The sequence below is a fragment of the Pseudomonas sp. 02C 26 genome, assembly GCF_002843585.1.
Classification (GTDB): Bacteria; Pseudomonadota; Gammaproteobacteria; order Pseudomonadales; family Pseudomonadaceae; genus Aquipseudomonas; species Aquipseudomonas shirazensis.
On record NZ_CP025262.1, the window covers coordinates 1,473,316 to 1,530,986 of the forward strand.

A 57,671-nucleotide genomic window follows, 5' to 3' on the forward strand; every position below is an offset into this window, starting at 1 on the left:
CGTTCGGTGATCGTGCAGAACGACAAGGCGGTGGTTGACACCAGTGCAAGCTTCAATGGGCAGTTTGTGGTGCCGGAAGGCATCAGCGAAGCCAAGATCACGGTCAAGGACAAGGACGGCAATACCGTCAAGACCATTGAGCTGGGCGAACAGAAAGCCGGTTACGCCGACTTCATCTGGGACGGCACCAACGACAAGGGCGTCAAGGTCGATCCGGGTACCTACACCTTTACCGCCAGCACCATGGTGGACGGCAAGTCGGTGCAGATGAATACCCTGCTGCCGGCCAAGGTCACCAGCGTCAGTTTCAGCGCCAATGGCGAAATGGTCCTCAACCTCGCCGGCGTCGGCAAGGTCTCTCTTTCCGACGTACAAACCATCGGTATCTAAGGCCAGAACGGCACAAGGAGCAACAGCATGTCTTTCAATATCGGCCTTAGCGGTCTGTACGCAGCCAACAAGCAACTGGACGTCACCGGCAACAACATTGCCAACGTCAACACCAATGGCTTCAAGTCCTCGCGCACCGAGTTCGCCGACGTCTATGCCGGCGCCAACCGTCTGGGCGTGGGCAAGAACCAGATCGGCAATGGTGTGCGCCTGGCCGCGGTTTCCCAGCAGTTCAGCCAGGGTGACGTGAATAACACCGGCAACGTGCTGGACATGGGTATCCAGGGCCGCGGCTTCTTCGTGTTGTCCGACAACGGCACCCAGGTCTATACCCGTGCCGGTGCATTCCAGAACAACAAAGACAACTTTGTGGTGACCTCCGACGGCCTGCGTCTGCAGGGCTACGCAGCTGATTCCAACGGCAAGATCCAGAAGGGCATCCTCACCGACCTGAAGATCGACACCTCGTCACTGGCGCCAAAAGCCACCACGTTGATCGATCAGGGCATCAACCTGAACTCCTCGGCAACCTCCATTCCGCTGCCGGCTACCCCGCCTGGCGCGGGTGATATCGTCTTCGACCCGGCTGACGAAACCTCATACACCAAGTCGTTCCCGACCAAGGTTTTTGACAGCCAGGGTAACGAGCACACCATGGAGCAGTTCTATCGCAAGACCGGCAAGAACGAGTGGACCATGTATACCCTGGTCGACGGCCGTAACCCGATGGATCCGACCAGCACCGCGCCGTTGGTGGGTACCGTCAGTTTCAACGAAGACGGCAGCGTTGCCTCGATGACGGCCGACCAGACTGGCCTGCCGACCGGCGCCGAATGGAGTGTGACCAACAATGTCTTCAGCATGAAGGGCTGGATCCCGGCCGAAAAAGACGGTGCCGGCAACTGGGGCTCCAATGGCTCGGCCGGCAACCCGGATGGCATGCGTCTGTCGATGAACAGCACTACCTCGTACAACACCGAGACCGCGCGCATGTCGCAGTCGCAGGATGGTTACGCCACCGGTGTTCTGTCGAGCCTGAGCATCGACTCCAGCGGCGTCATGTTTGCCAGCTTCAGCAACCAGCAGTCGCGGGCGATCGGCCAGGTGGCTCTGGCCAGCTTTGCCAACGAGCAGGGTCTGCAGCAGATCGGCGGCACCCGCTGGACCGAGACCTTCGCGTCGGGTATCCCGGGCGTTGACGCACCCAAGACCGGCACCCTGGGCGGCGTCGAGTCCAACTCGCTGGAAGCCTCCAACGTCAACCTGACTCAGGAGTTGGTCGAGCTGATCAAGGCGCAGAGCAACTACCAGGCGAACGCCAAGACCATCTCGACCGAGAGCACCATCATGCAGACCACCATCCAGATGGTCGGCTAAAAGCGCTGAGGATGGACACTGGACGAGCCCCTTCGCTGCAAGGGGCTCGTCGTTTCAGGCAAGGTGGACATGAAAAAACTGATCATCGCCAGCGCTGCTGTGTTGTACCTGCTGCAGGCTCAGGCTGGCACCGCGCCGTGGTGGCGCTGGGAAAGCCAGGTGGATGGCCGGCTGGTGTGTTCGCAGTGGTCGCCAGGGGAGAGCTGGAAGCGTTTTGCCGGGCCCTTCAACAATGCCGGTTGCCGCGAGTTGTAGCCAGTTGCCGCCGGCGGCAAGCAAGCGCCGGATATCCGGCGTGAGTATTTCCCCACTATCCCCCATGAGCCCGTAAACACGGGCTTTTTCATGCTTTGTAGAAGTTGGTTCGGAACTTGCTTTATCGCCTGTATAGCAGCGGCGAGCGGCAAGCAATCGCCAGTGCAGTGGAGGAAGACTGTGGACAAGATGCTTTACGTGGCCATGACCGGCGCCAGCCAGAACGCGCTGGCGCAAAAGGCCCATGCCAACAACCTGGCGAACGTTTCAACCAACGGTTTCCAGCGTGACCTGGAGCAGGCGCGCTCGATGCCGGTGTTTGGTGACAGCTTTCCGTCGCGAGCATTTGCCCTGTCCGAGCGCCCGACCACCGACTTCACCGCCGGTGCGCTGGTGGAAACCGGCCGCGAGCTGGATGTTGCCGTGACCGGCAATGGCTTTATCGCCGTGCAGGCACCAGATGGCAGCGAAGCCTATGTACGCACCGGCAGCCTCAATATTGACGCCCTCGGCGTCCTGCGCGCTGGCAATGGCATGCCGGTGATCGGCAACGGCGGCCCGATTGCCGTGCCGCCCGAGCAGAAGGTCGAGATCGGCGAAGACGGCACCATCAGCATTCGCGCCATGGGTGAAGACCCGCGGGTGATGGCTGAGGTCGACCGGATCAAGTTGGTCAACCCGGACATCAAGGGCCTGACCAAAGGTACCGACGGCATGATCCACACCACCAGTGGCCAGCCTGCGGATGCCGACATCAACGTCAAGGTGGTGTCGGGTTTCCTTGAGTCGAGCAACGTCAATGCCGTCGAGGAAATGACCTCGGTGCTGGCCTTGTCGCGCCAGTTCGAACTGCACGTGAAGATGATGAACACGGCCAAGGAAGGCGATGAAGCCATGGCCCGGGTTTTGCAAATCAGCTAATCAATTTTGAACGGGTGCCGAAAAACAGGCGCGCGAGGAGAACACTATGCTTCCGGCACTTTGGGTCGCCAAGACCGGTTTGTCCGCCCAGGACACCAACCTGACGGTCATTTCCAACAACCTGGCCAACGTTTCGACCACCGGCTTCAAGCGTGATCGCGCCGAATTCCAGGACCTGCTGTACCAGATCAAACGCCAGCCTGGCGCTCAGTCGACGCAAGACAGCGAGCTGCCTTCGGGCCTGCAGGTCGGTACCGGTGTGCGCATCGTTGGCACTCAGAAGAACTTCCAGACCGGCAGCCTGCAAACTACCGAGAACCCGCTCGACCTGGCGGTCAATGGTCGCGGCTTCTTCCAGGTCTTGCAGCCTGACGGCACCGTGTCCTACACCCGTGACGGTACCTTCCACCTGAACTCCGATGGTCAGGTAGTGACCGCCAACGGCTTTGCCCTGGAGCCTGCGATCGTCGTCCCCAACGACGCCCAGACCTTCACCGTGGGCCAGGACGGTACCGTGTCGATCACCACCGCCGGCAACCCGGCGGCGCAGATCATCGGCAACCTGCAGACGGCTGACTTCATCAACCCGGCAGGCCTGCAGGCAATGGGCAACAACCTGTTCCTGGAAACCGCCGCCAGCGGCGCGCCACAGGTCGGTACCCCGGGCCTGAACGGCTTCGGCACCACCTTGCAGCAGACCTTGGAAAACTCCAACGTCAGCACCGTGGAAGAGCTGGTCAACATGATCACCACCCAGCGTGCCTACGAGATGAACTCCAAAGTCATTTCGACCGCCGACAAGATGCTCGGGTTCGTCACCCAGCAGCTGTAAATTCAGGTCGCTGTTGCAGCGCCAGTTCTACCGTGAGGGAAGCGTCATGAGCCGTTTGTTGTCCGTATTCGCCCTGGGTGGGGCGGTGTTGTTGGCCGGTTGCGTCGCGCCGACGCCCAAGCCCAACGACCCGTACTACGCGCCGGTGTTGCCGCGCACCCCATTGCCGGCGTCGGCCAACAACGGCTCGATCTATCAGGCCGGCTTCGAGCAGAACCTGTATGGCGACCGCAAGGCGTTTCGGGTGGGTGACATCATCACGATCACCCTCAACGAGCGTACCTCGGCGAGCAAGAGTGCCAACTCCCAGGTGGGCAAAGACAGCAAGGCCAGCCTCGGCCTGACTTCGCTGTTCGGCGCCATCCCCAATACCAACAACCCGTTGGGCAGTGGTGACCTGTCGCTCGAAGCCGGCTACAGCGGTAACCGCGCGACCAAGGGCGACAGCAAGGCCGCCCAGGGCAATACCTTGACCGGTTCGGTCACTGTGACCGTGGCTGAAGTCCTGCCCAACGGCATCATCGCCGTGCGCGGCGAGAAGTGGATGACCCTTAACACCGGCGACGAGCTGGTGCGGATTGCCGGGCTGGTGCGCGCCGATGACATCGCCACCGACAACACCGTACCGTCGACCCGCGTCGCCGATGCGCGCATCACCTATTCGGGTACCGGTTCGTTTGCCGATGCCAGCCAGCCCGGTTGGCTGGACCGCTTCTTCCTCAGCCCGCTTTGGCCTTTCTGAGTACGGATGCCCATGCTTAATTTCAGGCAGCTGATTGCCGCAACCGTGCTTGTATCCTGTGCGTTCAGCGCCCACGCCGAGCGCCTCAAGGACATCGCCAGTATCTCCGGCGTGCGCACCAACCAGCTGATTGGTTATGGCCTGGTGGTCGGCTTGAACGGCACTGGCGACCAGACCACGCAGACCCCGTTCACCCTGCAGACCTTCAACAACATGCTCTCGCAGTTCGGCATCAAGGTGCCGCCAGGCTCGGGCAACGTGCAGCTGAAGAACGTCGCCGCCGTGTCGATCCATGCGGATCTGCCAGCGTTTGCCAAGCCGGGCCAGGTGGTCGATATCACCGTGTCGTCGATCGGTAACTCCAAGAGCCTGCGCGGTGGCAGCCTGCTGATGACCCCGCTCAAGGGTATCGACGGCAACGTCTACGCCATCGCCCAGGGCAACCTGGTGGTCGGCGGTTTTGATGCCGAAGGCCGCGATGGCTCGAAGATCACCGTCAACGTGCCCTCGGCTGGGCGTATCCCTGGCGGTGCCAGTGTCGAGCGGGCCGTGCCGAGTGGTTTCAACCAGGGCAATAGCCTGACCCTGAACCTCAATCGCCCTGACTTCACCACCGCCAAGCGCATCGTCGACAAGGTCAACGAGCTGCTCGGCCCAGGTGTTGCCCAGGCCCTGGATGGCGGTTCGGTGCGGGTCACTGCGCCGATGGACCCAAGCCAGCGTGTCGACTACCTGTCGATCCTGGAGAACCTCGAGATCGATCCGGGCCAGGCCGTGGCCAAGGTCATCATCAACTCGCGTACCGGCACCATCGTCATCGGCCAGAACGTCAAGGTTTCGCCGGCTGCGGTGACCCACGGCAGCCTCACCGTGACCATTACCGAAGACCCGATCGTCAGCCAGCCGGGGCCGTTCTCCAATGGCCAGACGGCCGTGGTGCCACGTTCGCGCGTGAACGCAGAGCAGGAAGCCAAGCCGATGTTCAAGTTCGGCCCGGGCACCACCCTGGATGAGATCGTCCGAGCGGTCAACCAGGTCGGGGCAGCGCCCAGTGACTTGATGGCCATCCTTGAAGCGCTGAAACAGGCCGGTGCTCTGCAAGCCGACCTGATCGTGATTTGAGGGCGCTTTGATGAACTCCAAGAGTCTGGTTTCCAGTCAAGCCGACAGCGGTGCCTACACCGACCTCAACCGCCTGACCTCGCTCAAGCATGGCGATCGTGACAGCGAAGCGAACGTGCGCAAGGTCGCCCAGGAGTTCGAGTCGCTGTTCATCAGCGAGATGCTTAAGGCATCACGCAAGGCCAGTGACGTGCTCGCTGAAGACAACGAGCTGAACACCGAAACGGTCAAGCAGTACCGTGACATGTATGACCAGCAGCTGTCCGTGAGTATGTCCCGCGAGGGCGGCGGCATCGGCTTGCAGGATGTGCTGGTGCGGCAATTGTCCAAGCAGAAGAACCCGGTCGCGACGCCCAACCCGTTCCTGCGCGGCGAGGGCGCAGGCCCTGCGCTGTGGGGGACCAAGGTGGCGACGCCGGTTCACGGCGATACCAGCAGTGCCGCGCGCAATGACGTCGCCGCGCTCAACTCGCGGCGCCTGTCGCTGCCTGGCAAGCTCACCGATCGGCTGCTGGCCGGCATCGTGCCGTCTGCCGGCAACCCGGCGCTGGCCGGCGCTGGTGCGGCGCTGCCGGCGCGTGACGGGCAACTGGTCAATGGCGTGGTCAAGGGCGATTGGGAGCCAGCGCAAGCGTTTGCTGCCGCCGATGGCGGTACGCGCATCCTCGGTCGGGCCATGGCCCAGCCACCGTTGGCGCCGAAAAGGGCCTTCGGCAACAGTGACGAATTCGTCTCGACCATGCTGCCAATGGCTGAACAAGCGGCCAAGCGCATCGGCATCGACCCGCGCTACCTGGTAGCCCAGGCCGCGCTGGAAACCGGCTGGGGCAAGTCGGTGATGCGCAACACCGATGGCAGCAGCAGCCACAACCTGTTCGGCATCAAGGCCACCGGCAGTTGGCAGGGCGGTGAAGCGCGGGCGATCACCAGCGAGTTCCGCGATGGTGCCTTCGTCAAGGAAACCGCCGCGTTCCGTTCCTACGACTCCTACCAGGACAGCTTCCACGACCTGGTCAGCCTGCTGCAGAACAATGCGCGCTATCAAGATGCGGTCAAGTCGGCCGATAACCCAGAACAGTTTGTGCGAGAGCTGCAGAAGGCCGGGTACGCAACCGACCCGAACTACGCCAGCAAGATCTCGCAGATCGCTAAACAGATGAAGTCGTACGAGAGCTACGCAATGCTCGGTACCACCACGCAACGTTAAGGGTAGAGAACCATGGCGAGTTTGCTCAATATTGGCATGTCTGGGCTTGGAGCCGCACAGTCGGGGTTGTACACCCTGGGTAACAACATCGCCAATGCCGATGTCGCCAGCTACTCGCGTCAGCAAAACGTGCAGAAGACCAGCGGCGGCCAGCAGACTGGCCAGGTCTTCATCGGTACCGGTACCACCCTGGCCGACGTGCGACGGGTGTACAACGCGTTCCTCGAGAACCAGTTGCGCACCACCACCTCGCTGTCCAGCGATGCCAACACCTACCTCAGCCAGGTCACTCCGCTGGACAACGCCCTGTCCAGTGCCGATACCGGTATCACTGCAGCGCTGCAGAGCTTTTTCAGCGCCATGCAGGATGCCTCGGCCAAGCCGACCGAAGACGCCTCGCGCCAATTGCTGCTGACCAGCGCGCAGACCTTGGCCAAGCGTTTCAATACGTTGTCTGCCCAGCTCAATCAGCAGAACAGCAACACCAATAGCAACATGGCTTCGCTGGCCACTCAGGTCAACAACCTGACCAAGACCATTGCCGATCTGAACACGCAGATCTCCAAGGTCGGCGTGGTCACCGGCCAGCCCAACGATCTGCTCGACCAGCGCGACGGTGCAGTTCGTGAGTTGACCGCGCTGATCGGCGCCGATGTGGTCGAGCAAAAAAACGGCAACTACGACATCTACCTGAAGAACGGCCAGGCGCTGGTATTGGGCAACACCACCCAGACCCTTGGCGTCGAGCCGAGCGCGACCGACCCGACCCGCATGAGCCTGATCCTCAATCGCGGCTCGACCAAGATGGACATCACCAACAGCACCAGCGGTGGTGAGCTTGGCGGCCTGATCCGCTACCGCAAGGAAACCCTCGACCCGGCGCTCAACGAGCTCGGTCGCGTGGCGCTGGTGGTGGCGGATGCGATCAACAGCCAGTTGGCCCAGGGCATCGACAAGGACGGCAACTTCGGTGCCAGCCTGTTCGGCGACATCAACAGTGCCAAGGCCATCGGCGAGCGCAGCATTGCCAAGCAGGGCAATACCGGCACCGGCAATATCAACGTGACCATTGCCGATACCGGCAAGCTTGGCACCAGCGACTATCAGGTTACCTTCAACAACCCGGCGAACCTGAAAGAGTACACCGTGCGCAAGTTGCCGGAAGGCACCGACATGGGCACGCACAACCTCGACGACGACCCGGCGCCGGTGTTCGATGGTTTCAGCCTGTCGGGCAATGGCGGCACCTATGCTGCCGGTGACAGCTTCAAGATCACTCCTACGCGAAATGCTGCCGCCACCATCGAGTCGGTGCTGACCGACCCCAAGCGCCTGGCCATGGCCTCGCCGCTGACCGCTACCAGCGGTTCGGGCAACAAGGGCACTGGCGTGATCACCCAGCCAACCCTTACCACCAAGTTGGACATCTACGACGCAACCGAGCTGAACAAGCTGCAGACCGGCCTCAAGTATTCCACCCCGGTCAAACTGGTGTTCGGCGATGACGGCGCCTCGCCGCAGAGCTACACCCTGTACAACGCCAAGGGCGATTCGATCGGCACCGGCACGATCATCCCCGGCCAGGACAACAAGCTGCAATTGTCGGTGCCTTTGACCGATGCCAATGGCAATGCTCTAGGTGGCAATTTTACCTTCGAGATGAACGTCAACGGCGCGCCAAAAAACGGCGACAGCTACAGCGTGGCGCTGACCGGTTCGGGTTCGGCGGATAATCGCAATGCTCAGTCTGTGCTCGACCTGCAAACCAAGTCGACCGTAGATGTGGGCGCCAACGGCAAGGGCATCAGCATCAGCGACGCCTATGCCAAGCTGGTCTCCAACGTAGGCGGCAAGGCCGGCCAGGCTAAGATGGACAGCGACGCCACCGGTGCATTGCAGAACTCTGCGTTGGACAGCCGTAATTCCTTGTCGGGGGTCTCGGTCGATGAAGAGACCGGCAACCTGATCAAGTTCCAGCAGTACTACACCGCGTCGTCGCAGATCATCAAGGCGGCCCAGGAAACCTTCGCCACCTTGATCAACAGCCTTTAAGGAGCCGTAGACCGTGCGCATTTCCACTTCGCAGTTCTACAACACCACCAGCGCCAACTATCAGCGCAACCTTGCCAACACGGTGAAGAGCCAGCAGGAAGCCAGCGACTACCTGCGCATCCGTACTGCGGCCGACGATCCGGTAGGCGCCGCGCGTCTGTTGCAGCTTGAGCAGCAACAGAACATGCTCAAGCAGTACAGCGGTAACATCACCAACGTGCGCAATGCCCTCGGCTCCAGCGAGAGCACGTTGAACGCTATCGGCAATGTTTTGCAGCGGGTAAATGAGCTAGCTGTGAGCTCTGGTAACGCAAGTTTCACTGACGCTGACCGCAAAGCCAATGCCGATGAATTGGCCTCGCTCGAGGAGCAGCTGTTCACGCTGATGAACAGCAAGGACGAGAACGGCAAATACCTGTTCTCGGGTTCCAAGGGCGATACCCAGCCGTATGTGAAGAATGCCGACGGCACCTTCAGCTATCAGGGTGACCAGACCAATCTGATGCTGCAGGTTGGCGACATGCTTAGCCTGGCGGCCAACGAAACCGGCTACAGCGCATTCGAGCAGGCCCTCAATACCAGCCGGACCGAGACCTCGTTCACAGACCCATTGATGAATGATGGGCGGATCAATCTGTCCAATGGCCAGGTCTCCGGCAACTCCGCGTTCAATGATCGCTTCCGGGGTGGCGAGCCGTACGAGATCAGCTTCACTAGCGCCAGCCAGCTGAAGATCGTCGACCGAAATGGGCAGGATGTCACCAACGAAGCGACTCAGGGCGGTGCATTCAAAACTGATGGCGACAACACCTCGATCAATTTCCGTGGGGTTGACCTCCGGCTGAAGATCACCTTGCAGGCGGGCGATGACCCAGCGACTGCGCTCAATGGTCATACCTTGATGCTTGGCGCCAAGGCCGACAACGTCAGTGGCACGCGCAGCGCTGGCAACGGCCCATCCAGTAGCCAGATCACCGGCGTCAGCATCATCGATGATGCCAAGTACAAGGCAGCGTTCCCTGGCGGTGGGGCCATTCTCAAGTTTTCCGAGGCCGATCCGACCAAGTTCGATCTTTACGCGGCGCCACTGAGCGCCGATAGCCGCCCGATTGACAGTGGCACTTTGAGCGGCACCGGTACCGCGCTTGATCCCTACGTCGCGACTGCAGCCGGGCTCAGCTTCAATCTGTCGACCCCGCCGGATGCCGGCGACTCTTTCGCGGTCAAGGCAGATACGCATCAGACCCAGAACATGCTTGAGACCATCAGCCAGCTGCGCACCGCCCTGACAACTCCGATGGATGGCGATCCGGTTGCCCGGCAAAACTTCCTGGCGTCGCTGGATTCGGCCATTGGCAACATTGCCAGCGCCACCGACCAGGTGTCGTCGTCGGTCAGTTCCATCGGTGGTCGAGGCCAGGCACTCGATATTCAGGCCGAAACCAATGAAGCGCTGAGCACCGAGAACGCCAAGACACAGAGCTCGATTCGCGAGAGCGATCCGGCCGAGGTCATGCTTCGTCTGCAGCGTCAGACCGACATGCTCAAAGCTTCGCTGCAAGCGTTTGCCAAGGTCGCGACGTTGTCACTGGTCAACTACATCTGACCACATGGGCGCAGCTTTGCCGGGGGGGCTGGCGCTTAGTGAGAGCAGGTCGCCAGGCAGCTGACTCCGAACCGGGCACCGCAGGTTTGATGCGGTGCAGTCGGTCAGCCTCGACTACCTCGATCCACTGCTTTTAAGTGAGCTCCTGTGAACGCAACCCCCCTTGTCACGATTGCCATCCCAGCGTTCAATCCTGAATTTTTCCGCAGTACACTGCACAGCGCGCTGAGTCAGGATTACCCAGGATTGGAGGTTGTCGTCTGTGACGATAGCCCGGATGGCCAGATCGAGGCCATCTGTGACGCATTGAGAGTGGGCTTCAGTGTGCCCCTGCGATACGTGCGTAACCCCCAGCGCCTGGGTTTTGCCGGCAACCTGCAAGCCTGTCTCGCAAATGCCTCGGGCGAGCTGATCAAGTTCCTCTGCGATGATGACGTGCTCCTTGCAGGCTGCGTCAGCGCTCAAGCGCAGGTCATGAACGATTGGCCGGAGCTGAGCATGGTCATCTGCCAGCGCTTGCTCTGCGCTGCAGACGATGTGCTATTGCCGTCACGTTCGCTCAACTTCGTTATATCGATGCACAGTGCCGTTTTCAATGGCACTGACCTGCTCGCGAGCATTGCCGACAACGCTCCCAATCTGTTCGGTGGCCTCAGTCACTGTCTTTTGCGCCGTGCTCAGGTCGAACAATACCTGGACACGTTGATTCAAGACGGTCAGGGGTTTGCTGCACGCCTGGATCTGGCACTGTATGCCTGCCTGCTGCGGCGTGGGCATTTGTGCAGCCTGGATCAAGTGCTGAGCCTGGAGCGGGTGCACCCGGGAAGGTTGAGTCATCAGTCGAGCATGACCTCGGCCTATAGTGTCGAGAGTGAATGGCTGATGCAGATGCTGGCCGCAAGTACTGCAGGTGACGCGCCTGCTGAGGGCTGGGTGCGGTGCCGGCCGCTGAGCAGCTACGAGGGTGAGGCGCAGGATACGTGGGAAGAACTCAACCTGCGCCGTTATTTTGCAGCGCAGATGGCCAACTTCAATCAGCAGGTTGGCAGCAACAGTCTGAGCTTCTCTGAGCTGTACGCTGAATGGCTGGCATCGCGCACATTATCGGCAGGGCAACTGCGACTACTGCCCAAGCGTATCGAGCAGTGGCCGAAGCGGCCGCGCATTGCGCCTGTGGTGTTTTGCCAGGAAAACGAGCAAGCGGCCCTGCGTATCAGTATCGACAGTCTCGCGCAGCAGTCATACCCTGCCCAGCAGATCGTCGTGGTAGGGCCGGCGCAGATGCAGTCTGCCGTCACTGGAGTACATTTCATAGTCGTCTCCGAGCCCGGTCCACAGCCACTCAATAACTGGCTTGACAGCCAGCCGGAGGCGGACTGGATAGTGTTGCTGCGCGCCGGAGACCGCCTGCATCCCCATGCTCTGGTCATCATGGCAGAGCGCATTGCCCTGCGTAGCGAGAGCTTGTGCCTGTACTTTGATGAGGGGGGGCATGACAATCTTGCGCCCTCCAGCCCGGTGTTCAAACCCGACTTCAATCTTGACCTTATGCGTAGCTTGCCTTACGTAGGGCGGGTATTGGCATTCAGCATCGACGCCAGTCGTACCCTGGGCGGTTTTGCCCCCGAGTTCTCCAGCCTTGCGGCCCAAGATCTGTTATGGCGAATGGTCGAAGCGCACGGTTTGCAAGTGGTGGAACATATTGCACAGGTTCTGGTGCAGTGCCAATTCAGCTATGCCGACTGGTTAGCCGCGGTAACTGGCGGACAGCAGGCGCTGCGCGTGCTGCAGGCTCACCTGCAGCGCCTGGGCGTAAGCGCCCAGATTTCGGTCGAGGAGGGCGGGCAGTTCACGCGGGTGACTTATGAGCACTCTCACTCGCCTTGTGTGTCAATTCTGGTTCTTGCTGGTGACGACCTGCAATCCCTGACGCGTTGTGTCGAATCCCTGTTGGAAAACACCGCATACAGCAACTTCGAACTGCTGCTGATCGCCAACCAGGACACCCCGGCGCAGGTGCAGGATTGGCTGACAGCCGTGGCCCGGATGGGCAGCGCGCAGTTGCGCTGCGTAACCCTGGCAGGACTGAATGGTGCGGCCAACCTGAATGAGGCGAGCTTGCATGCCAGCGGCGAGTATCTGCTCTTGCTTGACGGCAACTGTGCCCTGTTCGACAAGCAATGGTTGCATGAACTGATCCATCACGGTCAGCGTCCCGAGGTGGGGCTTGTCGGGCCTAAGCTGCTCGACAAGCACGGTGACGTGCTATCGGCGGGGCAGGTAGTGGGTATGCAGGGTACGGTAGCCAGTGCTTTTGTAGCCTGTACAGCAAACGCCGACAGCTACATGAATCGGCTGCGCGTGGTGCAGAATTGGAGCGCCTTGAGCCAGGACTGTCTGCTCATCCGTCGCAGCCTGTTCGATGAACTCGGCGGCTTTGATATCAACCATCTGCAGCATGAGCTGCTGGCCGCTGACCTCTGCCTGCGGGCGCGCAGTTGCGGCTACCTGGTGGTGTGGACTCCATTTTCCAAGGTGGCCAAGCTCGCTGCTGGTCCCCATCCGGCGGTTGCAGCAGAAATGGTCGAGGCTGATCGTGACGCGTTTTATGAACGGTGGTTGTCGTGGGTGGCTTTCGACCCAGCCTACAATCCGAATCTGAGCCTGAAACTGGCGAACTTCAACTTCGATCCAGGTTTGCGTACTGGCTGGGATCCCTTCATTGCACGGGCCGTGCCCGCCGTGATGGCTCTACCGACCAACGCTACTGCAATAGGCCACTACCGGGTTATTCAGCCGTTCAACGAGCTGGAGCGGGAAGGCTGGATTCAGGGCCGGATCGACTACAGTGCCTCTGGCCTTCTTGAGCTTGAGCGAGAGAAGCCTGATGTGATCATCTTCCAGGGCCGTTACTCGCCGGAGCACCTGAAGGACATGGCGCAGTTCAAGCGCTTCTCCAGCGCGCGACGGATATACGAACTGGACGATTACATCATCGCGCCACCGCAGAAGAACGATCACGCCCGCAACCTGCCAGGCAACATGCGTGAGCTGGTAAGTGCGGCGATTGGTCTGTGTGACCGAGTTGTGGTCTCCACCGAGCCGCTGGCTGACGCGCTGTCGAGCCTGCATGGGGATATCCGGGTTGTACCGAACATGCTCGCAGCATCGCTCTGGACCGGGTTGGTCAGCGCACGTCAACGCAGCGCCAGACCTCGGGTCGGCTGGGCTGGCGGGACCAGCCATCGGGGCGATCTGGAACTGCTTGAAGGCGTGGTCAAAGCCTTGGCCGAGGAGGTTGACTGGGTTTTCTTCGGTATGTGCCCCCCGCAGTTGCGGCCCTATGTAAAAGAATTCTATGAAGGCATCCCGTTCAATCGGTATCCGACGATGCTGGCCAGCCTCAATCTTGATCTGGCCTTGGCGCCTCTTGAGCAGAATTTGTTCAATGACTGCAAAAGTAACCTGCGCCTGCTCGAGTACGGTGCTTGTGGCTTCCCGGTGATCTGTACCGACACCAAGGCCTATGCGGGGTATTTGCCGTGCACGCGGGTCCGAGATAACACCACCGAGCAATGGCTGGAAGCGATTCGCATGCACCTGAGCGATCCCCTGGCCAGTTACCGCCAGGGTGACGCACTGCGTGAAGTGGTGCTGCGCGACTACGTGCTCAACGATCACCACCTGCAGCACTGGGCTAACGCCTGGCTGGCGGACTGAACATTTTCGCCGTCCGGCCAGCCCGGAGGTGCACACTAAATCTTGAAAGGTGCCTTATGACCGAAAACGCAAGCGCTACGCCCATCGATGTGACAGTTGTCCTGCTTGGGCATGGGCAGCTCGCTCAACGCCACAGGACGCTCAACTTTTACGCTCAGGCTGGCGTACCGTGCGTTGCGTTGGAGTCCCTGCAGGCGGACGCGCCTGGTCAGGTATATAAAGCTCGCTTGCAAGATGCGCTGACGCAGATCAGCAGTTCTTATGTCTGCCTGGCCCTTGACGGCGATTATGTCCTGCCTGCTGCGCTTCGCATTGCTCAGCAGTGCCTGCGTAGCCACTCCAGCGCTGTAGCGGCACAAGGCTACGCGTTGGCCTATGCCGCAGGCGACAGTGAGGTGGCTTACCATCGGGTTGGCTCCGCTTTGTTGGCGGGTGACGAGCAGGGCGCCGTGGCCCGGCTGACCCGCTATGCTCTGGCGGGGCAGCAGGCGTGGCGCGCGGTGATGCCACTGGCCACCCTACGTGCGGCTCTCGCCAATCTGCCTGAGCAGCTGGACTGTGCCGGCGCTCGCGTAGCACTCTCCTACGCCATTCTGGCTCAGGGCGAGGTCGCGAGCCTGGACCAGACTGACGTGGTCTGCGAGTACTTGCCCTGCCGCCTTACCGAGTTTGCCCGTGAAGAGCGCCTGAACCACACTGTGCGGCTTTTACGCGAGTGGGATGCGGCCCAGCATGCGCTGTGCACGGATGATGACGGCCTGCTGCTGCTCAACCATTTTGTTCGTAGCAGCTACGATCATGCCGACGCACCACTGCTGTTCACATCTGCCTGGCGTAGCGTCACCGCCGAGCCCGAGCGCCGTTTTGAGCCACGCCAGGACATTAACCTGCCGTACTATAACGGCGAGTTATTCGCGCAGTTGACTGCCCTGGAGTTTCTCACTCATGCCTGGCCGGCCGGTCAGGCCCAGCATCGTGCCCTGGAAGGCACATGGGTGCGCCAGCGCGAATTGCTGCAAGTGCATCCAAACGACACTGCACAGAGTCTGCAGTTGCGTTACTGGCAGGCGCTGGCGTTGGGCCTGTTCAATCTCCAGGTGTGCCAGCGGCTGGCAGCTACACTCACTGGCGAAGAGGACGCGGCCAGCGCCCTTGAGTTGGGCGAGTGGCTTGCGCGGCTTGAGCAGATTCCCGGTATTGAACTCCAGCCGCGCTTGCAGGCGACCGGCTCTGGCGCTGTGCTCGCTGCACTTGAAGCAGCCACACCGCCGGCTGAACAGGTCGAGCGTGTGCGGGCGCACCTGAGCAAGTGCCGGCCCGGCCAGATCGCCTTTGTGGTGCTTGATCTGGGGAATGATGACGATGCACTGCAGGCTACCTTTGACAGTGTGCTTGCCAGCGGCTTGCGCCACTTCAAACTGGTTGTCCTCAAGGCCGGTAAAGCGCCGGCAATCACTACTGCGCGCGATACCTTACACTTCGTTGAAGTGAGCGAAAGTAACTGGGCGGCGCACCTCAATCAGGTGGTGCGCCAGTTACCAAGCGAATGGCTGCTGCTGTTGCAGGCAGGTGATCAACTGCTCGCCAGTGGCCTGCTGCACTTGTCAGTTGAGCTCGCCGAGGCGCCAGCGTGCCAAGCCATTTGTGCCAACGAAGTACAGCGCGATGACGCCGGCCGCCTTCACGCCGTGCTTCGCCCGGGGGCTGACCTGAACCTGTTGCGCAGCCAGCCGGCTCTGATGTCTGGGCATTGGCTGTTGCGCCGCCAGGCCGTGCTTGATCTGGGTGGCTACAGCGAAAGTCATCCTCATGCGTTTGAACTGGATCTGTTGCTGCGTCTGGTCGAAACGCAAGGCGTAGGGAGCCTGGCGCATCTGAACGACTACTTGCTGATTGCTCGGCAGTCTTCGCCAGCCTTCAATGATGACGCGCTGAAGGCGCTTAACCGGCACCTGTCGCAACTTGGTTACCGGCCGCAGCTGAGGAATCAGGAAGCGGCTGGCCTGTCGATCGACCTGCGTCATGCAGCGACCCCGATGGTCAGTATTCTGGTGGCGGGTGAGGGCGATCTGGCGCAGTTGCAGGCCTGCCTTGCCAGCGTGGTCCAGCGAACTCGCTACCCTCGCTTCGAAGTAGTGGTGGCATGTGCCGATGACGGCGTGGTAGCTCAGCAGAGCTTCGCCGGTCGTGTCCGGCTGCTGGTCGGCGCGCCAGGGGCATCTCGCAAAGCGCTGCTGCAGCTTGCCGCCAGCGCAGCGCGCGGCGAATATCTGGTGCTGTTGTCGGCGCGGTGCCAGGTCATCACTCCTGCCTGGATCGAAGCCTTGCTCAACGAAGCCCAGCGCCCTGAAGTTGGGGTTACCGGCGGCTTGCTGCAAACGGTGGATGGCAGCTTGGCACACGCCGGCTATGCCTTGCTGGCAGGGCCGCAGGTGGGTTCACCATGGCGTGGCCTCTCGGCCGAGGCAAGTGTTGAAGCCCGCTGGCCGCTGGCGGTGCGCAACTGCGCGGCGGTTTCCGACGACTGCGTGATGGTGCACAAGGAGCTGTTCGACCAAAGTGCTGGCGAGCTAGCGGACGGAGGTACCGATATCGATCTGTGCTTGATGGCAACCCAGGCGGGCCAGATGGTGGTCTTCACGCCGCACGCCCAATTGATGGTTCAAGCCATGGTTGTTCATGACGCCGATACGGTCCGTGCTGTGGCGCAGCGCTGGCCAAACGCGTTCACAGCGGCGCCGGCTGCAGCGCAACCGCTGGAGTGGCTGACCCAGGTCAGCTGATCCTGCACAAACCGCCAGGCTCACGTTTGGCGGTTTCTTGACGGAGGCGGCGCAGGTCGCTGCTGCATTCGTTTCCTATGCTGCAAATCCCCTCCAAGCCGTATCTGCGCAGGTGTCACCGCCTGCGCCGGATGCATCTGCCTGCTTGCCCAGCAATACGCGTGACATTGATCCGCATGGCTTGCATGGAATTGGCAATCTTTTTGCTTTAGTAGGCCAAGTTGCTGAATTGGTCAGTATTTTGTCAGCCCGGTCCGGGGCGAAGACCTCTCAAGGTAAGTCGACAATGAAAACAGTCATCCTGGCCGGCGGCCTGGGAACGCGCATCAGCGAGGAGTCACACCTTCGCCCCAAGCCGATGATAGAGATCGGCGGCAAGCCGATCATCTGGCACATCATGAAGATGTACTCCCACTACGGGATCAATGATTTCGTGATTTGCCTGGGCTACAAGGGTTACGTGATCAAGGAGTACTTCGCCAACTACTTTCTGCACATGTCGGACGTGACGTTCGACATGTCGGAAAACCGTATGCACATTCACAACCGCAATGCCGAACCGTGGCGAGTGACGCTGGTTGATACCGGCGACAACACCGCTACCGGCGGGCGTATCAAGCGCGTGCGTGACTATGTCGGCGATGACACCTTTTGTCTTACCTATGGCGATGGGGTGGGCAACGTAGACCTTCGCGCGTTGATTGAATTTCACAAAAGCCACGGCAAGCTCTCCACCGTCACCGCAGTGCAGCCGCCGGGGCGTTACGGTGCGCTGGATGTGCGTGGCGAGCAGGTCCATGGCTTTCAGGAAAAGCCGCTGGGCGATGGCGCCTGGATAAACGGCGGCTTCTTCGTGCTTGAACCGGGCATCTTCGACTTTATCGAAGGCGATGACACCACCTGGGAATATGAGCCGATGCGTGCGCTGGCGCAGCGCGGTGAGCTGATGAGCCACATGCACAGGGGCTTTTGGCAAGCGATGGACACCCTGCGCGACCGCAACTACCTCGAAGAGCGCTGGAAGTCGGGAGAGGCGCAATGGCGGGTATGGCCGTAAGCCGCGAATTCTGGTCTGGACGACGAGTGTTTCTGACCGGACACAGCGGCTTCAAAGGCGGCTGGCTGGGGTTGTGGCTGAGCGAATTGGGCGCTGATGTTCGTGGCTACTCGCTGGCCCCATGCGGCACCCCGACGCTGCACGAGGTAGCCCGTTTGCACGAGCGCGTCGACGGCGAATTAGCCGACATCCGCGACGCGGAGCAATTGGCCAGCTGTATCGCCGACTTTCGCCCTGAGATTGTCCTGCACCTGGCGGCGCAGCCACTGGTGCGTGAGTCCTATCGGACACCGGCGCAGACCTACGCGACCAATGTCACTGGTACGCTCAATGTGCTCGAAGCCGTACGCCGCTGCGACTCGGTACGCGCAATGCTGGTGATCACCAGCGACAAGTGCTACGAGAACCGTGAATGGTTATGGCCTTATCGCGAGCAGGATGCCCTAGGTGGGCACGATCCTTACAGCAGCAGCAAAGCCTGTGTGGAGATTCTCTGCGCGTCCTGGCGCGAGTCGTTCCTGCGTGAGCAGGGCGTGGCGGTGGCGACTGCGCGGGCCGGTAATGTCATCGGTGGTGGCGACTGGTCTGGCGACCGACTACTGCCGGACATCCTGCGCACTTGGTCGGCCGGCGAGCCACTGACCCTGCGCTACCCCGATGCGGTACGTCCGTGGCAGCACGTGCTCGATCCATTGCAAGGTTATTTGTTGTTGGCGCAGGCGCTGTGCGAGCAGGGTCAGGCGATGGCCCAGGCCTGGAACTTCGGCCCCGACAGCCACGGTACCGCCACCGTCGGGGAGGTGGTACGGCGCATGGCCGAGCTCTGGCCTGACGCAGTTCAGTGCAACGTCGAGTCGACCCCGCAGCCGCATGAGGCGGGGCTGCTCACCCTCGATTCATCCAAAGCGCGTCAGCTACTAGGCTGGCGCCCTCGCTGGGGTCTGGAGCAGGCCCTGCAGAATACGCTCGAGTGGCATCGCGCCTGGCGTGAAGGCCAGGACATGCAGCACTACAGCCGCGCACAGATCGCGCATTACCAAGGCGAAAACCAATGACTGATCAGACGGCGCAGCAGTTGCGTCAGCAAATTGCCGAGCTCGTCGGCCGCTATGCGCAACTGGAGCTGGCGACCCCTGAGTTCGTACCTGGCCAGCATGCCGTCCCGCCTTCCGGCAAGGTCATCGGCGCGCCTGAACTGCAGGCCATGACCGAAGCGGTGCTGGATGGCTGGTTGACCACCGGTCGTTTCAATCAGGCGTTCGAGCGGCGTCTGGCACGCTATCTCGGTCGGCGCGGCGTGCTGACTGCCAACTCCGGTTCTTCGGCTAACCTGCTGGCGTTCTCTGCACTGACGTCGCCACGTCTTGGCGATCGCGCGATTCGCAAGGGCGATGAAGTGATTGGCGTTGCGGCCGGCTTCCCCACCACCGTCAACCCGATTCTGCAGTTTGGCGCGGTGCCGGTTTTCGTAGATATCGAGCTGGGCACCTACAACATCGATCCGGCCCTGATCGAGGCGGCCATCAGCCCGCGCACCAAGGCGATCATGCTGGCGCATACCTTGGGCAACCCGTTCAACCTCAGCGTGGTCCGTGAGCTTTGCGATCGCTACGGGCTGTGGCTGATCGAGGACTGCTGCGATGCGCTGGGCGCAACCTATGACGGGCGTCAGGTGGGTGGTTTTGGTGATCTGGGTACTTTGAGCTTTTACCCTGCGCACCACATCACCATGGGCGAGGGCGGCGCGGTATTCACCGATTCGCCGTTGCTCAAGCGGTTGGTCGAGTCGTTCCGCGACTGGGGCCGTGATTGCTATTGCGGCCCTGGTGAAGACAACACCTGCGGTAAACGATTCTGCTGGCAACTGGGTGAGCTGCCGCAGGGCTACGATCACAAATACACATACTCGCATCTGGGCTACAACCTGAAGATCACCGATATGCAGGCTGCCTGCGCGCTGGCGCAGATGGACCGGGTCGACGACTTCATCGCTGCCCGTCGGCGTAATTTCAGCTGGCTCAGCGAGCGCCTGGCGGGCTGCGCCGACCAGTTGATCCTGCCGCACGCGACGCCCAACAGTGATCCATCGTGGTTCGGCTTCCCGCTGACCCTGCGTGATGGCTGTGGAGTTGAACGTCTTGATCTGTTGCGTTATTTGGACGAGCAGAAAGTCGGTACACGCCTGTTGTTTGCCGGCAACCTTACCCGCCAACCGTATTTGAAGGACCAGCACTACCGGGTTTCCGGGTCGCTGCAGGTCACCGACAAGGTCATGCGCGACACCTTCTGGATCGGCCTCTGGCCCGGCCTCGGCGAAGCGCACCTGGAGCACGCTGCCAGCGCAATCGAGAATTTTCTCAAGGGCCGCTGCTGATGCGCGCCTACGTCTTGTGCGGGGGGCTTGGCACGCGCTTGCGCAGTGTTACCGGGGAGACGCAGAAAGCTCTGGTTGCAGTGCACGGGCAACCGTTCCTGGCAAGCGTGTTGGGGCAGTTGGCTACGGCCGGCATCAGCGACGTCGTGCTCTGCGCGCACTACCGGGCCGATCAGGTAGCCGATCAATTAGCCAGCCTGAGCGCGACCAGCGGTCTGCCTTTACAACTGGTCGTCGAGGCCCAACTGCTGGGGACCGGCGGCGCGTTGCTCAATGCCTTGAGCGAGCAGCCGCCTGCGAGCCGCTACCTGGTGCTGAATGCTGACACCTTCGTGCAAGCCGACGCCTATCGGCAGATGGCAGCGGCTACCGAGGACACCGTTCTGGCCATCCACGTCGCTGATCGCGGCCGATATGGCAGCCTGCGGCTGAGCGCCAGCGGTGCTTTGCAGGCCATCGATGAGAAAGGCCAGCATGGCGAAGGCCTCGTCAATGGTGGCGTGTACGCATTTGGTCCGGCTTCCTTTGAGGGGCAAAAATCATTGCCGTGCTCGCTGGAGCGCGAACTGTTGCCAGATTTGCTGCAACGTCAGTCAGTACAAATTTGCCAATACGCCGGGCAGTTTATCGATATCGGTACGCCGGAATCGTTCGCCCGCTATTGCGCTGAAGTTCATATGAGTGCCATGCCATGAGCAGTCTTGTCCAGACACTAAGCATCAACCAGCGTCAGAGCATCCTCGATGCGGTCAAGATCATCGAAGCCGGTTCGCTGCAGATCGTCTTTGTGGTCGACGATATAGGCTGCCTGCAAGGCGTCGTGACCAATGGCGATGTACGCCGCTATCTGCTGACCGGCGGCCAGACCGACCTGGCAGTGACGCACTGCATGAACCGGCAATTTCGTGCGGTGCCGGTCGGCACGCCGCGGGAAGACCTGCTCAAGCTGCTGGACCTGGGCTACAACGCTATTCCGAGCGTCGATACCGAGCTGCGGCTGGTCGAAATCTACACCCGACAGCTGGCCGCCAGCCCGGAAGTGCCCGTGCTGGCCAGAGCGCGGGCACCAGTGCGCATGAGTTTCTGCGGCGGCGGCACTGACCTCACTTACTTCTTCATCGATCATCCGGCGGCCGTGCTCAGTTGCACCGTTGGTTTGTACGCGCACGCCACTCTGGTGCCCCGCGCTGACACGCAAATCCACATCTACGCCGAGGACATGGCCCGCGAGGAGCATTTCGAATGCCTGGCAGCGCTGCTGCAGGCGAATGACAAGAGCCTGCTGGCAACCATTATTGGTGTGATCAAGCCAAGCTACGGCTTTGATTTGTTCCTGCGCTCAGACTTCCCGGTAGGCTCTGGCCTGGGCGGCTCTTCGGCCGCGACCACGGCTACCATCGCGGTGTTCAACGAGCTGCGTCAGGATCGTTGGAACACCTATGAGATTGCCGAACTCGCGTTCCAGGCTGAACGCCTGTGTTTCGGTATCGCGGGTGGTTGGCAGGACCAGTACGCATCGGCGTTTGGCGGGTTCAACCTGATCGAGTTCGAGAACCAGCGCAACATGGTTCATCCGATCCGCCTCGAAGAATCGATCCGCAACGAGCTGGAGTCCTGTCTGTTGCTTTGCGACACCGGTATTTCTCACGACTCCGGCCGTCTGCATGAACTCCAGCGCGAAGAAATCGTTGCTCAAGACGCGCAGACCGAGTTGCTGCATGCCAGCGTGACCCTTTGCCGACGTATGCACCGCCATCTGATCCGCGGTGAGCTGCGTGCAGTAGGACTGTGCCTGGACGAAGCCTGGCGCTTGAAGAAGCGCTTCTCATCAGCGATCAGTCATGATCGTCTCGACATTACCTATCAGGCTGCGTTAGCGGCCGGTGCCCTGGGCGGCAAGCTACTGGGCGCCGGTGGCGGTGGCTTTTTCCTGTTCTATGTGCAGCCGCAGTTCCGTCAACGGGTAGTGCAGGCGCTGTCCGCGCTTGGCTGCCAGACGCAGAACTTCCGCTTCGAATCCAGTGGCGTTACCTCATGGCGAACGAAAATCCAATGACGTGCATCCAAATCGACAATTTTTTGCTGGGTGGCCCCCAGGTTTTCGTGATCGCCGAAGTGGGCAACAATCACAACGGCTCGCTGGAACTGGCCAAGCGCCTGGTGGATGCAGCGCTGGAGGCGGGTGCCGACTGCGTCAAGTTCCAGCTGCGCAACCGCGAGGCCCTGTATCGCAGCAAGGCAGACGGCTCGCGCGCTGAGGATCTTGGCGTCGAGTACATCCAGGATCTGCTGGACAAAGTCGAACTCGATGTTCACGCCCATGCCGAAATACGGGCTTACTGTGCGCAAAAAGGCATCAGCTACATCTGCACACCTTGGGATGAACCCAGCGTCGATGTCTTGGCTGGTTTCGATGTGCCGGCATTGAAAATCGCCTCCGCAGACCTGTGCAATCCGTATCTGATCGCCAAGGCCGCGTCTCTGGGCAAGCCGTTGATTCTGTCGACCGGCATGTCCCATGAACATGAAATCATTCGGGCCATCGCGCAGCTCAACGGGCTGGGTATTCCATTCGCACTGTTGCACTGCAACAGTACCTATCCAGCGCCGGAAAGCGATATCCAGCTCGGTTACCTGGCACGTTTGCGCGAGCTGCATGGGCTGGTGGGCTACTCCGGGCACGAGCGCGGCACGGCTATCAGCCTGGGCGCGGTAGCGCTTGGTGCAAAGCTGATCGAGCGCCATATCACCCTTGATCGCGGCATGGAAGGGCCTGATCACCTGGCCAGCCTCGAGCCGCAGGAGTTCCGTTTGCTGGTCGATGGAATTCGCCAGCTGGAAAAGGCGTTGCCTTGGACAGGCCCCGGTCGCCACGCCAGCCAGGGTGAATTGCTCAACCGTGAAAACCTCGGCAAAAGCGTGATCGCTGCCCGCGCCATCGCTGCCGGCGAGACTTTTACCCAAGACATGCTGCGCGTTGCCAGCCCTGGTCAGGGTCTTGCCCCGTATCGCCTGAGCGATCTGCTCGGACGCAAGTCCGGGCGCGTCATGGCTCAGGGCGACTTCCTCTTTGACAGCGATTTGACCGAACAAGCTGAAATTCAACGTGAATTCGCGATGCCGATCCTGTGGGGAGTACCGGTGCGCTATCACGACTTCCAGCAGTACCAGCAGTGGATCAAGCCGGACCTGTTCGAATTCCACCTGTCCTATCGCGACCTGAGCGTAGCGCCAGCGGCCTATTTGCGCCAAGTCCATTGCTCGCGGCTGGTTGTACATGCGCCGGAACTGTTCGAAAACAGCGAGTTGCTCGATCTGGTGGCAGACGACCTCGACTATCGACAGCGCTCTATCGCCAACCTGCAACGGGTGGTCGATGCAACCCTGCAGATTGCCGAGTTCTTCCCGCAGGCCGATTCGTTGCTGATCGTGGCAAACATAGGTGGCTTCTCTGCGGATGAGCCGCTGCCGCTCGCACAGCGTGACGAACTTTACCGCCGCTTCAAGCAATCCTGCGCCGAGGTTGATTTCGGTCGTACCGAGCTGATCCCGCAGAACATGGCACCGTTCCCATGGCATTTTGGCGGTCAGCGCCACCAGAATATTTTCATGATGCCGCAGGAGCTGGCGCAGCAGGCAGAGGCGCTTGGCATGCGCCTGTGCCTGGACTTGTCGCACCTGCAAATGACTTGCTTCCATTTCGGCCTGGATTTCCAGCAGGCACTGGCCCTGCTTCTGCCGCATTCGGCGCACCTGCATGTGGCCGACGCCAAGGGCAGCAACGGCGAAGGTGTGCTGATGGGTACCGGCGACGTCGACTGGCCCGCGACCTGGAGCCAGCTCAAGGGATATCCGCAGGTCAGCTTCATTCCCGAAGTATGGCAAGGCCACAAGGACCACGGTGCTGGGTTCTGGTCGGCGCTGACTTACCTGCAATCGCTATGAGGATTTGCGCATGACCCTGTTGAGCCTGAGTGAGCGACTGGATGCCTTGTTGAGTGAGCCGCTGGATGCCGTGCGCGAGCGCCAGGCGAACACTCTGGAGCAATTGATCGGTAACTTCGATCAGCCTATCGTCCTGTTCGGTGCGAGCCATCTTGGGCGCAAGGCGCAGGCTGTGTTGACGGCCATGGGCCGGGCGCCCTGTGCGTTCATGGACAACAACCCGGCGTTGTGGGGCAGTTGTATCGACTCGGTACCGGTGTTCAGCCCGGCGCAATTTGTCGAGCAATGGTCGGGCGAGCTGCCAGCAGTGATCTGCACCATCTGGAGCGGGCACATCCATGACGGCATGGCTTCGCGGCTGCAACCGCTGCAGGCACTGGGTTTCCAGCGTATTGCCCTGTTTGGCCACCTGGCATGGCGTTTCCCTCAAAAGTTCCTGCCGCATTACTGCATGGACCTGCCGGAGCACGTCCTGCCGCACGCAGCTGCCATACGCCAGGCCTTTGCCTTGCTGGCAGACGAAGCCTCGCAGCAGTTGTATGTGGACCATATCGAATGGCGCCTGCATCTGAATCATGATCTGCTTCCGGTATCGTCACCGTTGCAGATCTACTTCGACGAGCGCTTTAGTAGCGCGCTTGCCAATGAGGTGGTGTTCGACCTAGGTGCATTCAACGGTGACACCCTGCAGGCCTACCTAGCCAGCGGTCGCGGGTACCATGAATACCATTGCTTCGAGCCGGTAGCGCAAAATTTCGCTGCCCTCCAGGCGTGCCTGCAAGAACAAGGTCGGCCAGGCTTGTTCGCTCATCGGCTGGCCGTCGGCGACAGCAATGGCGAGGTTCAGGTTGAGGCAGCCAACGGCCCCTCCTCGCGCGTTGGTATGGGGGATGAATGGGTCGCGATGACTACCCTCGACGACCTGGCCGCGCAAGGCGCTGCGCCCAGCTTCATCAAGATCGACATCGAAGGCTTCGAGCCGCAGTGTCTGGCCGGTGGCAAGCAGCTGATCAGCGAGCTCCAGCCAGTGATCGCGGTCAGCGTTTATCACGAGCAAGGTCACTTGTGGCGCATTCTGCTGCAGTTGCATGAATACCATCGCGGCTACCGCTACAGCCTCTGCGGTCACGTCAGCGACGGTTGGGATCTGGTGCTGTATGCCGTCCCGGCTGATCGCGTTCCTTCCACTTTGCGTAGCGAGTAACGATCCCATGCGTGTCGCCGATTACATCTTCCAATTCATCGCCAACCAGGGCGTCGAGCATGTGTTCTTCCTGCCTGGTGGCGGTGCCATGCACCTGAACAATGCGCTGCACCGCCAGCCCCGCCTGACTGCTGTGAGCATGCTGCACGAGCAAGGCGCTGCGATCGCAGCCGAGGGTTATGCGCGCACGTCCGGCAAGTTCGGTGCTTGCCTGGTGACCTCCGGCCCGGGCGCCACCAATGCACTAACTGGTCTGGCCGGGGCCTGGTTCGAATCAACGCCCGTAATGTACGTCTCCGGCCAGGTCAAACGCGCTGATCTCAAAGGTGATAGCGGGCTGCGTCAACTCGGTACCCAGGAGTTGGATATCGTCAGTGTGGCCGGGCCGTTGAGCAAGTACGCGGTGTGCCTGCTGGATCCGCACCAGGTTCGCTATGAGCTGGAAAAAGCCCGTCATCTGATGCTCAGTGGTCGCAAGGGGCCAGTCTGGCTTGATGTGCCACTGGACGTCCAGGCGACCGAAATCGATCCCGAGCAGTTGCAGGGCTTTGACGCTCCTGCCACGGATCTGCCGCTGGCGCCCGAGGCCCAAGCTTTGCAAGGCCTTGCCGAGCGTCTGCGTGCCGCGCAGCGTCCGGTGTTGCTGGTGGGCAATGGTGTGCACGCTGCGGGGGGCGAGGTCGCCATGCGCGCGCTGATCGAAGGGCTGGGCATTCCCACCCTGACGACCTGGATCGGCGCTGACCTGCTCGAATACGCGCATCCGTTGTATGTCGGACGCTGTGGCACGGTGGCGCAGCGAGGTGCCAACTTCAGCGTGCAGAACGCCGATCTGGTGCTGGCGGTTGGCTGCCGCATGGATTTTTCAATCACTGGCTTCAACCGCAAGCACTTTGCCCGAGAGGCGCAGATTGTGGTTGTCGACATTGATCCTGCAGAGATCGCCAAGCTCGGCGACATGCCTGATCAGCGCTTCGTCTGCGATGCGCAGGTATTTCTGGAGCATTTGCTGACGGCCAGCGGCCCTGGGGTGCTTGACTGCCAGGGCTGGCGTGATCGCTGTGCCGCCTGGAAAGAAGCCTACCCGGTAGTGCTGCCGGAGTACCGTAAGCCCAGTGAGTACGTGAACACCTACGTGTTCAGCGAGGTCCTGTCCGAGGCACTGGCCGAGGGCGATCAGATCATTCCCGGTAGCTCTGGCGCTGCGCTGGATACGTTCTGGTTGTCTGTACGGCTCAAGCGTGGCCAGCGCGCGGTTGCGACCGGCGGCCTTGGTTCGATGGGCTACGGTTTGCCGGCATCGATCGGCGGCTGCCTGGGCAGTGGCGGGCGACGCACGGTGTCGGTCGATGGTGACGGTGGCTTCGTGATGAATATTCAGGAGCTGGAGGTGGTGCGCCGGCTTCGCCTGCCGATCAAGTATTTCGTCCTCAACAACAATGGCTACGCCTCCATTCGCGCTTCCCAAGGTGGTTACTTCAAGCAGACCATCGGCTGCGATCCCGACTCAGGCCTGACCCTGCCGGACATCTCTGCCCTCGGCGCCGCATTCGGTTTACCGGTACGACGTATTGACGGCAACTGTAATCTGCGCCAGGCGATCGACGAGGCACTGGCGTTGGAAGGTCCGGTGTTGTGTGAGGTGATGGTGGAGTCGGATCAGGCCATCGGCCCCCGTATCACCTCCAGAATCGGTGAAAACGGGGTGATGATGTCCAGCCCGCTGGAAGATCTGTTCCCGTTCCTTGATCGCGCCGAACTGCAGGCGAACATGCTCATTGCCCTGGCGGACGATTGATGATGACTGACTACCTGAGCCAGTACGCCGATGCCGGCCTGTACACCATGCAAGGGCGCCTGGTCAGCCCGCAACAGGGCCGTTTCCAGTCCTTCCCGCGGGAGGGCTGGCAGCTCGAGATCGAGCGGGCTGCCGAGATTGGCCTGCGCGGCATCGAGTGGATTTACGATGTGTTCGGTGAGGGCGTCAACCCACTCGAAACCGAGGCTGGGCGCGATGAGTTGCGTGCGCTGTTGGCCCAGCATGGCGTGAGTGTTGTATCGATCTGTGCCGACTATTTCATGGACCGGCCGCTGCTGCGCTGCACGGCGCAGGAGCACGCGGAGCTGTTGCAGCGGCTGCAATGGCTGTTGAGCATCTGTCAAGAACTAGGCGTTACGCGGGTGGTACTGCCGTTTGTCGATGCGTCGCAGATTCGCGATGCAGCCGAAACCGAACAAGTGGTTGCCAGTCTGCGCCAGGTGCTGCCGCAGGCCGAGCGCCATGGTATCGAACTGCATCTGGAAACCGACCTGGATCCAAGCGCTTTCCGGGCTCTGCTGGAGCGCCTCGAGCACCCGCTGATCAAAGTCAATTATGACGCCGGCAACAGCGCTTCGCTGGGGTACCGCCCAGAGGAAGAGTTCGCCGCCTATGGTGCGCGTATCGGCAGTTTCCATATCAAGGATCGGCGTCTTGCCGCGACCACTGTGCCGCTTGGCCAAGGTGACGCCGACTTTGCCAGCCTGCGCGAGCAACTGCTGAAATTCGACTACCGTGGCGATTTTGTGCTCCAGGTTGCCCGTGGCGAAGCCGCTGATGAGCCACGCTGGTTGGCAGAAATGGCTGAGCTGGCCAGCAATTGGCTGCGTGGCACAGCCCTTAACGAGAGAAAACCATCGTGAAAATACTGTTTTGCGGCCTCGGCGGCATTGGTCAGCGCCACTTGCGTAACTTGCGCCAGCTGTTGGGTGATGAGCTGCAGGTGCATGCCTATCGAGTGCGTGGTCAACGGATCAAGTTGCGCGACAACCTCACCATCGATGAGGGCGCTGACCTTGAGCGGGATTATCAGGTGCAGGTGCACCACGATCTCGACGCTGCACTTGCCGAGCGTCCTCAGGCCGTGTTCATCTGCAACCCCAATTCGCTGCACGTGCCGGTAGCGCTCAAATGCGTTCGTGCCGGTGTACCGGTGTTCATGGAGAAGCCGCTGGCCAGTGATCTGGAGGGGGTCGATCAGTTGCTGGCAGAAGTGGCGCAGCGTCAGTTGCCCTTTCATGTCGGCTACAACTTCCGCTTCCATCCTGGCCTGCAGCGGCTCAAGGCATTGCTCGAAGCAGACTTTTTCGGCCGCCTGTTGAGTGTGCGCTCTGAAATTGGCGAGTACCTGCCTAATTGGCATCGCTACGAGGACTATCGGCAAATGTATGCAGCCCGTGCCGACCAGGGCGGTGGCGTAATTCTGTCGCAGATCCACGAGATGGACCTGATCTACTGGTTCTTCGGCTTGCCCCGCAGCATCGTTACTCATGGCGGGCATCTCAGCGGTCTGGAAATCGACGTCGAAGATACCGCCTCGTCCCTGATGCGCTGTGACAGCGCCCATGGCAGCTTCCCGATCCTGTTGCATCAGGATTACCTGCAGCGTCCGCCGGTGCGCAGCTTCAAGATCGTCGGCGACGCTGGTTATGCTCACCTCGACCTAATGACCAATCGCCTGCAGATACACGACACCGAAGGCAACCTGTGCGAGCAGGATGAGTTCATCGGCTTCGTGCGCAATGACATGTTCCTGGCCCAGACCCGACACTTCCTGGAATGCGTGGCCAGCGGCGCGACACCGGTGGTCAGCCTGCACGACGGGCTGCAGAGCTTGCGTCTGGCGCTGGCTGCACGGCGGTCGTTGCATGAGGGCAGGGAAGTGGCACTGAGCGAGGTGAGCGTGAATGGCTGATATGCACGCGCTTTTTCGCCTGGATGGCCGGGTAGCGGTCATCACCGGCGGCGGCGGGCTGCTCGGTTATCAGCACGCCGCTACCATTGCCGGCCTCGGCGGTTTGCCGGTGCTGCTCGATATCGATGCACAGGCGCTGGCTGCCAATGCGGCCCGGCTGCAGGAGCAGACCGGCTGTCAGGCGCTGACCTTGGTAGCCGACATCACCCGCCTGGATGCCCTGCAGGAGATTGCCGAACAACTGCAGGCCAGTCAGGGCCGGATCGATATCCTGATCAACAATGCAGCGCGCAATCCCAAGGTGGAGAGCGCCGGAGACAAGGATTTTTCGCGGCTTGAGCACTTCCCCTGGGAGCAGTGGCAGCAGGACCTGGATGTCGGCCTGGGCGGCGCTTTCAACTGCGCCAAGGTGTTTGGCAGCCAGATGGCACGGCAGGGTGGCGGGGTTATCATCAACATCGCTTCTGACCTTGGCGTCATCGCTCCGGACCAGCGGCTATACCGGGTCGAGGGCCGCGAGGCTGATCAGCAGCCGGTCAAGCCGGTGACCTACTCAGTGGTCAAACATGGCTTGATCGGGCTGACCAAGTACCTTGCCACCTATTGGTGCGAGCAGGGCGTACGCTGCAATGTGCTGTCACCTGGCGGGGTGTACGCCGGCCAGAACGATGTCTTTGTCAGCAAACTCAGCCAGCTGATTCCGCTTGGGCGCATGGCCAAGGCCGATGAGTACCAGGGCGCTATCGCATTTCTCTGCTCCGACGCCTCGTCCTACATGAACGGGGCCAATCTGGTGGTTGACGGGGGGCGCAGCACATGGTGATGCGAGAACTGATTGCTCAGCACTGCATCTGCTGCGGCAGCGATCACCTGGCAAAGTCTGCTGCGGTGCTGATGCCCTTCGTGGCACTGCGGGTGTTTGGTCACGAGCCGGTGCAGATCACTGCCGAATGGGGCCTGCGCGACTTGCGTGAGGGCACCGCATACACCTTGTGTAACTCACTGCAGTGTCAGGAGTGTGGGGCGCTGTTTCTTGACTATCGTTTCACCGATGGGCAGCTCGCCGCGCTTTACCACAACTACCGCGATGTCCATTACAACGCTCAGCGCATCCGCTTCGAGCCGGGCTACGTCAATGTCGTTGAACACTATCATCAGCGGGCGGCCTACATAGCCGAGGTTGAAGCTTGGCTTGCTCCACGCTTGCCACAGGCGCCAGCAGTGCTTGACTGGGGCGGTGATACGGGCATTAACAGTGTGTTCCGCGACAGCAACAGCCTGCTGCATATCCACGATATTTCAGGAGTCGAGCTGGTGGCTGGCGCCGAGCGTGTCGACCTGAGCCAGATTGGCCAGCAGCACTACGATCTGGTGACCTGCTCACAGGTGCTTGAACATGTGTCGTTCCCTGCCGAACTGGTTGAGCGCATGTTGCCAGCACTCGGGCCGCAGACGCTGCTCTATTTAGAGGTGCCGCACGAGGCGCTGGTGCGTGAGCATCCAGACAGCCTGGCGCTGGCACCGCTCAAGAGGCACTGGCACGAGCACGTCAACTTCTTTTGCGAGGTATCGATGCGCCGCATGCTCGAGCGTCTGGGGCTGGAGATAGTGGATGTCCTGCGGTTACCGGTGGACGTCGGCTGGACTCGCGGCGAGGTGCTTGGTGTGCTGGTGAGGTTGGCCTGAAATGAAGTCACAGTCTCAGACGCGTCATCCGGTGATCTGCGAGGACCTCGAGCTGATCTTGGCCCGCCCTGAAAATTGGCAACAGTTTTCCGGCAGCGCTGTTCTGATCGCAGGTGCCACCAGCTTTCTGGCCGCTTATCTGGTCGAGTTCTTTGCGCTGCTGAGTGAGCGTTGGCCAGACCGGCCAGTGGTGATTCATGCACTGGCTCGTAGCCCAGAGAAATTGCGCCAGCGCTTTGCCCATCTGCATGGGCAAAGCTGGTTCCGTCCAGTAATCCAGGACGTCTGCAGCCCGCTGCCGGAACTGGAGCAGGTCGACTACATCGTCCATGCCGCTGGCGCGGGCAGCCCCAAGCAGTACTTGAGCGATCCGATTGGCACCGTGCGCTCCAATGTGCTCGGCACGCTCAATCTGCTGGAGTTGGCCAAGGTGCATCAGGCGCGGCTGTTGTTCATGAGCAGTGGTGCAGTGTATGGCCATGCGCAGAGCGATGCGCCGATCACCGAGCAAGATTACGGTGGGCTCGATCCGCTTGATGTCAGTGCATGCTATGGGGAGGGCAAGCGCGTTGCCGAGACGCTGTGTGCCGACTATCACCGTCAGTACGGTGTCGCCACGGTGATGGCGCGTATCTCGCATACCTACGGGCCGGGTATTGCACTGGACGATGGCCGTTCATTCGCTGACTTCGTTCGTGATGCTTTGGCTGGGCGCGACATCGTCCTCAACAGTGATGGCCTGGGCAGCCGGCCATTTTGTTACGTAGGTGATGCGACTGCAGCATTTTTGCTGCTGCTGTTGCGAGGTGAGGGCGGCAATGCCTACAACGTTGGCCTTGATCAGGAAACCACCATTCTTGATCTGGCCAGGTTGATTGCTGGCCTCTCGGCCACGCCCGGCCTCAAGGTCATCCATCCGCCGCCCAATCCGCAACGCCAGGCGCTGTTCCGTTCCAGCGGTCACTTTGACCTGAGCAAGATCAATGATCTTGGCTGGCGCCCAAGCGTCCTTCCCCAGGCTGGATTCGCGCGCACGTTGCGATACTTCACCCAGCGCTGACCACCGACGCACGCCGTGGTGATTGCCCATGGCAATCACCCCACCGATAGAGGTTTGCCCATGCTCGCACCAACGGCCATGAAATACGGCCTGATCACCAACGTCATGACCTTCGGCCACCTGACTGCGGCCAGCCGCAGCAATCTTGGCGATGATATCCAGACCCATGCCGTCGAGCATCTGTACGCCAGCATGGGCATCGCACCGGAACAGATCGTGCGCCTGAACCGCTATGAATTTCATGAGTACGACGGTCGCTACGGCTACATTCTGATGCCGATGTGCGGCTATTTCACCTTGGGTAATGCGCAGAGCCCGTTGCCCCTGTCGCCCTATATCATTCCGGTGTATTTCAGCTTTGGCTTGTCCAGCGATGTCGACGATCCGGTCGATCTGGCTCACTTTCGTGCCCACGAGCCCATTGGCACGCGCGACGAAAGAGTCATGCGCATGTTCCGTGAGCGCGGCATCAGCGCCTTCACCTCCGGCTGCCTGACGATTACTTTCCCGCTGCGCGAGCGGACGCCTGTCGATGGCAAGGTATTTCTGGTAGACGTGCCGGATGAGCTGCTCGACTACCTGCCCAGCGAATTGGCGGGCAAAGCGGAGCGCATTACTCACATGCACCCGTTCGAGCGGATCCCTTCCGATCAGGCCGAGGCCGAACGGCTCGACGCGCTTGCACGGCATCTGTGCCAGCGTTACGCCGAGGAAGGCGCTCTGGTGGTAACCAGCCGTCTGCACTGTGCCGCACCCTGCATCGCCATGGGCATTCCGACTATCATCGTCGCACACAACATCAGTGATCGTTTCGCCTGGCTGGACCGTTACGTAAAGATTCACACGGTCGAGACCTTTGCTGAAATCGACTGGAATCCGACTCCACCGGATATCGAAGTTGCAAAACAGATGATTCGCAGCGCCGCAGCTCGCCAGATCGAAGCCGCCCATGCCCGCTGGGCGCCTTTGGCCGAGATCAGTTGCTTTTATGAAAGCCGAGAGCGCAGCCAGTACAACCACTTGATGGCACAAGCTCTGCAACGCGTGCTGCCCGGTCCGACGACGCCATTGCGTTTTGCCTTCTGGGGAGCCAATACCCACGGTGTGCGGTTGAGTCGAGCCTTGCGCGAGGAGCGCCCTGGCAGCGAGCTTGTGGTGGTAGTCGATGAGTACCTCGATGCAGAGCGGTTCTGTGGCGTGGAGGTGGTGCGCTCGGCTGCTCTGGAGGCATTGCGCAAGGAGGGTGTCTATGTGTTCATCGCCACCTACGCCGGGCGCGAGTACGCAGAGCAGCGTTTGCGTGAGAGTGGCGTGGAGCACGGTTGCCTGTTCGACGATCTGCTCACATTCCACGCGTTGTCCTGAGCAACAGCTGAAATCGCACATCGCGGATTTCGCCAACAGTTTCGCTGGCGCCCGGGCAGAAAACGTCCGCGGTGCTTGGCACACGTCACACGTTAGAGGTAGTCGCAATGCATCGTCAGCTTTTTTCCAAGCGTCCGCAGCCCTATTACGTACACGCGCCGGACTATCGGAGAAGTTCGGCTGGAATCCGAGTCATGCATATGCTTTGCGATGCACTCAACCGGTCCGGGCAGGAAGCTTACGTGACGACCAGAGTGGTCAATCCTGAGCTGATGACGCCCCGCCTCACCGATGACGTGTTTGCCCAGCACCACGAGCAGGGTCTGGAACCGATTGTGGTTTATCCGGAAATCACCGACGGCAATCCGCTGCGCGGTAATACCGTGGTGCGCTACTTGCTGAATCAGCCGGGCTTCATCAATGGCAAAGGTGTCTATGAGGAGGACGATCTGCTCTTCTCCTACACCAAGCCGCTATTGCAGCCGGGTATGGACGATGATCGCGTGCTGTATCTGCCTGGCCCTGACCTGAGAGTCTTCTGTCCGCCCAGTGATCCTGCCAAGCGTGTGCCGGGCAAGGTGTGTTACTACCAGGGCCGAGCCGGTCAAGCGGCGGTCGACCCAGCGCTGTTGCCCGCAGATGCGATCGAGATTACGTCGCGCTGGCCGCAAACCTGGGAAGAACTCGCCGATCTGTTCCAGCAATGCGAGTACTTTTACTGCACCGAGGCCTCGGCACTGGCAGGTGAGGCGGCATTGTGTGGCTGTCTGGGCGTGGTCATGCCCAACCGCTGGGCTCCGTTGAAGCTGGAAAGCACGGCCTATGGTGTGGCCTGGGGGACTGATCCGGTCGAAATCGAGCGGGCGCGCTCGACCAATCATTTGTTGCGTGAGCGTCTGCTCAAGGCACAGGTTGACTTCTGGCCCGCCCTGGATCATTTCATCGATGTTACTCAGCAAGCAGCGCGTGAGCGCGCCGGCCAGCACGGTCGTCAGCAGCTGCGCGCCTGGATGGCCGAACGGGTACCCAGCGATGCGCAGCAGCGGTTTATCGCGGAGCATTTTTCGGCCAATCGGCAACCCACCATCGGGGTACTGATCGTTGACCGCCAAGGCGACAGCCAGCGCTTGATGCAGACCATCAAAAGTGTGGGTGTTGCACCCAATCGCTATGGCGCCGTGCGTATTGTGGCGTTGACCAATACCCAGAGCCAGCCGTCCTCTGCGGATGCCAAGCTGCATTTTAAAAGCCTTGATGTCGAGCAACCACTTCTTAGTATCGATCAGGCATTACGTGAACTTGCGGTCGACTGGTTCATGCTGGTTGATGCCGGTAGCTCGTTTAGTGCCAGCGGCCTGCTTAGCGCTGCTCTGGAGACGTTGCAGGACCCAGCCTGCAGAGCGGTTTTCGGTGATGAGTGCGTGCGCGAGCCGGGCGGCGATATGAGTTTGGTGTTGCGCCCGGAGCTGAATTTCGACCTGCTGCTGAGTCTTCCAGGCAACATGGCACGCCACTGGATGTTCCACCGCCAGACCTGGCTGAGCCTGGGCGGTTTCCGCGCAGACTCAGGTCAGGCCTACGAGCTGGACTACATTCTGCAACTGATCGAATCTGCCGGATTCGAGGGGCTAAAGCACGTCAACGAGCCGATCTTGACCTGCGACGCTCGGCCGCTAGGCGACCGCCCCGATGAACGTCAGGTGATCGAGCGACACCTGCACGCGCGGGGCTATGAGCGTGCACGAGTCGAGTGCCGGTTGCCTGGCTATTTTGATGTTGACTACGCAGCGCCGCCCTCTGCCCAGGTGAGTATTGTGGTTCTCCTTGAAGGCCATCGTCTGGATCGGGTTCAGCGTTGTCTTGAGTCCATTCTTGAAAAAACCAGCTATCCCTTCTTCGAAGTGCTGCTGCTTGCCCAGGAAAGCGCTGATGGGCAAGTGCTGGCTTGGCTGAGCGGTATGGAACAACTTGGCGCGGACGCCATTCGGGTACTGCGTTTTGACAGTGCATTGACCCCGACCCAGGTACGTAATCTTGCGGCCGAGTATGCCCGGGGCGATTTTTTGCTGTGGCTTGAAGAGGGCGCAGCAGTTCTCGAACCGCAGTGGCTGCAGCGGATGCTCAACCATGCATCGCGGCAGGAAGTCGGTGTAGTCGGGGCCAAGTTGGTCGCGCCGGATCGCACCATCAGTCACGCCGGCCTGATTCTCGGCCTGAATGGCACCCTGGGGACGGCATTCGCCGGCCAGCCACTGGAGGCGCCTGGCTACCTGCATCGTCTGCAGGTCGAGCAGAACTATCCGGCCTTGAGTGGCAAGTGCCTGCTGATCCGCAAGAACCTGTTCATGCAGGCGGGTGGCTTTGATGAAACGCCGCTGTTGCAGCGCTGGGCAGATGTTGACCTAGGGCTGCGGCTGCATCGTGCCGGTTACCTCAATGTGTGGACGCCGCGAGCGCAACTGCTGATCAGCGAAGACGCGCAGCCAGATGCCAGCGCCGATGAGCAGCAGGCGCTGTACGATCGGTGGTTGCCTTTGCTGGCTCGTGACCCTAGTTATCACCGTAACCTGTCGCTCAGTGGCAAAGGCTTCGACCTTGAGTCCGATCACGACCTGACCTGGCGCCCGCTGAGCTGGCGGCCGGTGCCCGTAGTGCTCGCGTATCCAGGTGAGTCGTTCATGCCAGCCGATTACCGCCTGGGACAACCGCTCAACGCGCTGCGCCGGGCTGGCCTGATTGATGGGATGGCTTCTTCGAAATTGCTGGGGCCTGTGGACCTGGAACGCTATGACCCTGATGTGATCGTCATGCAGGGCCAGATAAGCCATGAACACTTGCACGCTATGCAGGCAATCAAGGACTACTCGCGAGCATTCAAGGTTTTCGAGCTGGACGCCTATCTGCCCGGCCTGCCTGCTGGCAGCGAGTTCCAGCAACGCTTGCCCGACGACAGCCTGCTTGCCCTGCGCACCGCGTTCAGCCTTGTAGACCGTGTGCTGGTGCCCTGCGCTGCGTTGGCCGAAGCCATCGCTGACCTGCACGGCGACGTGCGTGTGATCGAGACCCGGCTGCCACTGGACAGTTGGAACGATCTGAGCGCTCAACGTCGCCGAGGGGGGCGCCCGCGTGTCGGCTGGGCAACCGCCTCACTGCATACAGGTGACCAGGGTTTGATTGGCGAAGTGGTCAAGGCGTTGGCCACAGAGGTGCATTGGGTCGTATTGGGGAGCTGTCCAGCCCAGCTTCGGCCTTACGTCAGCGAGGTTCACGAGGCCGTCGATGTTGCCCGCTACCCGCAGGCACTCGCCGCGCTGGACCTGGATCTGGCGTTGGCGCCGTTGGAGCAGAACCTGTTCAACCAGTACCTGAACAATGTGAGCATCTTGCAGTACGGTGCGTGTGGCTTCCCGGTAGTTTGCAGCGATATGCCGCCATATCAGGGTGACCTGGCCGTAACCCGTGTGAGCCACCGCAGCGAGGATTGGCTGGCAGCCATACGCATGCACATCACCGACCTGGATAACAGTGCACGCATGGGCGACCGCTTGCAGGCGCAAGTTCGCGCTGCGTGGATGCTCGATGGAGACAACCTCGATGCCTGGCGCCGGGCCTGGCTGCCCGATTGACCGATTGCAGGTCGGCGGGCGACTGCGCCATTTGGGCATAGTACCCGCCGCATGCAACAACGGATCATTCGACAAAATCGCGTGACCTGAGAGTCACGGCAAGCATCTTCACTGTTATCATTGCCACAACCGGAAGCGGCTGCGCGATCGACCAACCCTGTCAGGCGACATATGTCTTGCCTGAACGGTATGCGTTAGGCGCAGCGGGCATTTTGCTGTTACTGAATTGGGAAGCCATATGATTGGCATAAAAAGCATCGCCAGCTACGTGCCTGTTGAAGGGGTGGACAACTACGCCCAGGGCGCGAAATTCGGCAAAGATCAGGACTTCATCTTCGGCAAGATAGGCTCGACCTTCTTGCCGCGCAAGGATGCTGGGCAGGAGACCTCCGACCTGTGTGTCGAAGCGGTCAGAGCCTTGTTTGCCAACAATCCGGCGTTGGCGCCGGAGTCGATCGATGTGCTCATTGTGGTCACGCAAAACGGTGATGCCGAAGGTCTGCCGCACACTGCGGCAATCGTTCAGCATAAGCTCGGCCTGCCCACCCATATCGCAGCCTTCGATATTTCTCTGGGGTGTTCAGGCTATGTCTACGGCCTTTATGCCATCCAAGGCTTCATGCAGGCGGCGGGGCTGAAGAACGGCCTTTTGATCACTGCAGATCCGTATTCAAAGATCGTCGATCCGCAGGACCGCAATACCACCATGCTGTTCGGGGACGCCGCGACAGCGACGTGGATGGGCGAGAGTCCGGCATGGCAACTGGGCAAGTCGTTGTTCGGCAGCGATGGCGGCGGTGCAGAACACCTGCGCACGACCGACGGCAAGTTCTTCATGAACGGCCGCCAGGTCTACAATTTTGCGCTGGTCAAAATTCCGGCTCATCTTCAGCAGTTGCTTGATGCAAGCCAACTGCGAGCCAGCGACATTGATATGTACTGCCTGCACCAGGGCAGCGCGGCGATCGTCGACGCGGTGTCGCTGCGTTTCAATGAAGGGGAGCAAAAGCAAAAGTTCGTCAAAGACATGATCGAGACTGGCAACACCGTATCCTCGAGCATCCCACTGCTGCTGGAGAAGCATGTGCTCGGCTCCCAGCTCAAGCGCGTTGCTTTAAGCGGCTTCGGCGTCGGCCTGTCGTGGGGCTCGGCGATCATCGAGCGCTGCGATTAGGCGCCTACCGCCTGCCAGTGAGAAAACGCCGCCGCCCTCAGGCGGCGTTTTTGTGTCCGCCCATTGAGCGCCGGCTACAAACAGGCTGCAGATGATGGGAATGTGATGAATTGGCCGTCTGGATTATGGCGTCAAGTCCTTGAATTCTCTGGGCTGGCAGGATGCCAGTAATTTATTTTGAAATTCCGCTAAAGCAACCCGCCCTGACGACGATAACTATTACGAAGGTTCTCTGTGCCACACCCGGCGAATTGCCAAGGCCGGAAGCCGTAGTACCCAATCCAACGAGGAATTCGTCATGGCTTTGACTGTTAACACCAACACTACCTCTCTGGGCGTTCAGAAGAACCTGAACCGTGCTTCCGATGCACTGAGCACCTCGATGAGCCGTCTGTCCTCCGGCCTGAAAATCAACAGCGCCAAAGACGACGCTGCCGGCCTGCAGATCGCTACCCGCATGACTTCGCAGATCCGTGGTCAGACCATGGCTATCAAAAACGCCAACGACGGTGTTTCGATCGCTCAGACCGCTGAAGGCGCGATGCAAGAGCAGACCAACATTCTGCAGCGTATGCGTGAACTGGCCGTTCAGTCGCGAAACGACTCGAACAGCGCTACCGACCGTGACGCACTGGATAAAGAATTCCAGTCCATGCTGCTGGAAATCGACCGTATTGCTGACAGCACCCAGCTGAACGGCAAGAACCTGCTTGACGGTACAGCTGGCGTCATGACCTTCCAGGTCGGCTCCAACTCCGGTACTGCCAACCAGATCACCATCAGCCTGAGCGGGGCGATGAAAACCACTGGTACCGGCGCTATGCTGACCGGTCTGGCCAGCAAGACCATCACTGGTGCAGATAGCAGCACCGCTGAAAGCAACTTCAGCGCTGCCATCGCTGCGATCGATGACGCTCTGAATGCAATCAACAGCACCCGTGCTGACCTGGGTGCTTCGCAAAACCGTCTGACCAGCACCATCAACAACCTGAACAACATCAACGAAAACGCCGAAGCTGCTCGCGGCCGTGTTCAGGACACCGACTTCGCTGCTGAAACTGCCCAGCTGACCAAGCAGCAGACCCTGCAGCAAGCTTCGACTTCGGTTCTGGCCCAGGCCAACCAGCTGCCGTCGGCAGTTCTGAAACTGCTGGGCTAATCTGCCAGTTGGTTCTCGGCGGGGAAGTGCGTTGAAGCGCTTCCCCGCTTTTTCGTTGCGAGGTGGTAGACATGGACATGAGCGTCAAGCTGAATCTATCCTACCCGGCCGCACGTCCGACCGAGCAGGTCGCCGAAAAGCCGGTTAGTGATGTAGCGGTACCCCGTACTGAAGATGGCAAGCGTCTCAGTGACGGTGAACAACCTTCAGCGGTGATTGATGCTGAACAAGTACGAAGTGCTGTTGCCGAGATCGAAAAATTTCTAAGCAACGGAAGACGCAACCTGGAGTTCTCTACAGACGAAGAGTCTGGCAAGGTCGTCGTCAAAGTCATCGCCAGTGAAACCGGTGAGCTGATTCGACAACTGCCCTCGGAAGAGGCACTGCGGATCGCCAACAGTCTGAGCGATGCCAATAGTCTTCTGTTCGACGCCAAGGCCTGATCGGCGCCGAACGTTATAATAAGTGAACGCCGTGCCGCAGAAGTGGCTGGTGGCGCACTGATGAGAGGGAATACAGCATGGCAAGCCCGATTGCATCCGGTGTTGGTCTTGGGTCCGGTCTCAATATCACCGATATCGTCAAGGTTCTGGTTCAGTCCGATACTGCTGCCAAGCAGGCACAGATCACTCGGCAGACCAATAACACCAAGGCGTATATTTCCGGGGTTGGTGCGCTTCGAAGTGCACTGACGGCCTTCACTACTGCCATGGGTAAGCTCAACGACAAGACCACGCCGTCGTTCAATGCCTTCGCAGCCACGTCGGCAAGCGACAGTATTGTCAAGGCCACCGCTGGCAATACTGCGGTTGCAGGCGCATACAACATCGAAGTGAAGAATCTTGCCACCGGCTCGAAAGTCGCCAGTGCGGCTTACACCGAGGGGGCGAACAAATCCATTACCCCGGGTGAGATGGTAATCACGCAGGGCAGCAAGACCTACAAGATTACTGTCGGTGACGACGCTACTCTGCAGACCGTGCGCGATCAGATCAACAAAGAGCTGGGCGCCAGCGGCCTTTCTGCCAACATCGTCACTGGCAAGGACGGCGCCCGACTGGTTCTGGGCTCCAGTACCACGGGCGAGGATACGGATCTCAAGGTCGAAGGTATCCCGGAGCTTGAGATCGATGGCACGAAGTCTATGGCAACTGAAGGTGCCGGCTACATTGAGGGCTTGGCCAAGGACGCGGTGCTCACCATTGACGGTCTGGAGGTCAAGAGTGCCTCCAACACCGTCAGTGATGCGATCAGCGGCCTGTCCCTGCAGCTGACCGGCAAGAGCGCTGTGGGTGTGCCTACCACCGTTACTGTGGCTGCCAACAATGATGGCCTGAAAACCTCGGTGCAAAGCTTTGTCGACGCATACAACACGCTGCAAAAGGCGATCGGTGCGCTGACCAGTACCAGTACTGATGCTGATGGCAATCTGATTCTTGGCTCGCTGACCAACGACCCTACTACCCGTTCGCTGTTGTCCGACGTGCGCGGTGTGCTGGCCGAAGTGGGCGCCGGCGATCGGTTGACCAGCTTGAGCCAGCTGGGGATCAATACCCAGAAAGACGGCACGCTCGAGTTCAACAGCACCAAGTTCGATGTTGCAATGAGGGACAAGAAACTGGGCGGCGAAGTGCAGGCACTATTTACCGGGACCGGTGGCATCTTCGAGCGTATGAACAAGGCCATTGACCCGTACAACGCGACCAATGGTAGCTTGGCCACACGCAAGTCCAGCCTGGATAAAACTGCAAAGCACCTGACCGATCAGCAGGCTGCACTGGATCGTCGCACCGAGTCGCTGACCGAATCGCTGACCAAGAAATACGTAGCGCTTGATACTGCCTTGGGCAAAATGAAAGCCCAGGCCGAGCAGATCACCTCGATCTTCGATGCCATCAACGCCCAGGCGAAGAAATCCTGACCTGCCAGCGCTGAGCACAAAAGCCCGGTTGCGTCTAAACGACGCACCGGGCTTTTTATTTAGCCGCTAAAGTTTTTTGACGCAGCGGCGATATACAGGGTATATGCAACCTTTTTGCTGGGACGAGGCAGATCCATGAACCCGATGTTGGCCCTTCGGCAGTACCAGAAAGTGAACGGCGCGGCGCAGACCTCAGAGGCCAGCCCGCATCGCCTGGTGCAGATGCTCATGCAGGGTGGTCTTGACCGCCTGGCTCAGGCCAAGGGCGCGATTGCGCGCAATGACATTGCCCAGAAGGGCATCCTGCTGGGCAAAGCCATAGACATCATCGGCGGCCTGCGTGAGGGTCTTGATCTGGAAAACCACGGCGACAGCCTTGCCGAGCTGGACAGTCTGTACACCTACATGAGCCGGCGCCTGGTCGAGGCCAACGTTAAGACCGACCCGGCGATCATCGATGAAGTCGCCCGCCTGCTGATCACGGTCAAGGAAGGCTGGGATGCGATCGCCGACCAACAGCCGGAAGGCTGATCCAAGGAGCGTGGCATGAGCATGGTGATCGAGCGTATCGAACAGGCCCGTGAGGCGCTGCTGGCAGCGCTCGCCGGCCGCGACTGGGATGCAGTGAGCGAGCTCGACCTGGAGTGCCGCCTGTGCGTCGATGACGTGTTGTCCGAAGCATCGCACAATGAAAGCCAGGTACGTGCCAGCCTTGAGCAGCTACTCGAGGTCTATCGGCATCTGATTGAAGTTGCAAGTGGGGAACGTCAAACTTTAGTCGACGAGATGACGCAAATCCGTCAGGCGAAAAATGCCGCCAAGGTATACCATCTGTTCAGCTGACACTGATGAGATACAAAAACTGAGCGCCATAAATTTGACTGTGCGTTTTTTTTTGACTTTACTAGTGGCTGTATTCGAATTTCAGACGTCCGAACACTGACCATTCAGTCGGAATGATGTCGAGCACGCCCTCAGGGCGCCGATATGACTAGGGAAGTTGCTATTGCATGTGGCGTGAAACCAAGATTCTCCTGATCGATGACGACAGCGCCCGCCGCCGCGATCTGGCAGTGGTTCTGAACTTTCTCGGCGAAGACAACCTGTCTTGCTCAAGCCAGGACTGGCAGCAAGCGGTAGAGTCGCTGGCCTCCAGTCGTGAGGTGCTGTGCGTACTGATCGGTGCGGTCAATGCGCCTTCCAGTGTGCAAGGGCTGCTTAAGACAGTGGCAAGCTGGGATGAGTTCCTTCCGATGTTGCTGCTTGGCGATGTTTCTGCTGCAGAGTTCCCTGAGGACCTGCGCCGTCGGGTGTTGTCCAACCTGGAAATGCCTGCCAGCTACAGCCAGCTGCTCGACTCCCTGCACCGCGCCCAGGTCTATCGCGAAATGTACGACCATGCCCGCGAGCGTGGCCGTCAGCGCGAACCGAACCTGTTCCGCAGCCTGGTCGGCACCAGTCGCGCCATTCAGCACGTACGGCAGATGATGCAGCAGGTGGCCGACACCGACGCCAGCGTGCTGATCCTCGGCGAGTCGGGCACTGGCAAGGAAGTGGTTGCGCGTAACCTGCACTATCATTCCAAGCGCCGTGAAGCACCGTTCGTGCCGGTCAACTGTGGGGCGATCCCGGCCGAGTTGCTCGAAAGCGAACTGTTTGGTCACGAAAAGGGCGCGTTCACCGGTGCGATCACCAGCCGCGCTGGGCGTTTCGAGCTGGCCAACGGCGGCACGCTGTTCCTCGACGAGATCGGCGACATGCCGCTGCCGATGCAGGTCAAGCTGCTGCGCGTGCTGCAGGAACGTACCTTCGAGCGTGTCGGTAGCAACAAGACCCAGAGCATCGATGTGCGCATCATTGCCGCCACGCACAAGAACCTTGAGGTCATGATCGAAGAGGGCACCTTCCGCGAAGACTTGTACTATCGCCTGAACGTGTTCCCGATCGAGATGGCGCCGCTGCGCGAGCGAGTTGAAGACATCCCGCTGCTGATGAACGAGCTGATCTCGCGCATGGAGCACGAGAAGCGTGGGTCGATTCGGTTCAATTCGGCCTCGATCATGTCGCTGTGCCGGCATGGCTGGCCTGGCAACGTCCGCGAGCTGGCCAACCTGGTCGAGCGCATGGCGATCATGCATCCCTACGGTGTGATCGGGGTGTCCGAGCTGCCGAAGAAATTCCGCTACGTCGACGATGAAGACGAGCAGTTGGTCGACAGCATGCGCAGCGACCTGGAAGAGCGCGTTGCGATCAACGGCCATACGCCGAATTTCTCCAATCACGCGATGCTGCCGCCCGAAGGCCTCGACCTCAAGGACTACCTCGGTAGCCTCGAGCAAGGCTTGATCCAGCAGGCGCTGGACGACGCCAATGGCATTGTTGCGCGGGCCGCCGAGCGCTTGCGGATTCGCCGTACGACGCTAGTGGAGAAAATGCGCAAATACGGCATGAGCCGTCGCGACGGCGAGGAACAGGCAGAGGATTGACGCCTGCCGTTTCCCTTGCATAGGGCTGCAGCGCAGCCCTGATAAGCCCTCCACCCCGTTAACCCTATCTCCGGCACGGCTATTGCTATATCGCAGGCAACACACCGTTTTTATGACGGTCAGCCACGCGAGAGAGCACGATGCCCCACGCCGCCCCGATTTCCCGAGCCGCTGATCCGCAGGGTCGCATCCCGGTCGAGCAGGAAAGCCGACAGGGCCTTGAACACGCATTCGCGTTGTTCAATCAGGTTTCCAGCCAACTGAATCAATCCTACGGCATGCTCGAGGCGCGGGTGCGCGAGCTCAAGGGCGAGCTGGCTGTAGTCAGTGCGCAGCGCATGGCTGAACTGGACGAAAAGGAACGCCTGGCCAATCGCCTGCAGAACCTGCTCGACCTGTTGCCAGGCGGGGTGGTGGTGATCGATGAGCACGGCAGGGTGCGCGAGGCGAATCCTGCAGCCTGCGATTTGCTGGGCGAGCCATTGCTCGGCGAATTGTGGCGCCAGATCATTGCCCGCAGTTTCGCTCCACGCAAGGACGACGGCCATGAAGTGTCCCTGCGCGATGGCCGCCGTGTGTCGATCGCTACTCGTTCGCTGGATGCCGAGCCTGGCCAGTTGGTCCTGTTGACCGACCTGACCGAAACCCGTCGCCTGCAGGATCAACTCGCCCGGCATGAGCGCTTGTCCTCGCTCGGGCGCATGGTTGCCTCGCTTGCGCATCAGATCCGCACGCCGCTGTCGGCGGCCATGCTCTATGCCAGCCACCTGGCGGATCCGCAGCAACAGTTGCCCAGCGAAACCCGTCAGCGCTTTGCCGGCAACCTCAAGGAGCGCCTGCACGAGCTTGAGCACCAGGTGCGCGACATGCTGGTGTTCGCCCGCGGTGAGTTGCCGTTGGCTGATCGGCTCAGTCCGAAGGGTTTGTTCCAGGCGTTGCAACAAGCTGCGCAGGTGCATGTGCAGGGCCATGCAGTGCGTTGGCAGTGCGACACCCACCTGGGTGAGTTGCTGTGCAATCGCGACACCCTGGTCGGGGCACTGCTCAATTTGCTGGAAAACGCCCTGCAGGCAAGCACGCTGCCGGCGCGGGTAAAAATTCATTTGTTCCGCCGTGGGCATGCGCTGCACCTGTGCGTCAGTGATGCTGGCTGCGGCATCGCGCCGGCGCTGCTGGCGCGCCTCGGTGAGCCGTTTCTGACCACCAAGACTACCGGTACCGGGCTCGGTCTGGCCGTGGTTCAGGCGGTGGTGCGCGCACATCAGGGCGAAGTACGCATGCGCTCGCGAGTAGGTCGGGGCACCTGCGTGCAGGTGATCCTGCCGCTGCTGGGCGAGTTGCCTGGGGAGGCGCGCTGATGGGGATCAAGGTGCTGCTGGTCGAGGATGACCGGGTGCTGCGTGAAGCGCTTGGCGATACCCTCGAGATCGGCGGTTTTGCCTACCGGGCGGTGGGCAGTGCCGAAGAGGCGTTGGCCGCTGTGGCCGGTGAAGCGTTCAGTCTGGTGGTGAGTGACGTCAACATGCCGGGCATGGACGGCCATCAGTTGCTGCTGCAATTGCGCAGCAGCCATCCGCAATTGCCGGTGTTGCTGATGACCGCCCATGCTGCGGTTGAGCGTGCAGTCCAGGCCATGCGCCAAGGCGCGGTGGATTACCTGGTCAAGCCGTTCGAGCCGCAGGCGCTGTTAAGTCTGGTGGCGCGTCATGCTGGCGGTCGCGTCGGCGGAGCCGATGAAGACGGCCCGGTGGCATGCGAGCCGGCCAGCCGGCGCTTGCTGGAGCTGGCTGCGCGAGTCGCCCAGAGTGATTCGACGGTGTTGATTTCCGGCGAATCGGGTACCGGCAAGGAGGTCTTGGCGCAGTACATCCATCGCCAGTCCGCGCGAGCGGCGCAGCCGTTTGTGGCGATCAACTGCGCAGCAATCCCGGACAACATGCTCGAGGCAACCTTGTTCGGCCACGAGAAGGGGGCCTTCACCGGCGCCATTGCCGCTCAGCCAGGCAAATTCGAGCAGGCCGATGGCGGTACCTTGCTCCTTGACGAGATTTCCGAAATGCCGCTGGGCTTGCAGGCCAAGCTGCTGCGGGTGTTGCAGGAGCGCGAAGTGGAGCGGGTGGGTGGGCGCAAGCCGATCGCGCTGGATATTCGCGTGCTGGCTACCACCAACCGCGACTTGGGCGCTGAAGTAGCGGCGGGGCGCTTCCGCGAAGACCTGTTCTATCGATTGTCGGTGTTCCCCTTGGCCTGGTGCCCGCTGCGCGAGCGCAGCGGCGATATTCTGCCGCTGGCCGAGCGCCTGCTGGCGCGCCATGTGGCGAAGATGAAGCACGCGCCGGTCCGGTTGTCTGCCGAGGCGCGCCACTGCCTGCAGAACCATCCGTGGCCGGGCAACGTGCGCGAACTCGACAATGCCCTGCAACGGGCGCTGATTCTGCAGCAGGGCGGCTTGATCGAGGCGGCGGATTTTTGTCTGGGTGGGGTCATTGCCTTGTCTGCACCGGCAGCGCTGGTCGCGCCTGCACAGGCAGTCACTAGCGGTTCGCCTGCTGATTCCGGGGTGTTGGGTGACGACCTGCGCCGGCACGAATTCCAGATGATCATCGACACCCTGCGCGCCGAGCGCGGGCGGCGCAAGGAAGCGGCCGATCGACTGGGCATCAGTCCACGTACCCTGCGCTACAAGCTGGCGCAGATGCGCGATGCCGGCCTTGATGTCGAGGCCAGCCTGTTCGGCTGATTCACCTTAATTAACCCGCTTACAGGATGGCTGGCATCGCTCTTGCTAGCACCAGCCTATCCGCTGCATGAGTGTCAAAAAAATGCGGCCGCCGGAGAGAGAAGTTCATGAGCCAAGGTGTTGAATTCAATCGTCTGATGTTGGACATGCGGTCCATGCAGGCCGATGCCATGTCCCTGCCCAAAGTGGCAGCTGCGCCTGAGCTGGCGCCAGGGCAGAGCAGTTTTGCCGACATGCTCGGCCAGGCCATTGGCAAGGTCCATGAAACCCAGCAGGCCTCGAGCCAGCTCGCCAACGCTTTCGAAATTGGCAAGAGCGGCGTGGACCTGACCGACGTGATGGTTGCTTCACAAAAAGCCTCGGTGTCATTCCAGGCGTTGACCCAGGTGCGCAACAAGCTGGTTCAGGCGTACCAGGACATCATGCAGATGCCGGTTTGAGGACTAATTGACTCATGGCCGAAGCAGTCGTCGATAACGCCCCCGCCAAGAGCGGGCCGCCAGTGGCCAAGCCGCCGCTGTTCGGCATGTCGTTCCTGGAAAACATCTCGCGGATGCCCGCCCTGCGTCAGGTTGGCCTGTTGGTCGGGCTGGCTGCCAGTGTGGCTATCGGCTTTGCCGTGGTGCTCTGGTCGCAGCAGCCGGACTACCGGCCGCTGTATGGCAGCCTGGCCGGCATGGACACCAAGCAGGTCATGGAAGTGCTTGGCGCTGCCGACATCCCCTACAACGTTGAGCCCAACTCCGGCGCTCTGCTGGTCAAGGCCGACGACCTCTCCCGTGCGCGCCTGAAACTGGCAGCCGCTGGCGTGGCGCCCAGCGACGGCAACGTCGGCTTCGAGATGCTCGACAAAGAGCAGGGTCTGGGCACCAGCCAGTTCATGGAGGCGACCCGCTACCGGCGCAGCCTGGAAGGCGAGCTGGCGCGCACCGTGTCGAGCCTGAACAACGTCAAGGCCGCCCGCGTCCATCTGGCGATCCCGAAAAGCTCGGTATTCGTGCGCGACGAGCGCAAGCCAAGTGCGTCGGTACTGGTCGAACTGTATCCGGGCCGTGCGCTGGAGCCGGGCCAGGTGATGGCGATCGTCAATCTGGTGGCGACCAGCGTGCCGGAACTGGACAAGACCCAGGTCACCGTGGTCGACCAGAAAGGCAACCTGCTCTCCGATCAACTGCAGGACTCTTCGCTGACCATGGCCGGCAAGCAGTTCGATTACAGCCGACGCATGGAAGGCATGCTCACCCAGCGTGTGCACAACATCCTGCAGCCAGTGCTGGGCAATGACCGCTACAAGGCTGAAGTGTCGGCCGATGTCGACTTCAGTGCAGTCGAGTCGACCTCCGAGCAGTTCAACCCTGATCAGCCAGCCCTGCGCAGCGAACAGTCGGTCGACGAGCAGCGCACCAGCAGCCAGGGGCCGCAAGGCGTGCCGGGTGCTCTGAGCAACCAGCCGCCAGCAGCCGCTGCCGCACCGCAAAACGCCACCGCCGCGGCAACCCCAGCGGGTGCCATTCAGCCTGGCCAGCCATTGCTGGATGCCAATGGCGCGCAGATCATGGACCCGGCCACCGGCCAGCCTATGCTCGCACCGTACCCGGCCGACAAGCGCAAGCAGTCGACCAAGAACTTCGAGCTGGATCGCTCGATCAGCCATACCCGTCAGCAACAGGGCCGCCTCAGCCGCCTGTCGGTGGCAGTGGTAGTGGATGATCAGGCCAAGCTCGATGCTGCGACTGGCGAAACCACCCGTGCACCGTGGGGCGCCGAAGATCTGGCGCGCTTCACCCGCCTGGTCCAGGACGCGGTGGGCTTTGATGCGAGCCGTGGCGACAGCGTGACCGTGATCAACGTACCGTTCGCCGCTGATCGCAGCCCTGAAATCGCCGATATCCCGTTCTACTCGCAGCCCTGGTTCTGGGACATCATGAAGCAGATGATGGGTGTGCTGTTCATTCTGGTGTTGGTGTTCGGCGTATTACGTCCGGTGCTCAACAACATCACCGGCGGTGGCAAGCAGTCTGCTGCCGACGGCGACATGGAGCTGGGTGGGATGATTGGTCTGGATGGCGATCTGGCCAACGACCGTGTCAGCCTGGGTGGCCCGCAAAGCATTCTGTTGCCAAGCCCGAGTGAGGGATATGAGGCGCAGTTGAACGCAATCAAAGGCCTGGTGGCCGAAGACCCGGGCCGCGTCGCCCAGGTCGTGAAAGAGTGGATCAACGCCGATGAGTGATAACCGAGCCGTTACCGCCAAACTGAGCCGCACCGACAAGGCCGCGATCCTGCTGCTGTCGCTGGGCGAAACCGATGCCGCGCAGGTCCTGCGCCATATGGGCCCCAAGGAAGTACAGCGAGTCGGTGTGGCCATGGCGCAGGTGGGCAATATCCATCGCGACCAGGTCCAGCAGGTGATGAGCGAGTTCGTCGAAATCGTCGGCGAGCAGACCAGCCTTGGCGTCGGCTCCGACGGCTACATCCGCAAGATGCTCAACCAAGCCCTTGGCGAGGACAAGGCCAACGGCCTGATCGACCGCATTCTGCTCGGTGGCAACACCAGCGGCCTGGACAGCCTGAAGTGGATGGAGCCACGCGCCGTGGCTGACGTGATCCGCTTCGAGCACCCGCAGATCCAGGCCATCGTGGTGGCCTACCTGGACCCTGACCAGGCCGGTGAGGTGCTGGGTAACTTCGACCACAAGGTGCGCCTGGACATCATCCTGCGCGTATCGTCGTTGAACACGGTACAGCCAGCGGCGCTCAAGGAACTCAACCAGATCCTCGAGAAGCAGTTCTCCGGCAACTCCAATGCCGCGCGGACCACGCTGGGTGGTATCAAGCGGGCTGCCGATATCATGAACTTCCTCGACAGTTCGGTCGAAGGTCAGCTGATGGATTCGATCCGCGAGATCGATGGCGACCTGTCCGAACAGATCGAAGACTTGATGTTCGTCTTCAACAACCTCGCCGACGTCGACGACCGTGGCATTCAGGCACTGTTGCGCGAAGTGGCCTCGGACGTGCTGGTGGTGTCGCTCAAGGGCGCCGACGAGCGGGTCAAGGACAAGATCTTCAAGAACATGTCCAAACGTGCTTCCGAGCTGCTGCGTGACGACCTCGAAGCCAAGGGCCCGGTGCGGGTCAGCGACGTCGAGACCGCGCAGAAGGAAATCCTCACCATCGCGCGGCGTATGGCCGATGCCGGCGAGATCGTGCTGGGCGGCAAGGGCGCCGAAGAAATGATCTAAGCCTTGTTCAGGCTGGCGCTGAAAGGTTCGACCTCAGGCGCCAGCTCTGGCACGCTGGATTTTTCCACCGACGCGCGCGAGAGCAGGGCGTACGTTGGCCGAACATGGTTTTTGAGAGCCCCACAGCATGTCCACCACCGAACACCCCAGCGACCTGATCCGTGCCCGCGACCTTGAAGGCGTCGATGTCTGGGCGCTGCCCAGCTTTGACCCGGCGCCTGCGCCAGCACCGGAGCCTGAGCCTGAAGTCATCGAGCCGGAAATCGAAGAGGTGCCCCTCGACGAGGTCCAGCCGCTGACCCTCGAAGAGCTCGAAGCGATTCGCCAGGAGGCCTACAACGAAGGCTTTGCCACCGGTGAGCGCGAGGGTTTTCACAGCACCCAGCTCAAGGTCCGCCAGGAAGCCGAAGAAGCCCTCGCCGCCAAGCTGGGTGAGCTTGAGCAGTTGCTGGCGCATCTGCTCGAGCCGATTGCCGAGCAGGACACCCAGATCGAGCGCTCGCTGGTGCACCTGGTGGCGCACATGACGCGGCAGGTCATCGGCCGTGAGCTACGCACTGATTCGAGCCAGATCACCCAGGTGCTGCGCAGCGCGCTGAAGCTGCTGCCGATGGGCGCCGACAATATCCGCATCCACCTCAATCCGCAGGACTTCGAACTGGCCAAGGCCCTGCGCGAACGCCACGAAGAGAGTTGGAAAATCCTTGAAGACGAAACGTTGTTGCCCGGCGGGTGCCGTATCGAAACCGCCCACAGCCGCATCGACGCCAGCATGGAAACCCGCATCGAGAAGGCCGTAGCGCAGCTGTTCGACCAGTTGCACGATCAGGCCCTGCATCCGGCGCCTGCCGATATCAGCCTGGACCTGGGCAGCACCGATGCGCCTTGACCGCACCAGCTTCGGCAAGCGCCTGGGCGGCTACGCCGAGGCGATCAGCCTGCCTGAGCAGCCGGTGGTCGAGGGTCGCCTGTTGCGCATGGTCGGCCTGACACTTGAGGCCGAAGGCCTGCGCGGCGCAGTCGGCAGTCGCTGCCTGGTGATCAACGACGACAGCTACCACCCGGTGCAGGTCGAGGCCGAGGTGATGGGCTTTGCCGGGACCAAGGTGTTCCTCATGCCGGTTGGCAGCATTGCCGGGATCGCGCCGGGCGCGCGGGTGGTGCCGCTGGATGACAGCGGGCGCCTGCCGATGGGTATGAGCATGCTTGGCCGGGTGCTCGATGGTGCTGGCCGGGCGCTGGATGGCAAAGGTGGGATGAAGGCCGAAGATTGGGTGCCGATAGACGGGCCGATCATCAACCCGCTGAACCGTGACCCGATCAGCCAACCACTGGATGTCGGCATCCGCAGCATCAACGGTCTGCTTACCGTCGGCCGCGGCCAGCGCCTGGGTCTGTTCGCTGGTACCGGCGTCGGTAAGTCGGTGTTGCTGGGCATGATGACGCGCTTCACCGAAGCCGAAATCATCGTGGTCGGCCTGATCGGCGAGCGGGGGCGGGAGGTCAAGGAGTTCATCGAACATATCCTTGGTGAAGAAGGCCTGAAGCGTTCGGTCGTAGTCGCCTCGCCGGCCGACGATGCGCCGCTGATGCGCCTGCGCGCTGCGATGTACTGCACGCGCATCGCGGAATACTTTCGCGACAAGGGCAAGAATGTCCTGTTGCTGATGGACTCGCTGACCCGGTTTGCCCAGGCCCAGCGCGAAATCGCCCTGGCCATCGGTGAGCCGCCAGCGACCCGCGGTTACCCGCCGTCGGTATTCGCCAAGCTGCCCAAGCTGGTCGAGCGCGCCGGTAACGGCGAGGCCGGCGGGGGCTCGATCACAGCGTTCTATACCGTGCTGTCCGAAGGTGATGACCAGCAAGACCCGATCGCCGATGCGGCGCGGGGTGTGCTCGACGGTCACTTTGTGCTGTCGCGGCGGTTGGCCGAAGAAGGTCATTACCCTGCGATCGACATCGAAGCCTCGATTAGCCGGGTCATGCCGCAGGTAGTAGACGCCGATCACTTGCGCCAAGCGCAGAAATTCAAGCAGTTGTGGTCGCGCCTGTCGCAGAGCCGCGACTTGATCAGCGTGGGCGCTTACGTTGCGGGCGGCGATCCCGAGACCGACCTGGCGATTGCCTTGCAGGCACGCCTGGTCGGCTTCCTGCGTCAGGGCCTGGACGAAAACGTCAGCGGCACGCAGAGCCGTGAGCAGTTGGCCGGCGTGTTTGCCACGCCCACAGGCGGTGGCTAAGCCATGAGCACGCCTAGCCGTGCCGCGCGCCTGGCGCCGGTGGTGAACATTGCCGAAGAGGCTGAGCGCAAGGCGGTCCAGCGCCTTGGTCACTTCCAGCAGCAGGTGGCCCAGGCCCAGGCCAAGCTGGCCGAGCTCGAGCGTTTTCGCGAAGACTACCAGCTGCAGTGGATCAACCGTGGTGGGCAGGGCGTCAACGGCAGCTGGCTGCTCAACTATCAGCGCTTTCTGGCCCAGCTGGAAACGGCCATGACCCAGCAGCGGCAGAGCCTGGCCTGGCACCAGAGCAACCTCAACAATGCCCGTGCCACCTGGCAGCAGGCTTACGCCCGGGTTGAGGGCTTGCGCAAGCTGGTACAGCGCTACATGGATGAGGCGCGCCGGCTCGAAGACAAGCGCGAGCAAAAGCTGCTGGACGAGCTGTCCCAGCGCCTGCCGCGATCCAGCGCTTACTAGGCATTGGTCGAGTTTGTTGGCGCTGTCGCTTGCAACTTGTCGGCGCGTCTTCTAAACCTTCTGAAGCTGCATCCGCCATCATCGAAGGAATCGCTAGCATGGCAGTGGAACCTACGCTTTCCCCCGACGGCAAGAAGCTGACGATTGCGATCAAGGGCCGTTTCGATTTCGCCAAGCATCAGGCGTTTCGCGATGCTTACGAGCGGCAGAACGGCCGGCCCGAGCAGGTCGTGGTCGACCTGAGTGAGGCAACCTACCTGGACAGTTCTGCGCTGGGCATGCTGTTGCTGTTGCGTGACCATGTTGGCGGTGACGACTCCGACGTGCGCGTGGTGCACGCCACAGCCGATGTGCGCAAGATCCTGGCGATCTCCAACTTCGAAAAACTGTTCGACATCAGTTGACCGCGCTCATGCCGGCTGAAGCCACTTTGCAGGTGCTGATTGCCGAGGATGGCGCTGCCGATCGCCTGTTGCTGGCGCAGATCGTACGCCGCCAGGGTCATCAGGTGTTGACCGCCGAGAATGGCGCCGAGGCGGTGGCGCTGTTTCGCCAGCACCGGCCGCAACTGGTGCTGCTCGACGCCTTGATGCCGATCATGGATGGCTTCGAGGCCGCGCGGCAGATCAAGGCGCTGGCCGGCGAGACCTTGGTGCCGATCATCTTTCTCACGTCATTGAGCGAGGAACAGGCGCTGGTGCGCTGCCTTGAAGCCGGTGGCGACGACTTCATCGCCAAACCCTACAGTGCGGTGATTCTGGCGGCGAAGATCGGCGCCATGGAGCGCCTGCACAGGTTGCAGGCCAAGGTCCTCGAGCAGCGCGATGAAATAGCCCTGCACCACCAGCATCTGCTCAACGAGCAGCGCGTGGCCAAGGCGGTATTCGACAAGGTCGCCCATACCGGCTGCCTGCAGGCGCCGAATATCCGCTATTTGCAGTCGCCTTTTGCGCTGTTCAATGGCGACCTGCTGCTGGCGGCCTACACGCCCTCGGGTGACATGCATGTGCTGCTGGGTGACTTTACCGGGCATGGCCTGCCCGCAGCGGTCGGCGCCATGCCGCTGGCAGAGGCGTTTTATGGCATGACCGGCAAGGGCTATGGTCTGGCGCAGACGCTGCGCGAAATGAACGCCAAGCTCAAGCGCATCCTGCCGGTAGACATGTTTTGCTGTGCGTTGCTGCTGAACATCAGCTACCAGCGCGGCACCGTGGAGTTCTGGGGTGGCGGGATGCCCGATGGCTATCATCTGGCGGCCAGCGGCGAAGTGCTGGCGACCTTGCCGTCTACCCAGCTACCGCTGGGTGTGCTGGCCCCGGAACGCTTCGATGAGCGTACCCAGGTGATGCCGCTGGCGCCAGGTGAGCGGCTGTTGCTGCTGTCCGATGGTGTAGTCGAGACCAGCAACGCCGACGGGCAACTGTTTGGGGTCGAGCGCCTGCAGCAGGTGATCGCCCTGAACCGCCCCCCCGCACTGTTGTTCGAGGAACTGCTGCAAGCCTTGCAGGCGTTTGGCGGGCGCGCTCGGGATGATGTCAGCCTGTGTGATATCCGCATGCTCGAGCCAGCAGCGGATTTACCCGCCAACGCCGGCCATGCCGACAGGGGGCGCAGCAGCCCGCTCGATTGGTCGCTAGGCTTCGAGCTGCGCGGCGAGACGTTGCGGTGGGTCAATCCAGTTCCGCAACTGCTGCAGCTGCTGCAGGAAATCCATGGCCTGCGACCGCTTGCCGGACAGTTGCACAGCGTCTTTGCCGAGCTCTATACCAATGCCCTGGAACACGGCGTGCTCGGCCTTGATTCAGCGCTAAAGGGCGATGCGGCAGGGTTTTCAGAGTTTTACCGGTTGCGCGGTGAGCGACTTGCGCAGCAGGTCGACGGTTACATTCGGATAGATCTCAAGGTTGAACCCTGGGAGCGAGGAGGGCGTCTGATCATCGAAATCCGTGACAGCGGTGTCGGCTTCGATGTCGAGCAGGTGCTGGCACGGCTGCCACGCCAGGATGCCTTCAGTGGGCGCGGAATACATCTGGTGCGGCGCCTGAGTCAGGATGCACAATGGATCGAGGGCGGTCGATGCGCCAAGGTAGAGGTGCTCTGGTGAGCACGCTGCCAGGCCTAGCCGCCTCAACAGGGAGTGAACAGATGATGGACGTGCACATCGATGAGCGGGTCCTGCGTGACTTGCAGGACATCATGGAGGGTGGCTATCAGCAACTGCTGGAGATTTTTCTGGAAGACTCCGAGCGGCGCCTGAGCCAATTGCATGGCGCGAGAAATGCCAGTGAGTTGGGCATGGCCGCGCACAGCTTCAAGGGCAGCAGCAGCAACATGGGTGCGGTCGGTTTGGCCGCCCTTTGCCAGCAGCTCGAAGAGCGGGTCAAGCAGTCGCCGGCCTATGGTGTTGAAGACCTGGTCAACCGTATCGACTCCGAATACCGCCAGGTGAAGTGCTTCTACCTACTCGAATGTGAGCGTGTCTCCGGCAGTTGAGCAAAACTGGCGCGAGTTTTGCCTGTCTCTGTGCAGACGATTTTGCCGCAAGCCGGCGCGGAGACCCTCGATGCCTGTCGTACCCAATCCACTGATCCAAGCCAGCGCTCCCGCCAAGCAGACCCGGATGGGCGCCGACAAGCCGCCTGCGGCCGCTGTTGCGCAGGATAAAGGCTTTGATCAAGTGATGGCAAAGCAGGCCCGCGACAGTGTCGGCCAACGTGACGACAAGGTAGCCCCGGCCAAACCGAAGGACAAGCCCGACGCCGCCTCGGCCGGCAAGGCCCAGACCGCCGACAAGCCTGAGGTTGCCGCTGACGGCAATAACTTGCCAGGCAGCGACCCGGCGCAGCAGGCCGACGCCAGCACTGACGGCGATAACAAGGCTTCTGTGGATGCCAGCCTGGTTGCCGGCCAGGTCACCGACGCCCCAGCCGGTGCCCAACTGATCCAGGCTCAGGCGCAGGCGATCGCTCCCGTCTTGCAGGCGGGTGTGCCGGCAACTGCAGCGCCGCAAACCGGCGAGCCGGCCGAGGCTGCGTTCGACCCCGAAGCTGACGCCTTGGCAGGCCTGCCAAGCCTGCGCTTTGCACTTGAGCACAGTGCTCAGGCCAAAGGCACGACCTCGGCGCATGCGGCCAATCAGTCAGAAACTGGCAAGGCACCCGCAGACGGCAACCAGGCTGCCGTCAATACCTTGGCGAACGTGGTCGAGAAAGGCGAGCACGAAGGCGACAAGTCCGAGTCAGGCCACAAAGCTTTCGGCAGCCTGATCGAGGACGGCCTGAAAGACATCAAGAGCGCCAGCAGTGATACCCGCGTCGACAACTTCGCTGACCGCCTGGCCACGCTGACCCAGGCCGCCACCGCCAAGACCGCCAACGCCGTGCCGGTCAACCCCAGCCCGCTGCAACAGCCGTTGGCAATGAACCAGGGTGCCTGGACCGAAGGCCTGGTCAACCGGGTCATGTACCTGTCGAGCCAGAACCTAAAGTCGGCGGATATCCAGCTTGAGCCGGCCGAACTGGGTCGGTTGGACATCCGCGTCAATATTGCCACCGACCAGGCCGCGCAGATTACCTTCGTCAGTGGTCACGCCGGTGTGCGTGATAGCCTCGACAGCCAGCTGCACCGTTTGCGTGAGTTGTTCGCGCAGCAGGGCCTGGCCCAGCCTGACGTCAACGTTGCCGACCAGTCCCGCGGTCAGCAACAGCAGGCGCAGCAAGAGGCATCGCAGCTGTCCGGTGTGGCGGCACGGCGCGGCGCCGCCGCTGCGGCTGAGCAAGGTGAACAAGGTGAGCTGAGCGAGGCTTCACGCGCGGCCGAGCAGCAAGTAGTGATCGGCGACAGCGCAGTCGATTACTACGCCTGACCCAGCATTTGCTGATCCAGGACGCCGGGCCAGTCTGCCGTCACTCTGTTGGGTGACGACGGGCGGGCCCGGCGTTTTGTCTACGTTGCAATATCTGGCATAACACTTGCTCAAGCCACGTCATCCACCTACGAACCCCTGATGGACGACGGATTATTGGCATGGCGAAGAGCGAAGCAGTGAAAGACCCCGCCGCAAAAGGCAAACTCAAGTTGATCCTGCTGATGGTAGTGGCACTGCTGCTGGCGGTTGGCCTGTCGGTGGGCGCTACCTGGTTCATCATGCACAAGGGCGAAGCGGCGCCAGCCACCGACCCGGCCCTGGCCAACGTCAAGCCGGCTGCGATCTACGAGCCGCTGGCGCCGGCCTTTGTGGTCAATTTCAACCAGAATGGCCGCCAGCGCTACATGCAGGTGAGCATCACCCTGCAAGGCCGTAACCAGGCTGACATCGACGCACTCAAGGTGCACATGCCGGTGATCCGCAACAACCTGGTGATGATGTTCTCGGGGCAAGGCTTCGACACCCTGGCCAGCAGTTCGGTGGGCCAGGAGATGCTGCGCCAGAAGGCCACTGCGGTGGTCCAGGAAGTGGCGCAGAAAGAAGTCGGCAAACCGGTCATCGACCAGTTGCTGTTCACCAACTTCGTGTTGCAGTAGGAGTCCGTAATGGCCGTACAGGACCTGCTGTCCCAGGATGAGATCGACGCGCTGCTGCATGGCGTCGACGATGGCCTGGTACAGACCGAAAGTGCTGCCGACCCCGGCAGCATCAAGAGCTACGACCTGACCAGTCAGGATCGGATCGTGCGCGGGCGCATGCCGACCCTGGAAATGATCAACGAGCGTTTTGCCCGCTATACCCGGATCAGCATGTTCAACCTGCTGCGCCGCTCCGCCGATGTGGCGGTCGGTGGTGTGCAGGTGATGAAGTTCGGCGAGTACATCCATTCGCTGTACGTGCCCACCAGCCTCAACCTGGTCAAGATCAAGCCGTTGCGCGGCACCTCGTTGTTCATTCTCGACGCCAAGCTGGTGTTCAAGCTGGTCGACAACTTCTTTGGCGGTGACGGGCGTCACGCCAAGATCGAGGGGCGCGAGTTCACCCCGACCGAGCTGCGCGTGGTGCGCATGGTTCTGGATCAGTGCTTCGTTGACCTCAAGGAAGCCTGGCAGGCGATCATGCCGGTCAACTTCGAGTACATAAACTCCGAGGTCAACCCGGCCATGGCCAACATCGTTGGTCCCAGTGAAGCGGTAGTGGTGTCGACCTTTCACATCGAGCTCGATGGCGGCGGCGGCGACCTGCACGTGACCATGCCCTACTC

At 61.1% G+C, this 57,671-nt stretch carries 47 protein-coding genes and 2 pseudogenes (2 of these 49 only partly in view); all 49 read left to right on the forward strand.

The window, feature by feature from the left end:
- Positions 1 to 390, forward strand: partial view of a flagellar hook assembly protein FlgD gene (flgD, locus tag CXQ80_RS06820; protein WP_101317769.1) — the 3' portion only. 312 nt of this gene lie to the left of the window's left edge; 390 of the gene's 702 nt are visible here — the last part of the coding sequence; its start codon lies off the left edge, out of view; the stop codon is at positions 388 to 390.
- Positions 391 to 417: 27 nt separating this feature from the next.
- Entirely contained in the window at positions 418 to 1,767 is a 1,350-nt protein-coding gene (gene flgE / locus CXQ80_RS06825) for a flagellar hook protein FlgE (protein ID WP_101317771.1), read from the forward strand.
- A gap of 69 nt (positions 1,768 to 1,836) precedes the next feature.
- On the forward strand, positions 1,837 to 2,022 hold the full coding sequence (locus tag CXQ80_RS06830) for a hypothetical protein (RefSeq protein ID WP_101317773.1): 186 nt from the start codon (positions 1,837 to 1,839) through the stop codon (positions 2,020 to 2,022).
- 180 nt (positions 2,023 to 2,202) lie between these two features.
- Positions 2,203 to 2,943, forward strand: a complete 741-nt coding sequence (gene flgF / locus CXQ80_RS06835; RefSeq protein WP_101317775.1) for a flagellar basal-body rod protein FlgF — start codon at positions 2,203 to 2,205, stop codon at positions 2,941 to 2,943.
- A 46-nt stretch (positions 2,944 to 2,989) separates the two neighbouring features.
- Positions 2,990 to 3,775 carry a flagellar basal-body rod protein FlgG gene (gene flgG / locus CXQ80_RS06840; RefSeq protein ID WP_101317777.1) on the forward strand — a complete coding sequence of 262 codons (786 nt, stop codon included), beginning with the start codon at positions 2,990 to 2,992 and terminating at the stop codon, positions 3,773 to 3,775.
- Positions 3,776 to 3,821: 46 nt separating this feature from the next.
- The gene (flgH, locus tag CXQ80_RS06845) at positions 3,822 to 4,517 is read left to right on the forward strand and encodes a flagellar basal body L-ring protein FlgH (RefSeq protein ID WP_101317779.1); all 696 of its coding nucleotides are present in this window, start codon (positions 3,822 to 3,824) and stop codon (positions 4,515 to 4,517) included.
- 12 nt (positions 4,518 to 4,529) lie between these two features.
- Positions 4,530 to 5,639, forward strand: a complete 1,110-nt coding sequence (locus tag CXQ80_RS06850; RefSeq protein ID WP_101317781.1) for a flagellar basal body P-ring protein FlgI — start codon at positions 4,530 to 4,532, stop codon at positions 5,637 to 5,639.
- A gap of 10 nt (positions 5,640 to 5,649) precedes the next feature.
- Positions 5,650 to 6,846 (forward strand): flagellar assembly peptidoglycan hydrolase FlgJ, encoded by a 1,197-nt coding sequence (flgJ, locus tag CXQ80_RS06855; protein ID WP_101317783.1) that lies wholly within the window; start codon positions 5,650 to 5,652, stop codon positions 6,844 to 6,846.
- Between the two features lie 12 nt (positions 6,847 to 6,858).
- Positions 6,859 to 8,898, forward strand: coding sequence for a flagellar hook-associated protein FlgK (gene flgK / locus CXQ80_RS06860; RefSeq protein WP_101317785.1), 2,040 nt, complete (start codon positions 6,859 to 6,861; stop codon positions 8,896 to 8,898).
- Positions 8,899 to 8,911: 13 nt separating this feature from the next.
- Positions 8,912 to 10,504, forward strand: coding sequence for a flagellar hook-associated protein 3 (locus tag CXQ80_RS06865; protein ID WP_101317787.1), 1,593 nt, complete (start codon positions 8,912 to 8,914; stop codon positions 10,502 to 10,504).
- A 147-nt stretch (positions 10,505 to 10,651) separates the two neighbouring features.
- A complete protein-coding gene (locus tag CXQ80_RS06870; RefSeq protein ID WP_101317789.1) occupies positions 10,652 to 14,224 on the forward strand; it encodes a glycosyltransferase in 3,573 nt (1,190 codons plus the stop codon).
- A gap of 227 nt (positions 14,225 to 14,451) precedes the next feature.
- Positions 14,452 to 17,007 (forward strand): glycosyl transferase, encoded by a 2,556-nt coding sequence (locus tag CXQ80_RS06875; RefSeq protein WP_256585702.1) that lies wholly within the window; start codon positions 14,452 to 14,454, stop codon positions 17,005 to 17,007.
- A 286-nt stretch (positions 17,008 to 17,293) separates the two neighbouring features.
- Positions 17,294 to 18,064: a glucose-1-phosphate cytidylyltransferase gene (gene rfbF, locus CXQ80_RS06880; RefSeq protein WP_101317793.1), complete on the forward strand. Its 771-nt coding sequence runs from the start codon at positions 17,294 to 17,296 to the stop codon at positions 18,062 to 18,064.
- Positions 18,046 to 19,119, forward strand: a complete 1,074-nt coding sequence (rfbG, locus tag CXQ80_RS06885; protein ID WP_101317795.1) for a CDP-glucose 4,6-dehydratase — start codon at positions 18,046 to 18,048, stop codon at positions 19,117 to 19,119. The genes rfbF and rfbG overlap by 19 nt, the downstream gene beginning before the upstream one ends.
- Entirely contained in the window at positions 19,116 to 20,438 is a 1,323-nt protein-coding gene (gene rfbH / locus CXQ80_RS06890; RefSeq protein ID WP_101317797.1) for a lipopolysaccharide biosynthesis protein RfbH, read from the forward strand. The genes rfbG and rfbH overlap by 4 nt, the downstream gene beginning before the upstream one ends.
- Positions 20,438 to 21,133 (forward strand): sugar phosphate nucleotidyltransferase, encoded by a 696-nt coding sequence (locus tag CXQ80_RS06895; RefSeq protein ID WP_101317799.1) that lies wholly within the window; start codon positions 20,438 to 20,440, stop codon positions 21,131 to 21,133. The genes rfbH and CXQ80_RS06895 overlap by 1 nt, the downstream gene beginning before the upstream one ends.
- Positions 21,130 to 21,909 (forward strand): annotated as a pseudogene (locus CXQ80_RS25260) (CBS domain-containing protein); the annotation flags it as partial. The gene CXQ80_RS06895 and the pseudogene CXQ80_RS25260, both read left to right, overlap by 4 nt.
- Positions 21,910 to 22,206: 297 nt before the next feature.
- Positions 22,207 to 22,494, forward strand: a pseudogene (locus CXQ80_RS25265) (sugar kinase); the annotation flags it as partial.
- Positions 22,491 to 24,383, forward strand: a complete 1,893-nt coding sequence (locus CXQ80_RS06905) for an N-acetylneuraminate synthase family protein (protein ID WP_101317803.1) — start codon at positions 22,491 to 22,493, stop codon at positions 24,381 to 24,383. The pseudogene CXQ80_RS25265 and the gene CXQ80_RS06905, both read left to right, overlap by 4 nt.
- A 10-nt stretch (positions 24,384 to 24,393) precedes the next feature.
- Positions 24,394 to 25,587 carry an FkbM family methyltransferase gene (locus CXQ80_RS06910; protein ID WP_101317805.1) on the forward strand — a complete coding sequence of 398 codons (1,194 nt, stop codon included), beginning with the start codon at positions 24,394 to 24,396 and terminating at the stop codon, positions 25,585 to 25,587.
- Between the two features lie 7 nt (positions 25,588 to 25,594).
- Complete coding sequence (locus CXQ80_RS06915; RefSeq protein WP_101317807.1) at positions 25,595 to 27,385, forward strand: thiamine pyrophosphate-binding protein; 1,791 nt, start codon at positions 25,595 to 25,597, stop codon at positions 27,383 to 27,385.
- On the forward strand, positions 27,385 to 28,269 hold the full coding sequence (locus tag CXQ80_RS06920) for a sugar phosphate isomerase/epimerase (RefSeq protein WP_218195361.1): 885 nt from the start codon (positions 27,385 to 27,387) through the stop codon (positions 28,267 to 28,269). Before CXQ80_RS06915 ends, CXQ80_RS06920 begins: the two co-directional genes overlap by 1 nt.
- A complete protein-coding gene (locus tag CXQ80_RS06925) occupies positions 28,266 to 29,321 on the forward strand; it encodes a Gfo/Idh/MocA family protein (RefSeq protein ID WP_101317809.1) in 1,056 nt (351 codons plus the stop codon). Before CXQ80_RS06920 ends, CXQ80_RS06925 begins: the two co-directional genes overlap by 4 nt.
- Positions 29,314 to 30,144: an SDR family oxidoreductase gene (locus CXQ80_RS06930; protein WP_101317811.1), complete on the forward strand. Its 831-nt coding sequence runs from the start codon at positions 29,314 to 29,316 to the stop codon at positions 30,142 to 30,144. The genes CXQ80_RS06925 and CXQ80_RS06930 overlap by 8 nt, the downstream gene beginning before the upstream one ends.
- On the forward strand, positions 30,144 to 31,007 hold the full coding sequence (locus tag CXQ80_RS06935; RefSeq protein WP_256585703.1) for a class I SAM-dependent methyltransferase: 864 nt from the start codon (positions 30,144 to 30,146) through the stop codon (positions 31,005 to 31,007). The genes CXQ80_RS06930 and CXQ80_RS06935 overlap by 1 nt, the downstream gene beginning before the upstream one ends.
- A gap of 1 nt (position 31,008) precedes the next feature.
- Positions 31,009 to 32,067, forward strand: a complete 1,059-nt coding sequence (locus CXQ80_RS06940) for an NAD-dependent epimerase/dehydratase family protein (protein ID WP_101317815.1) — start codon at positions 31,009 to 31,011, stop codon at positions 32,065 to 32,067.
- A 60-nt stretch (positions 32,068 to 32,127) separates the two neighbouring features.
- Positions 32,128 to 33,432: a polysaccharide pyruvyl transferase family protein gene (locus CXQ80_RS06945; protein WP_101317817.1), complete on the forward strand. Its 1,305-nt coding sequence runs from the start codon at positions 32,128 to 32,130 to the stop codon at positions 33,430 to 33,432.
- Between the two features lie 242 nt (positions 33,433 to 33,674).
- Positions 33,675 to 37,058 (forward strand): glycosyltransferase family 2 protein, encoded by a 3,384-nt coding sequence (locus tag CXQ80_RS06950; RefSeq protein WP_256585704.1) that lies wholly within the window; start codon positions 33,675 to 33,677, stop codon positions 37,056 to 37,058.
- 238 nt (positions 37,059 to 37,296) lie between these two features.
- Complete coding sequence (locus CXQ80_RS06955; protein WP_101317819.1) at positions 37,297 to 38,232, forward strand: ketoacyl-ACP synthase III; 936 nt, start codon at positions 37,297 to 37,299, stop codon at positions 38,230 to 38,232.
- A 298-nt stretch (positions 38,233 to 38,530) separates the two neighbouring features.
- A complete protein-coding gene (locus CXQ80_RS06960; protein WP_101317821.1) occupies positions 38,531 to 39,391 on the forward strand; it encodes a flagellin domain-containing protein in 861 nt (286 codons plus the stop codon).
- A 71-nt stretch (positions 39,392 to 39,462) separates the two neighbouring features.
- Entirely contained in the window at positions 39,463 to 39,834 is a 372-nt protein-coding gene (locus CXQ80_RS06965; RefSeq protein WP_101317823.1) for a flagellar protein FlaG, read from the forward strand.
- 77 nt (positions 39,835 to 39,911) lie between these two features.
- Positions 39,912 to 41,312 (forward strand): flagellar filament capping protein FliD, encoded by a 1,401-nt coding sequence (gene fliD / locus CXQ80_RS06970; RefSeq protein ID WP_101317826.1) that lies wholly within the window; start codon positions 39,912 to 39,914, stop codon positions 41,310 to 41,312.
- Between the two features lie 135 nt (positions 41,313 to 41,447).
- Positions 41,448 to 41,843: a flagellar export chaperone FliS gene (fliS, locus tag CXQ80_RS06975; RefSeq protein ID WP_101317829.1), complete on the forward strand. Its 396-nt coding sequence runs from the start codon at positions 41,448 to 41,450 to the stop codon at positions 41,841 to 41,843.
- Positions 41,844 to 41,858: 15 nt separating this feature from the next.
- Positions 41,859 to 42,155 carry a flagellar protein FliT gene (locus tag CXQ80_RS06980; protein ID WP_101317832.1) on the forward strand — a complete coding sequence of 99 codons (297 nt, stop codon included), beginning with the start codon at positions 41,859 to 41,861 and terminating at the stop codon, positions 42,153 to 42,155.
- A 167-nt stretch (positions 42,156 to 42,322) separates the two neighbouring features.
- Positions 42,323 to 43,798 (forward strand): transcriptional regulator FleQ, encoded by a 1,476-nt coding sequence (gene fleQ, locus CXQ80_RS06985; RefSeq protein ID WP_101317834.1) that lies wholly within the window; start codon positions 42,323 to 42,325, stop codon positions 43,796 to 43,798.
- A 140-nt stretch (positions 43,799 to 43,938) separates the two neighbouring features.
- On the forward strand, positions 43,939 to 45,156 hold the full coding sequence (locus CXQ80_RS06990) for a PAS domain-containing sensor histidine kinase (RefSeq protein WP_101317836.1): 1,218 nt from the start codon (positions 43,939 to 43,941) through the stop codon (positions 45,154 to 45,156).
- Entirely contained in the window at positions 45,156 to 46,538 is a 1,383-nt protein-coding gene (locus CXQ80_RS06995) for a sigma-54 dependent transcriptional regulator (protein WP_101317838.1), read from the forward strand. The genes CXQ80_RS06990 and CXQ80_RS06995 overlap by 1 nt, the downstream gene beginning before the upstream one ends.
- Before the next feature lie 107 nt (positions 46,539 to 46,645).
- On the forward strand, positions 46,646 to 46,978 hold the full coding sequence (gene fliE, locus CXQ80_RS07000; protein ID WP_101317840.1) for a flagellar hook-basal body complex protein FliE: 333 nt from the start codon (positions 46,646 to 46,648) through the stop codon (positions 46,976 to 46,978).
- 14 nt (positions 46,979 to 46,992) lie between these two features.
- On the forward strand, positions 46,993 to 48,771 hold the full coding sequence (fliF, locus tag CXQ80_RS07005) for a flagellar basal-body MS-ring/collar protein FliF (RefSeq protein WP_101317842.1): 1,779 nt from the start codon (positions 46,993 to 46,995) through the stop codon (positions 48,769 to 48,771).
- Positions 48,764 to 49,783 carry a flagellar motor switch protein FliG gene (gene fliG, locus CXQ80_RS07010; RefSeq protein ID WP_101317844.1) on the forward strand — a complete coding sequence of 340 codons (1,020 nt, stop codon included), beginning with the start codon at positions 48,764 to 48,766 and terminating at the stop codon, positions 49,781 to 49,783. Before fliF ends, fliG begins: the two co-directional genes overlap by 8 nt.
- A gap of 127 nt (positions 49,784 to 49,910) precedes the next feature.
- Positions 49,911 to 50,672 (forward strand): flagellar assembly protein FliH, encoded by a 762-nt coding sequence (gene fliH / locus CXQ80_RS07015; RefSeq protein WP_101317846.1) that lies wholly within the window; start codon positions 49,911 to 49,913, stop codon positions 50,670 to 50,672.
- Positions 50,662 to 52,023, forward strand: coding sequence for a flagellar protein export ATPase FliI (gene fliI, locus CXQ80_RS07020; RefSeq protein ID WP_101317848.1), 1,362 nt, complete (start codon positions 50,662 to 50,664; stop codon positions 52,021 to 52,023). Before fliH ends, fliI begins: the two co-directional genes overlap by 11 nt.
- 3 nt (positions 52,024 to 52,026) lie before the next feature.
- Positions 52,027 to 52,479 (forward strand): flagellar export protein FliJ, encoded by a 453-nt coding sequence (gene fliJ, locus CXQ80_RS07025; protein ID WP_101317850.1) that lies wholly within the window; start codon positions 52,027 to 52,029, stop codon positions 52,477 to 52,479.
- A 98-nt stretch (positions 52,480 to 52,577) separates the two neighbouring features.
- Positions 52,578 to 52,883 (forward strand): STAS domain-containing protein, encoded by a 306-nt coding sequence (locus CXQ80_RS07030; protein ID WP_101317852.1) that lies wholly within the window; start codon positions 52,578 to 52,580, stop codon positions 52,881 to 52,883.
- A gap of 8 nt (positions 52,884 to 52,891) precedes the next feature.
- Complete coding sequence (locus CXQ80_RS07035; RefSeq protein WP_101317854.1) at positions 52,892 to 54,583, forward strand: fused response regulator/phosphatase; 1,692 nt, start codon at positions 52,892 to 52,894, stop codon at positions 54,581 to 54,583.
- A 41-nt stretch (positions 54,584 to 54,624) separates the two neighbouring features.
- Complete coding sequence (locus tag CXQ80_RS07040; protein ID WP_101317857.1) at positions 54,625 to 54,972, forward strand: Hpt domain-containing protein; 348 nt, start codon at positions 54,625 to 54,627, stop codon at positions 54,970 to 54,972.
- 70 nt (positions 54,973 to 55,042) lie between these two features.
- Entirely contained in the window at positions 55,043 to 56,344 is a 1,302-nt protein-coding gene (locus tag CXQ80_RS07045; RefSeq protein ID WP_101317858.1) for a flagellar hook-length control protein FliK, read from the forward strand.
- Positions 56,345 to 56,505: 161 nt separating this feature from the next.
- Complete coding sequence (fliL, locus tag CXQ80_RS07050) at positions 56,506 to 57,003, forward strand: flagellar basal body-associated protein FliL (RefSeq protein WP_101317860.1); 498 nt, start codon at positions 56,506 to 56,508, stop codon at positions 57,001 to 57,003.
- 9 nt (positions 57,004 to 57,012) lie between these two features.
- Positions 57,013 to 57,671, forward strand: partial view of a flagellar motor switch protein FliM gene (gene fliM, locus CXQ80_RS07055; protein WP_101317862.1) — the 5' portion only. 310 nt of this gene lie beyond the right edge of the window; 659 of the gene's 969 nt are visible here — the first part of the coding sequence; it begins with the start codon at positions 57,013 to 57,015; its stop codon lies off the right edge, out of view.

Bases quoted from the DNA above. Each gene is read 5' to 3' on its own strand.
- flgE (WP_101317771.1), top strand. From the start codon at position 418: ATGTCTTTCAATATCGGCCTTAGCGGTCTGTACGCAGCCAACAAGCAA.
- CXQ80_RS06830 (WP_101317773.1), top strand. From the start codon at position 1,837: ATGAAAAAACTGATCATCGCCAGCGCTGCTGTGTTGTACCTGCTGCAG.
- flgG (WP_101317777.1), top strand. From the start codon at position 2,990: ATGCTTCCGGCACTTTGGGTCGCCAAGACCGGTTTGTCCGCCCAGGAC.
- flgH (WP_101317779.1), top strand. From the start codon at position 3,822: ATGAGCCGTTTGTTGTCCGTATTCGCCCTGGGTGGGGCGGTGTTGTTG.
- CXQ80_RS06850 (WP_101317781.1), top strand. From the start codon at position 4,530: ATGCTTAATTTCAGGCAGCTGATTGCCGCAACCGTGCTTGTATCCTGT.
- flgJ (WP_101317783.1), top strand. From the start codon at position 5,650: ATGAACTCCAAGAGTCTGGTTTCCAGTCAAGCCGACAGCGGTGCCTAC.
- flgK (WP_101317785.1), top strand. From the start codon at position 6,859: ATGGCGAGTTTGCTCAATATTGGCATGTCTGGGCTTGGAGCCGCACAG.
- rfbF (WP_101317793.1), top strand. From the start codon at position 17,294: ATGAAAACAGTCATCCTGGCCGGCGGCCTGGGAACGCGCATCAGCGAG.
- rfbG (WP_101317795.1), top strand. From the start codon at position 18,046: ATGGCGGGTATGGCCGTAAGCCGCGAATTCTGGTCTGGACGACGAGTG.
- rfbH (WP_101317797.1), top strand. From the start codon at position 19,116: ATGACTGATCAGACGGCGCAGCAGTTGCGTCAGCAAATTGCCGAGCTC.
- CXQ80_RS06895 (WP_101317799.1), top strand. From the start codon at position 20,438: ATGCGCGCCTACGTCTTGTGCGGGGGGCTTGGCACGCGCTTGCGCAGT.
- CXQ80_RS06905 (WP_101317803.1), top strand. From the start codon at position 22,491: ATGACGTGCATCCAAATCGACAATTTTTTGCTGGGTGGCCCCCAGGTT.
- CXQ80_RS06910 (WP_101317805.1), top strand. From the start codon at position 24,394: ATGACCCTGTTGAGCCTGAGTGAGCGACTGGATGCCTTGTTGAGTGAG.
- CXQ80_RS06915 (WP_101317807.1), top strand. From the start codon at position 25,595: ATGCGTGTCGCCGATTACATCTTCCAATTCATCGCCAACCAGGGCGTC.
- CXQ80_RS06920 (WP_218195361.1), top strand. From the start codon at position 27,385: ATGATGACTGACTACCTGAGCCAGTACGCCGATGCCGGCCTGTACACC.
- CXQ80_RS06930 (WP_101317811.1), top strand. From the start codon at position 29,314: ATGGCTGATATGCACGCGCTTTTTCGCCTGGATGGCCGGGTAGCGGTC.
- CXQ80_RS06935 (WP_256585703.1), top strand. From the start codon at position 30,144: ATGCGAGAACTGATTGCTCAGCACTGCATCTGCTGCGGCAGCGATCAC.
- CXQ80_RS06940 (WP_101317815.1), top strand. From the start codon at position 31,009: ATGAAGTCACAGTCTCAGACGCGTCATCCGGTGATCTGCGAGGACCTC.
- CXQ80_RS06945 (WP_101317817.1), top strand. From the start codon at position 32,128: ATGCTCGCACCAACGGCCATGAAATACGGCCTGATCACCAACGTCATG.
- CXQ80_RS06955 (WP_101317819.1), top strand. From the start codon at position 37,297: ATGATTGGCATAAAAAGCATCGCCAGCTACGTGCCTGTTGAAGGGGTG.
- CXQ80_RS06960 (WP_101317821.1), top strand. From the start codon at position 38,531: ATGGCTTTGACTGTTAACACCAACACTACCTCTCTGGGCGTTCAGAAG.
- CXQ80_RS06965 (WP_101317823.1), top strand. From the start codon at position 39,463: ATGGACATGAGCGTCAAGCTGAATCTATCCTACCCGGCCGCACGTCCG.
- fliD (WP_101317826.1), top strand. From the start codon at position 39,912: ATGGCAAGCCCGATTGCATCCGGTGTTGGTCTTGGGTCCGGTCTCAAT.
- fliS (WP_101317829.1), top strand. From the start codon at position 41,448: ATGAACCCGATGTTGGCCCTTCGGCAGTACCAGAAAGTGAACGGCGCG.
- CXQ80_RS06980 (WP_101317832.1), top strand. From the start codon at position 41,859: ATGAGCATGGTGATCGAGCGTATCGAACAGGCCCGTGAGGCGCTGCTG.
- fleQ (WP_101317834.1), top strand. From the start codon at position 42,323: ATGTGGCGTGAAACCAAGATTCTCCTGATCGATGACGACAGCGCCCGC.
- CXQ80_RS06990 (WP_101317836.1), top strand. From the start codon at position 43,939: ATGCCCCACGCCGCCCCGATTTCCCGAGCCGCTGATCCGCAGGGTCGC.
- CXQ80_RS06995 (WP_101317838.1), top strand. From the start codon at position 45,156: ATGGGGATCAAGGTGCTGCTGGTCGAGGATGACCGGGTGCTGCGTGAA.
- fliE (WP_101317840.1), top strand. From the start codon at position 46,646: ATGAGCCAAGGTGTTGAATTCAATCGTCTGATGTTGGACATGCGGTCC.
- fliF (WP_101317842.1), top strand. From the start codon at position 46,993: ATGGCCGAAGCAGTCGTCGATAACGCCCCCGCCAAGAGCGGGCCGCCA.
- fliG (WP_101317844.1), top strand. From the start codon at position 48,764: ATGAGTGATAACCGAGCCGTTACCGCCAAACTGAGCCGCACCGACAAG.
- fliH (WP_101317846.1), top strand. From the start codon at position 49,911: ATGTCCACCACCGAACACCCCAGCGACCTGATCCGTGCCCGCGACCTT.
- fliI (WP_101317848.1), top strand. From the start codon at position 50,662: ATGCGCCTTGACCGCACCAGCTTCGGCAAGCGCCTGGGCGGCTACGCC.
- fliJ (WP_101317850.1), top strand. From the start codon at position 52,027: ATGAGCACGCCTAGCCGTGCCGCGCGCCTGGCGCCGGTGGTGAACATT.
- CXQ80_RS07030 (WP_101317852.1), top strand. From the start codon at position 52,578: ATGGCAGTGGAACCTACGCTTTCCCCCGACGGCAAGAAGCTGACGATT.
- CXQ80_RS07035 (WP_101317854.1), top strand. From the start codon at position 52,892: ATGCCGGCTGAAGCCACTTTGCAGGTGCTGATTGCCGAGGATGGCGCT.
- CXQ80_RS07040 (WP_101317857.1), top strand. From the start codon at position 54,625: ATGATGGACGTGCACATCGATGAGCGGGTCCTGCGTGACTTGCAGGAC.
- CXQ80_RS07045 (WP_101317858.1), top strand. From the start codon at position 55,043: ATGCCTGTCGTACCCAATCCACTGATCCAAGCCAGCGCTCCCGCCAAG.
- fliL (WP_101317860.1), top strand. From the start codon at position 56,506: ATGGCGAAGAGCGAAGCAGTGAAAGACCCCGCCGCAAAAGGCAAACTC.